47 protein-coding genes and 1 pseudogene (1 of these 48 only partly in view) are annotated in these 57,671 nt (G+C 69.9%); 31 read left to right on the top strand and 17 right to left on the bottom strand.

Features of this window, described 5'->3' with window-relative positions:
• Positions 1-551 precede the first annotated feature (551 nt).
• Complete coding sequence (locus B0E53_RS38890; RefSeq protein ID WP_246835146.1) at positions 552-1,055, top strand: hypothetical protein; 504 nt, start codon at positions 552-554, stop codon at positions 1,053-1,055.
• 167 nt (positions 1,056-1,222) lie between these two features.
• Positions 1,223-1,426: a hypothetical protein gene (locus B0E53_RS00985; protein WP_146167534.1), complete on the top strand. Its 204-nt coding sequence runs from the start codon at positions 1,223-1,225 to the stop codon at positions 1,424-1,426.
• 479 nt (positions 1,427-1,905) lie between these two features.
• Here the strand turns inward: B0E53_RS00985 and B0E53_RS00980 are convergent, their stop codons facing one another.
• Positions 1,906-2,388 carry an SRPBCC family protein gene (locus tag B0E53_RS00980; protein ID WP_168215164.1) on the bottom strand — a complete coding sequence of 161 codons (483 nt, stop codon included), beginning with the start codon at positions 2,386-2,388 and terminating at the stop codon, positions 1,906-1,908.
• A gap of 76 nt (positions 2,389-2,464) precedes the next feature.
• Entirely contained in the window at positions 2,465-2,737 is a 273-nt protein-coding gene (locus tag B0E53_RS37235; protein WP_168215163.1) for a hypothetical protein, read from the bottom strand.
• A 129-nt stretch (positions 2,738-2,866) separates the two neighbouring features.
• Between B0E53_RS37235 and B0E53_RS00975 the strand changes: the two genes are divergently transcribed.
• Positions 2,867-4,072, top strand: coding sequence for a glycoside hydrolase domain-containing protein (locus B0E53_RS00975; protein WP_246835145.1), 1,206 nt, complete (start codon positions 2,867-2,869; stop codon positions 4,070-4,072).
• Positions 4,073-4,080: 8 nt separating this feature from the next.
• Positions 4,081-4,698: a hypothetical protein gene (locus tag B0E53_RS00970; RefSeq protein WP_107074181.1), complete on the top strand. Its 618-nt coding sequence runs from the start codon at positions 4,081-4,083 to the stop codon at positions 4,696-4,698.
• Between the two features lie 285 nt (positions 4,699-4,983).
• Here B0E53_RS00970 and B0E53_RS00965 read toward each other — a convergent pair whose 3' ends face one another.
• Entirely contained in the window at positions 4,984-5,478 is a 495-nt protein-coding gene (locus B0E53_RS00965; RefSeq protein WP_246835149.1) for a YfbM family protein, read from the bottom strand.
• A gap of 194 nt (positions 5,479-5,672) precedes the next feature.
• Positions 5,673-6,542, bottom strand: a complete 870-nt coding sequence (locus tag B0E53_RS00960; RefSeq protein ID WP_246835144.1) for a DUF6745 domain-containing protein — start codon at positions 6,540-6,542, stop codon at positions 5,673-5,675.
• A 510-nt stretch (positions 6,543-7,052) separates the two neighbouring features.
• On the opposite strand from B0E53_RS00960, the gene B0E53_RS00955 reads away from it, so the two are divergent.
• From B0E53_RS00955 to B0E53_RS39980, 5 genes and pseudogenes are all read left to right on the top strand, one after another.
• The gene (locus tag B0E53_RS00955) at positions 7,053-7,457 is read left to right on the top strand and encodes a YciI family protein (RefSeq protein WP_246835143.1); all 405 of its coding nucleotides are present in this window, start codon (positions 7,053-7,055) and stop codon (positions 7,455-7,457) included.
• Positions 7,457-8,671, top strand: a complete 1,215-nt coding sequence (locus B0E53_RS00950) for a DUF6596 domain-containing protein (protein WP_107074178.1) — start codon at positions 7,457-7,459, stop codon at positions 8,669-8,671. Before B0E53_RS00955 ends, B0E53_RS00950 begins: the two co-directional genes overlap by 1 nt.
• 101 nt (positions 8,672-8,772) lie before the next feature.
• Positions 8,773-8,907, top strand: a pseudogene (locus B0E53_RS00945) (GNAT family protein); the annotation flags it as partial.
• Positions 8,908-9,151: 244 nt separating this feature from the next.
• A complete protein-coding gene (locus B0E53_RS00940; RefSeq protein WP_168215162.1) occupies positions 9,152-12,109 on the top strand; it encodes a M4 family metallopeptidase in 2,958 nt (985 codons plus the stop codon).
• Between the two features lie 165 nt (positions 12,110-12,274).
• Positions 12,275-12,409, top strand: a complete 135-nt coding sequence (locus tag B0E53_RS39980) for a hypothetical protein (protein ID WP_281492819.1) — start codon at positions 12,275-12,277, stop codon at positions 12,407-12,409.
• Positions 12,410-12,517: 108 nt separating this feature from the next.
• On the opposite strand, the gene B0E53_RS00935 is transcribed toward B0E53_RS39980, so the two are convergent.
• A complete protein-coding gene (locus B0E53_RS00935; protein ID WP_246835142.1) occupies positions 12,518-13,555 on the bottom strand; it encodes a LuxR C-terminal-related transcriptional regulator in 1,038 nt (345 codons plus the stop codon).
• 361 nt (positions 13,556-13,916) lie between these two features.
• Here B0E53_RS00935 and B0E53_RS00925 point away from each other — a divergent pair, with 361 nt between their 5' ends.
• Positions 13,917-18,209: a LamG-like jellyroll fold domain-containing protein gene (locus B0E53_RS00925; RefSeq protein ID WP_246835148.1), complete on the top strand. Its 4,293-nt coding sequence runs from the start codon at positions 13,917-13,919 to the stop codon at positions 18,207-18,209.
• 240 nt (positions 18,210-18,449) lie between these two features.
• On the opposite strand, the gene B0E53_RS37230 is transcribed toward B0E53_RS00925, so the two are convergent.
• Both B0E53_RS37230 and B0E53_RS00915 read right to left on the bottom strand, forming a co-directional pair.
• Positions 18,450-18,611, bottom strand: coding sequence for a hypothetical protein (locus B0E53_RS37230; RefSeq protein WP_168215161.1), 162 nt, complete (start codon positions 18,609-18,611; stop codon positions 18,450-18,452).
• Positions 18,612-18,750: 139 nt separating this feature from the next.
• The gene (locus B0E53_RS00915; RefSeq protein ID WP_107074172.1) at positions 18,751-19,056 is read right to left on the bottom strand and encodes a hypothetical protein; all 306 of its coding nucleotides are present in this window, start codon (positions 19,054-19,056) and stop codon (positions 18,751-18,753) included.
• 517 nt (positions 19,057-19,573) lie between these two features.
• Between B0E53_RS00915 and B0E53_RS00910 the strand changes: the two genes are divergently transcribed.
• Positions 19,574-22,912: a beta-N-acetylglucosaminidase domain-containing protein gene (locus B0E53_RS00910; RefSeq protein WP_107074171.1), complete on the top strand. Its 3,339-nt coding sequence runs from the start codon at positions 19,574-19,576 to the stop codon at positions 22,910-22,912.
• Positions 22,913-22,930: 18 nt separating this feature from the next.
• Here the strand turns inward: B0E53_RS00910 and B0E53_RS00905 are convergent, their stop codons facing one another.
• The gene (locus tag B0E53_RS00905) at positions 22,931-23,704 is read right to left on the bottom strand and encodes a GntR family transcriptional regulator (protein WP_146167532.1); all 774 of its coding nucleotides are present in this window, start codon (positions 23,702-23,704) and stop codon (positions 22,931-22,933) included.
• Between the two features lie 159 nt (positions 23,705-23,863).
• On the opposite strand from B0E53_RS00905, the gene B0E53_RS00900 reads away from it, so the two are divergent.
• The 7 genes from B0E53_RS00900 to B0E53_RS00870 all read left to right on the top strand — a co-directional run bounded on the left by B0E53_RS00900 (position 23,864) and on the right by B0E53_RS00870 (position 30,273).
• The gene (locus tag B0E53_RS00900; RefSeq protein WP_107074169.1) at positions 23,864-25,132 is read left to right on the top strand and encodes an extracellular solute-binding protein; all 1,269 of its coding nucleotides are present in this window, start codon (positions 23,864-23,866) and stop codon (positions 25,130-25,132) included.
• Positions 25,133-25,236: 104 nt separating this feature from the next.
• Positions 25,237-26,061: a sugar ABC transporter permease gene (locus B0E53_RS00895; RefSeq protein ID WP_246835141.1), complete on the top strand. Its 825-nt coding sequence runs from the start codon at positions 25,237-25,239 to the stop codon at positions 26,059-26,061.
• A complete protein-coding gene (locus B0E53_RS00890) occupies positions 26,062-26,958 on the top strand; it encodes a carbohydrate ABC transporter permease (protein WP_107074168.1) in 897 nt (298 codons plus the stop codon).
• Positions 26,955-27,890, top strand: a complete 936-nt coding sequence (locus B0E53_RS00885; RefSeq protein WP_107074167.1) for a BadF/BadG/BcrA/BcrD ATPase family protein — start codon at positions 26,955-26,957, stop codon at positions 27,888-27,890. The genes B0E53_RS00890 and B0E53_RS00885 overlap by 4 nt, the downstream gene beginning before the upstream one ends.
• 47 nt (positions 27,891-27,937) lie before the next feature.
• Positions 27,938-29,131 (top strand): hypothetical protein, encoded by a 1,194-nt coding sequence (locus tag B0E53_RS00880; protein WP_146167531.1) that lies wholly within the window; start codon positions 27,938-27,940, stop codon positions 29,129-29,131.
• Positions 29,124-29,873 carry a sugar isomerase domain-containing protein gene (locus B0E53_RS00875; protein ID WP_107074165.1) on the top strand — a complete coding sequence of 250 codons (750 nt, stop codon included), beginning with the start codon at positions 29,124-29,126 and terminating at the stop codon, positions 29,871-29,873. The genes B0E53_RS00880 and B0E53_RS00875 overlap by 8 nt, the downstream gene beginning before the upstream one ends.
• A gap of 112 nt (positions 29,874-29,985) precedes the next feature.
• Entirely contained in the window at positions 29,986-30,273 is a 288-nt protein-coding gene (locus tag B0E53_RS00870) for a DUF2277 domain-containing protein (RefSeq protein WP_107074164.1), read from the top strand.
• 137 nt (positions 30,274-30,410) lie between these two features.
• Here the strand turns inward: B0E53_RS00870 and B0E53_RS00865 are convergent, their stop codons facing one another.
• The 5 genes from B0E53_RS00865 to B0E53_RS00845 all read right to left on the bottom strand — a co-directional run bounded on the left by B0E53_RS00865 (position 30,411) and on the right by B0E53_RS00845 (position 38,375).
• Positions 30,411-32,705 carry a M14 family metallopeptidase gene (locus tag B0E53_RS00865; protein ID WP_107074163.1) on the bottom strand — a complete coding sequence of 765 codons (2,295 nt, stop codon included), beginning with the start codon at positions 32,703-32,705 and terminating at the stop codon, positions 30,411-30,413.
• Positions 32,706-33,220: 515 nt separating this feature from the next.
• Positions 33,221-34,645, bottom strand: a complete 1,425-nt coding sequence (locus tag B0E53_RS00860) for a M1 family metallopeptidase (protein WP_107074162.1) — start codon at positions 34,643-34,645, stop codon at positions 33,221-33,223.
• 138 nt (positions 34,646-34,783) lie between these two features.
• On the bottom strand, positions 34,784-35,743 hold the full coding sequence (locus B0E53_RS00855; RefSeq protein WP_107074161.1) for an ROK family protein: 960 nt from the start codon (positions 35,741-35,743) through the stop codon (positions 34,784-34,786).
• Positions 35,744-35,747: 4 nt separating this feature from the next.
• On the bottom strand, positions 35,748-37,217 hold the full coding sequence (locus B0E53_RS00850; protein WP_107074160.1) for a M81 family metallopeptidase: 1,470 nt from the start codon (positions 37,215-37,217) through the stop codon (positions 35,748-35,750).
• Between the two features lie 12 nt (positions 37,218-37,229).
• Entirely contained in the window at positions 37,230-38,375 is a 1,146-nt protein-coding gene (locus tag B0E53_RS00845) for an ROK family transcriptional regulator (protein WP_107074159.1), read from the bottom strand.
• A 288-nt stretch (positions 38,376-38,663) separates the two neighbouring features.
• On the opposite strand from B0E53_RS00845, the gene B0E53_RS00840 reads away from it, so the two are divergent.
• From B0E53_RS00840 to B0E53_RS00810, 7 genes are all read left to right on the top strand, one after another.
• Positions 38,664-40,469, top strand: a complete 1,806-nt coding sequence (locus B0E53_RS00840; RefSeq protein WP_107074158.1) for a peptide ABC transporter substrate-binding protein — start codon at positions 38,664-38,666, stop codon at positions 40,467-40,469.
• A gap of 78 nt (positions 40,470-40,547) precedes the next feature.
• Positions 40,548-41,507, top strand: a complete 960-nt coding sequence (locus tag B0E53_RS00835; protein WP_107074157.1) for an ABC transporter permease — start codon at positions 40,548-40,550, stop codon at positions 41,505-41,507.
• Complete coding sequence (locus tag B0E53_RS00830) at positions 41,504-42,424, top strand: ABC transporter permease (RefSeq protein WP_107074156.1); 921 nt, start codon at positions 41,504-41,506, stop codon at positions 42,422-42,424. Before B0E53_RS00835 ends, B0E53_RS00830 begins: the two co-directional genes overlap by 4 nt.
• 13 nt (positions 42,425-42,437) lie before the next feature.
• Positions 42,438-44,564 carry an ABC transporter ATP-binding protein gene (locus B0E53_RS00825; RefSeq protein ID WP_107074155.1) on the top strand — a complete coding sequence of 709 codons (2,127 nt, stop codon included), beginning with the start codon at positions 42,438-42,440 and terminating at the stop codon, positions 44,562-44,564.
• A complete protein-coding gene (locus tag B0E53_RS00820) occupies positions 44,561-45,325 on the top strand; it encodes a copper homeostasis protein CutC (RefSeq protein ID WP_107074154.1) in 765 nt (254 codons plus the stop codon). The genes B0E53_RS00825 and B0E53_RS00820 overlap by 4 nt, the downstream gene beginning before the upstream one ends.
• A gap of 80 nt (positions 45,326-45,405) precedes the next feature.
• Positions 45,406-45,699 (top strand): DUF1330 domain-containing protein, encoded by a 294-nt coding sequence (locus B0E53_RS00815; RefSeq protein WP_107074153.1) that lies wholly within the window; start codon positions 45,406-45,408, stop codon positions 45,697-45,699.
• A gap of 150 nt (positions 45,700-45,849) precedes the next feature.
• The gene (locus tag B0E53_RS00810) at positions 45,850-46,785 is read left to right on the top strand and encodes an ion transporter (protein WP_348639637.1); all 936 of its coding nucleotides are present in this window, start codon (positions 45,850-45,852) and stop codon (positions 46,783-46,785) included.
• A gap of 231 nt (positions 46,786-47,016) precedes the next feature.
• On the opposite strand, the gene B0E53_RS00805 is transcribed toward B0E53_RS00810, so the two are convergent.
• Positions 47,017-47,889, bottom strand: a complete 873-nt coding sequence (locus tag B0E53_RS00805) for an LLM class F420-dependent oxidoreductase (RefSeq protein WP_107074151.1) — start codon at positions 47,887-47,889, stop codon at positions 47,017-47,019.
• A gap of 290 nt (positions 47,890-48,179) precedes the next feature.
• Here B0E53_RS00805 and B0E53_RS00800 point away from each other — a divergent pair, with 290 nt between their 5' ends.
• From B0E53_RS00800 to B0E53_RS00790, 3 genes are read left to right on the top strand one after another with little or no spacing between them, the layout of a single operon-like run.
• Positions 48,180-49,064, top strand: coding sequence for a sugar ABC transporter permease (locus B0E53_RS00800; protein ID WP_107074150.1), 885 nt, complete (start codon positions 48,180-48,182; stop codon positions 49,062-49,064).
• On the top strand, positions 49,061-49,891 hold the full coding sequence (locus tag B0E53_RS00795; RefSeq protein WP_107074149.1) for a carbohydrate ABC transporter permease: 831 nt from the start codon (positions 49,061-49,063) through the stop codon (positions 49,889-49,891). Before B0E53_RS00800 ends, B0E53_RS00795 begins: the two co-directional genes overlap by 4 nt.
• A 47-nt stretch (positions 49,892-49,938) precedes the next feature.
• Positions 49,939-51,321, top strand: a complete 1,383-nt coding sequence (locus B0E53_RS00790) for an ABC transporter substrate-binding protein (RefSeq protein WP_210405841.1) — start codon at positions 49,939-49,941, stop codon at positions 51,319-51,321.
• A gap of 61 nt (positions 51,322-51,382) precedes the next feature.
• Here the strand turns inward: B0E53_RS00790 and B0E53_RS00785 are convergent, their stop codons facing one another.
• The 3 genes from B0E53_RS00785 to folE are packed head-to-tail and all read right to left on the bottom strand — an operon-like array spanning position 51,383 to position 54,506.
• Entirely contained in the window at positions 51,383-52,573 is a 1,191-nt protein-coding gene (locus B0E53_RS00785) for a glycerophosphodiester phosphodiesterase family protein (protein WP_107074147.1), read from the bottom strand.
• A gap of 48 nt (positions 52,574-52,621) precedes the next feature.
• Positions 52,622-53,881 (bottom strand): FAD-dependent oxidoreductase, encoded by a 1,260-nt coding sequence (locus tag B0E53_RS00780; protein ID WP_107074146.1) that lies wholly within the window; start codon positions 53,879-53,881, stop codon positions 52,622-52,624.
• A gap of 28 nt (positions 53,882-53,909) precedes the next feature.
• Entirely contained in the window at positions 53,910-54,506 is a 597-nt protein-coding gene (folE, locus tag B0E53_RS00775; protein ID WP_246835140.1) for a GTP cyclohydrolase I FolE, read from the bottom strand.
• A gap of 103 nt (positions 54,507-54,609) precedes the next feature.
• Here folE and B0E53_RS00770 point away from each other — a divergent pair, with 103 nt between their 5' ends.
• From B0E53_RS00770 to B0E53_RS00760, 3 genes are all read left to right on the top strand, one after another.
• Positions 54,610-55,269, top strand: coding sequence for a helix-turn-helix domain-containing protein (locus B0E53_RS00770; RefSeq protein ID WP_107074144.1), 660 nt, complete (start codon positions 54,610-54,612; stop codon positions 55,267-55,269).
• A gap of 184 nt (positions 55,270-55,453) precedes the next feature.
• Positions 55,454-56,926 carry a M1 family metallopeptidase gene (locus tag B0E53_RS00765; protein WP_107074143.1) on the top strand — a complete coding sequence of 491 codons (1,473 nt, stop codon included), beginning with the start codon at positions 55,454-55,456 and terminating at the stop codon, positions 56,924-56,926.
• A gap of 135 nt (positions 56,927-57,061) precedes the next feature.
• Positions 57,062-57,671, top strand: the 5' portion of a protein-coding gene (locus B0E53_RS00760) for a TIGR02677 family protein (protein WP_210405840.1). Its footprint extends 971 nt past the window's final position; the window shows 610 of its 1,581 coding nt (coding positions 1-610); it begins with the start codon at positions 57,062-57,064; its stop codon lies off the right edge, out of view.

Below are 57,671 nucleotides of genomic sequence, written 5' to 3'. Positions count from 1 at the left end.
GCAGCGCCGCAGTCGCCGCCTGGGGCACCACCCTGACACAGCTGTACGGCATCGGCGACGTTCTCGCCGCGAATCTCCTCTCCCGAACCGGCGCCGTGAACCGGTTCCGGTCAAGCTCGGCGTCTACTTCGTTCTGCGGCGTCGCGCCGATAGAAGTCTCCTGCGGCGACGTCCAGCGGCACCGGCTCTCGCGAGCCGGCGATCCCCCGCTGAACTACGCCCTGCGCGTCATGGCCATTACCCAAACCCAGCAGCCGGGGCCCCGGCAAGGACTACTACCAGCGCAACGCGCGACCGGCAAGACCCACAGAGAAGCCATGCGCTGCCGCAAACGACGTCTATCGCACCATGATCACCGACGCGGAGACCTCTCTGTTGCCGACGGCTTGACCCAGAGAGGTGCCGTTCGTCTGACCGCCCCGACTCGTCCGGTAGGGCGCTCCGCCCTGTCCCGTCCGGAGGGCGGGACGGTCTGCGACTGCCCGACGAGGAGATCCGCCTCCGCTGGCAGCCGGGCTATATGTTCTCTCGGTCGCCCTACAAATGGCGGCATGGCAGCCGATCGGGAGGCTTCTGTGGGTGTTCTGTACGACTACTTCCGCGCTTCGGACGACGAGGCTGTCGCCAACCTGATGGAGGCCACCGATGGCGGGCCGGTGGTGCGAGCGGCAGATTCTCCGGTCGAGGACGCCGTGGACGGCAAGGGGATCGATCCGCCCGTCGTCCTCGGCAGTGTCGTCTCGTTCGCCCTCGACGTGCCACGGGACGTCGACCTGATCGGGGAACGACTGATCTGGCCGGACGGCGCTGCTGAGGACCCTGAGCACGAAGGACCCTGGGTCGTCGTACTCAACGATCGCGCCCGGGATGCGCTCGCCGAAATACCGGACGACCGCCTGCCGGGCCTGGCCGATCGGTGGTCACACATTGAGGAGCTGTCCCACTACAGCGACACGCATCCGGAGGTCATGCTGTCGCGCTTGCGGGAGTTCGTTGGGCTGGCCCGCAGAGCACGCGCGAGCGGGGAGAGCATCTACTGCTGGATCTGCCTCTAGCAGCGGTCGACGGCAACGGTTGCAGATCATGAGAGGCGGCCTGGGCAGTACGGCCATTCGTACAGCCCCGGCCGCCCACCGAGGCCGACGTCGCCCGACAACCACGGACGGGCTGACCACTGACGGAAACCAAAGGCGGGCTGGATCTCGACGGCTACGTGTGGGCGGTGAGATGGCAGGCGCTCTACCCCGGAGCGCAGCGGATTGCCGACTCGCGGCGTGCCCAGGAGTGGGCCGACCGGGTCGGGATCGACTTCCATGAGGTCCGCATTGAGATGAACGGACACAACCTCACCTTGATCTTCAATGACCTTGAGATGACGGGGCTTCCCATCGGCTACGCGCCCTATCGGGTGACCGAGGGGAGATAGCTGGATCGGGGCGGGCTGTCGGCGGGTGACTCCCTTCTCGCCGCAATACGCCGAGCTAATCGAGCAGGCACAAGCCCGGTTGCGGGATGTGGGTTCATGACAGGGCCGCGTGCCCGTTGGGACGGGAGCCGAGGGTCAACGGCGGTCACTGCTTGGACTTTGCCGCCGGCATGGCGGCGCAGGTCAAACCAGGTCACGGCGATGAGACTTCCCGCCGTGTACCCATTTCCTCAACCGTGTGCCGGCTCCGACCGACGCCGACACGTCAGTGGTGCGCATCTGGTCCGCACGCGGACGGTAGGGGAGCGGTGAAAGATGTTGAGAGACGTTTCGGCTGATAGAAGCCCATCCGCGCTGCTCGCCGTGCCGCCCGTCTCGATCTCAAGATGCCTCGGTCGGTTCGGGTCCTGCCCGCCCCACCACGCGAAACGCTCTCCTCAGGCACGGTGCCGGCGACCGAGGGTCCGCAAACGCTCTGGTCAATCGGGCTGGCGGTGGTCGCCGACGAATCTCCGTGCGAATTTGCCGGCGACCGCGTGCTCGGTGTCAGTGACTTCTCCTGTCTCCAGGAGTTGCTTGAGCCTGCGCAGGTTCGCGGCTACCTCGGCGGCGGGCGGCTTTCCGGCCAGTGTCAGTGCGATGCGGCCGAGTCTTCCGAAGGGTGTCTTCAGCACCTCGTGAACCTCGGTCCGGCCCGGGTCAGATCCAGGGGTGAACCGGACCGTCCAGTGAGTTCTCATCCCGGGCGCGGCAGTAGTCTCGTACCGGAGCAACTGGTTCGTGCGCTCCTCGGTGAGCCTTACCGTGGAGCTCAGTCTGACGCCGAGTGGTCCGCGAATTGTCCATCGGAACGTAGTTGGCCCGATTTGTCTACTGGCCATGACGTCGCCCAGGAAGCGGGGCAGGTTCTGGAAGTCGCGGTAGAAGTTGAAGACGTCCGCGACCCGGCGCTCTATGGTCACTCTCGCCTCGGCCGGGTTGTCGCGGCGGCGGGGTGGTGAGGGGCGCATCACTGCCTCCCGACGGATTTTTCCCATTTCAGCCCTGCTGCGATCCAGGCCGTTTGCCCGAGCGCCCGTCCACTAAACCTGGCGAGACAGTGGGCGCGGTGGGCGTATGCCTGCGGCGCGGACAAATGCCTGAAGCCTCGATCGCGTTCGTCAGGGTCTGACGGCTGGCCCGCTCGATCGGCACGCCGCGCAATCTCTCACGCAGCGGTGCGACGTGCGCTGCGCCGGGAGTCGAGAGCCAGCAGCGGTCAAGGCGCACAACACGCTGCCGCAGGACGAGATCAACACGAATCTCGTCCACCTCTACAACGGCGCCCTCTGGTGCAAGGGCTACTGGACATCGAGGAACCTGGGCGCTTGAACGCAGGACTCGGAGACCGCGCTGCGGCAGCTCTACACCGACGCCGGACTGTCGTGGTCGGACACGGCGATGCGCAGCAAGATGTGGCCGCACATCTGCAAGGCGCTAATGCGAATGGACCAGTTCAAGCGCGTGCCCGGCGGTGACGTCGAGATCCAGCAGATCCAGCAGCGGCTGAACGCCCGATACGTCGCCGAGGTCGGCATCCCGGCGATGGGGCTGGTGCCCTGCGACGGCTACTACTCCCGGGACGTCCAGCAGGGCTTCATGATGGCCCTCCAGTACGAGCTCGGCATCGCGCTCGGCTCGATCACCGGATACTTCGGCCCCGCGACTCAGTCCGCCCTGCGCGGGAGGGGATCCGGCACGCTCACCGGCGACCTGCGCTACCTGTTCCGCTCGGCCTGCTACTTCAACTCGCCGACCATGGAACCCGACGGGTCGGGCGGGCAGCAGCCGTACGCGTACAAGGCGTCGGACATCGGCACCGACTTCCCGACCGGCACCCACCAGAGTTGGGTGCAGGCGTTCCAGCGTTTCTCGCAGATCCCGGTGACCGGCACGAACGACTACACCACCTGGGCGCAGCTGCTCGTCTCGTCCGGCGACACCGACCGGCCGGCCACCGGTTCAGACTGCATCACCGAGATCACCGCAGCGCGGGGGCAGCAGCTGTACGCGGCCGGCTACCGGATCGTCGGCCGCTACCTCGACGAGCACCTGCCGCCGACCGATCCGTCCCACCTCGGCAAGGCTCTCAAGCCGACCGAGCCGCAGACGATCCTCAACGCCGGCCTGCGGCTGTTCCCGCTGTTCCAGTACAACGGGACCCAGCTGGGCAACTTCACCTACGAGAAGGGCTTCGACCAGGGAACCAAGGCGCACCTGAAGGCGATCGGGTATCGGCTGCCTGGCGGGACGTGCATCTACTTCGCGGTCGACTACGACGCGCTGAACGTCGACATCGACAGCAACATCAAGCCGTACTTCCGCGGTGTGAAGGACGCGCTCGCCGAGGCCGGTAACTACTACTCGTTCGGCGCCTACGGGTCCCGCAACGTGTGTATCCGAATCTCGCGCGAGGTTGGCGCGCGCTGGTCGATGGTCTCCGCAATGTCCTGGGGATACTCCGGCAACCTCGGGTTCCCGCTGCCCGACAACTGGTCGTTCAACCAGATCCGCGAGTACAACTTCCAGCCCGGTTGGGGCCTGGACCACGACGTCTGGCGGGACAACGCCGACCCCGGCGTCTCCTTCCTCGAACCCGGTCAGTGAGGATCACGATGGTCACCCGACGCAGTCTTCTCGGCGCCGCGGCGCTGGCGCTCGTCCCCGTTCCCCCGTCCCGTTCCACCCCCGTCGCCGTCTGGACCTTCAACGCCGGTGCGATCACCACGTACCGGATCGAGGGCTCGAGGGCGTCGGTTGCCCTTCGCGAGGGCGACGCGGGCGCGGTCCTGCTGCACGTCGCTCGCCGCTGGCACTACGAGATCGCTGCGCTCGACACCGGCGAGGGGGGCGGCGTCGAAGGCTACCGGTCCGGGCGTACCGCGAAGGCCGCGTACGAATCCCACTACCTTTCCGGTACGGCGGTGGCACTGCACCCGCGCGCCTACCCAATTGGCGGCAGCGAGTCGTTGTGGCCGCACCAGGAGGCGATCGTCCGCGACATCCTGCTCGACTGCGAGGGCACGATCGCGTGGGGCGGCGACCTCAAGCCCGCGTCGGCCGGGCACTTCCACGTCGCGGCCGCTCCGGGCGACAAGACGCTGGCCCGGGTCGCCGCACGACTATCCCCGACGGCGCAGGCCAAGTCCCGAACCCAGCGGGCCGGCGCGGTCTCCGATCCGGCCATCCCGTCCCGCCGCCGGCGTGCACTGCTCCTGCCTCGCGCGCGGTGACGCAACGGCAGCCAGAGCAAGGCTCAGCGTCAGCTGGCCGCGAGGCCGGCACACAGCCCCAGCTCGACCCGCGACCCCGGTTCTTGTCCGGTGTCCGGATCCGCCGCGGCCGTCGTGCGGATGCCCGGTGCACCGGCCGTTGCGGGACAGCACCGAGGGGTCACTGCCGCGTGGGGTTCCGGTGACGATTGTGCTGACCGAGGATGGGCTGCCGCAGGTGCGGTCAGCACGCATGCTGTGAGACGCGGGCCGCTGTCGGCGATCGAGGGCAGCCGGGCGTCGACGTCAGGTGATGACCAGCAGTACGGCTTGGTCGTTCGCGGCTGCGGCGTGGTAGAAGCGGCGAAGTTCGGTGTAGTGCGACATGAGGTAGTCGAGCTCGTCGGTGCCGTTGGTCCAGATGTCCGGGTAGATCTCGGCCGCGCTCATGGCGTCCGGGTCGAAGCGGGCGCGCAGCACCTCCACGTCCAGCGCGTCGAGCGCGGTGGCCACAGCGCGGACCGTGTCCTGGTCGAGCAGCCGAGGGGGGCCGTATCCGCCATCCTGGCCGATCTCGGCACCGCCGAGGATCGCCGCGCCGGCGCCCTCACCGATCTGCCAGTCAGTGCCGGTGAGTAGGTAGTGGATGCCGTGCCACGCCTTGTCCAGGTCCAGCTCCGGCTCGGGCATCTCGGCCTCATCGTCGTTGAGGTCGCCGTAGAGCAGCGCGTCGACCGCTGTCGGGTCGGCGCGTAACGCCGCCAGTTCCTCGGCCGACACCCTGCGCCCGATCAACACCATGCCCACGCAGCGGTCCTCTTTCCATCAGCGGTGTAGTGTCCCGCGCTCACAGCTTTCGTGACGCGGACCGTACCGCAACCGACTCTCTGCCGGGGTATGGCTGTCCTGCTGGAATTCGTCTCGATCTCTGCAGGGTGTGGAGCGGGCCGGCCGGGACTGGCGGGGTGCCTGTCCCGGCCGGCTATCGACTCAGGTCACCTGCTCAGGAGTGGCTGCCAGCCGTCGCGGTAGCGCAGGCCGCGAGGTTGCAGTCGGATCTGGTCGTGCACTGTTCCAGGGATCGGCTCGGTTCGTACTGCTTGGGGCCGGTCCACCACGACGCAGACGTCCTCGCCCGGCCACCACCAGCCGCAGGAGCGGGCCAGGCCGGCCCAGGCGTTGAGGTGTTCGGCCTCGTCTGGCCCGTACCGGGCAAGGCCGAGTCGGTGCAGCACGTCGTAGTAGGCGATCCATGACGCGTCCTGCTGCCCGTACCAGCACACGGGTACCGGAGCGTCGCCCGCGAGTGCCGCACGCACGGGTAGGTAGTACCCGTGCGCGAGGCTCCGGTGCAATGCCGTGCGTACGCCTTGGTGCAGCACGACAGCGAGCGGAACGCCGCTGTCGAGCGCCTGCAGCGGCGCCAGTTCGGGCCATGGTTCCTTGGTCTTGCTCGTGCGCACCGGTGACAGTTCAGGATCGGTGTGGGTGACGCCCGCGCTCAGCGCGCCGCGTAGCTGGGAGGTCATCATGGCGAGATCACTGGCCAGCGGTGGTGTCCCGCGCGGCCGGGGATCCCGGATGCGCTCGTAGAGTTGATCGAGGGTGGGCCAGCCGGTGATCAGGGGGCGCGCCTTGTCTGGCGAGTCGACCCATTCGAACCGGGGTCGCGGCCGCGATGCCCTGGCGTAAATGGCGGTCAGGCAGCGCTCGGCGGTCCACTTGTCCGCCGGCTGCGTGGACAGGGCATGGTCGAGCCACTCCTGGCGGATCCGGATGGCCTGCTGCCACAGGTCGTGCGGGTCGCCGCTGCGAACGGCCTGTGGAGGATTCGCGGCGTCGTTGCGCCGCGCGGGGGCGCTCACCGCGCCAGGGCGTCGCCACCCTTCCGGTACGAGATCATGGAACGACTATGGCCCACAGCGCGGCACCGGCGCAAGGCGGTTCTCCACGTGCAGCGCCCCATGTCGGAGAACCACCGAGCTTCACGGGGCAGGGTCTGGTCAAGGTGGGTTCTGCGGGTGGCATCAGGGCGGTGACAGCCAACTGGTCACGGCGACGAAGCGGCGTTCGTCGGTACGCCACTGGCCGGCATGCCGATCGGGCACGGCCCGTCGGGCACTGTCCTCCCCAGATCCGTGTGAGCGTCGCCCCCTTCTCAAAGCAGCGACAATACCTTTCTGATCAGCACGGCGTCCGCGTCAGCCATCGCTCAGGGCCGGTCTGACGGGCGAAACGCGGGTCGGAGGCATCGGCTGCGTCTCGGTGAGAGATTTCTCCGGGGCCGTGTCGATCCGCGGGCCGCTCGTTCGACGTGTGGGTGCGAGGGCCGAGAGGCGGCCCCGCCGGATGAGGAGAACACGATGCCGCAGTACATGCTGATCATGCGGGGCACCGATGAGACGAACGCGGCCATGATGGCCAACGTCGACGAGATGATGGCCGCGACCCGCCTGTTCATCGAGGAGACGGCCAAGGCCGGCGTTTACGTCGCGGCCGAAGGGCTGGACGATCCGCGCCAGGGCGTCGTGGTGCACTTCAGCGACGAGGCCCCGGTGGTCACGGACGGGCCGTACGGAGAGACCAAGGAATTGTTCGGGGGCTTCTTCCTGCTCGATGTCGCCTCGAAGCAGGAGGCGGTCGAGTGGGCCAAGCGGGTCCCGGCGGTTCCCGGATCCAAGATTGAGATCCGGCGGGTGCCCGGGGAGGACGAGGTCCCGCAGGACAACGGGAAGGTCGTCAACGAAGGGGCCTTGCGCGAGAGCAACGGCCAGATCTGATGGATACGGCCGACGTCGAGGCCGTCTGGCGGATCGAGTCGGCGCGGATCGTCGCCGCGCTGACCCGGTTCACCGGCGATTTCGGGCTGGCCGAGGACGCGGCCCAGGAGGCGGTGGCCGAGGCGCTGGTGTCGTGGCCGCTCGCCCCTCCGGCCAATCCGGCCGGCTGGCTGATGGCCACGGCCCGGCGGCGGGCGATCGACGCGATCCGCCGCCGGACCGCCCTGCAGGACCGATACGCCCTGCTGGCAGTCGACCCGGCGGTCGACGAAGAAGTCGACCCCGACAAGATCGACGACGACGTCCTGGCGCTGATGTTCGTCAGCTGCCACCCGGTGCTATCCCGCGAGGCCCGGGTGGCGCTGACCCTGCGCGTGGTAGGCGGCCTGTCCAGCGAGCAGATCGCCCGCGCGTTCCTTGTTCCTGTGCCGACCGTGCAGGCCCGCATCACCCGGGCCAAGAAGACGATCGCGGCGGCCGGGGTGCCGTTCGAACTGCCGGCGGCCGGCGAGCGCCGGGACCGGCTGGGCGGCGTGCTCAGCGTCCTCTACGTGATCTTCACCGAGGGGTCCACGGCCACGTCGGGCGACCGGCTGCTGCGCCCCGACATCGCGTACGAGGCGATCCGGCTGGCCCGCACGCTGGCCGCGCTGCAGCCGGACGAGCCCGAGGTGCACGGCCTGCTCGCGTTGTGCGAGCTGACGGCCGCGCGCTTCCCGGCCCGGACTGGTCCGGACGGCTCACCGGTCCTGCTCGAGGACCAGGACCGGCGGCGGTGGGACTTCTCGGCTATCCGCCGTGGGCTGGCCGCGCTGGCCAAGGCATCGACTCGCGGCCTCGGCCCCTACGGCCTGCAGGCCGCGATCGCCGCCGCCCACGCGTCGGCGCCCTCCGTCGAGGCGACCGACTGGGACCGGATCGTGGTGCTCTACGAGGCGCTCGGCCGGGTCGCGCCCTCGCCGGTGGTCGAGCTCAACCGGGCCGTCGCCGTGGCCATGGCCTCGGGTCCGGCGCAGGCCCTGGCCATCGTGGACGAACTGATCGCCTCGGACCGGCTCCCCGGTTCGCATCTGGTTCCGACCGTACGCGGTGAGCTGCTGGCCCGGCTCGGCCGGCGACCGGAAGCGCGCGCCGAGCTGGAGCTGGCGGCCCGGCTGTGCGCCAACCAGCGCGAACGCTCAGTGCTGCTGCGCAAGGCGGCCGCGCTGGGCTGACCGCCTGGGACGATGGACGGGTGAAGATCACCCGACTCGTTACCCCGGAGGACGCACCGGCCCTGGCCGAGGTGCTCCGCTGCGGAGACCCTGCTGCACAAGTCAGATCGCAGCGGGTGCTGGAGCGCAACGGGTTCGTGCAGTTCGGCATGGCGCCGGAGTACCTCAACATCGCCGGCCGGTGGCAGGACCACGCCATGTACCAGGTGGTGAAGCGCTCGTCGGCAACCGGCTGAACCTCGATCCTGGACCGACGAAGCCCGTGCCGGCCGCCTTGCGGATGACACTGCGCCCACCATCGGCCCCCGACCAGGTATGCCGTTCGGATCGGCTCTCCCTCGGCGGGCTTCTGACTTGTGCAGATGCGCAAAGTCGTCCTTGTGTCGGTGGCGACACCGCGGTGAGGGTGAGCGAAACCCGTGCCGCAAGGAGCCGGCCGCGGGTTGGACCGGACCGGTCCTCACCTTGCAGGAGCAACAGATGCGCAGACTCAAGGCACCACCCGCCCTCGCCATCCTGGCGGCGGCCGCCCTCCTCGGAACCACCGCCCAGGCCGCGAACGCGGCGACCCCGTCGCCGACGGGCGCGACGACGGCCGCGGAGGCGTCCCTCCCGGCCACCGTGGCGCCCGCTACGGACACCCCCGCGCTCGTGGACGACCTGGCTGACCCGGTCGACGCCACGATCGCACCGGACAAGGCCGCCAAGGCCCACCTCACGGGCCACAAGGACCGCTACAAGATCGCTGACCCGGCCGGCACGCTCACCACTGAGGGCGTCGACACGCAGGGCGCGCGGGAGACGGTCCGGTTGAACCAGAAGTACAAGGGCCTGCCGGTGTTCGGCGCCCAGTACGTGGTGCGCATGGAGAAGAAGGCCGGCAAGCGCGCGGTGACCGGCACGTCGGGCAGCTACTTCACGGACCTCGACGTCGACACGTCGGGCACCCCGATGCCCACGGACGTCGCGATCTCCCGAGCGGTCGAGGACGTGCGCAAGAGCCTGCACCCCGGTGCGGCCGTCGTGGCCGGCGCCCCGCGGCCCGGCACGACGCCCGACGCCGCCCACGCCGACCTCAGCGGCACCGACCAGGGGCTCGTGGTCATGCCGACCGGCACCGGCGTGCTCGCGCGGCGCGTGCTCGTCAGGGGCAAGGACGCCGGCACGGGCCAGCCCGTGCTCCGCGACGTGTATGTGGGCGCCACGAACGGGGTGACGCTGCTCAGCGTCAGCCGGATCAAGCCGTTCGCCACCGCGCAGCAGGCCGCCGCCCTGGCCGCCGGCGGGAGCGCCGTCGCGCCGCAGGCCGTGTCGGAGCCGCCCCCGTCGGGCAACGGCACGACGCCGGTCGTCGGCGAGGGCAAGAGCCTGCACGGCGCCACGGTGCCGGTCCCGCTCGTCCGGATCGACGGCGCCAACCGCTACCTCATGATCGACCAGACCCACACCCTCCCGGACGGCCGGACGGTGCCGATCACCACCTGGGACGCTCGGGGCCGGGACTACTACGAGCTGCTCGACGGGCAGATGCCCGAGGGCGTGGCGCCGTTCGCGTCGCCGTCGAGCACGCTCGGCGCGGACCTGACCGCCGCCGGCGCCGTGGACGCGGCCTGGGACGCCGCGAAGGTGTTCGAGTGGTTGCAGACGAAGCTCGGGCGCAACAGCCTGGACGACGACGGCATGCCGATCAACTCGATCGTCGGCATCACCTACGGCGGCTACCCGTGGGTCAACGCGTACTGGGACGGCACCCGCATGGTGTACGGCAGCGGCGACGACGAGTACCTGCCGCTGGCCGCCGACCCTGACGTCGTGGGCCACGAGATGACGCACGGTGTGGTGGAGAACACCGCCAACCTCGTCTACGCGGGCCAGCCGGGCGCGCTCAACGAGGCCATCGCCGACTACTTCGGCAACGCCATCGACGTCGACGAGTCGGGCACGTCGATGTCCGACCCGGAGGCGAGCCTGATCGGCGGCGACCTCTGCCGCACCCTGGCTCCCACCAGATGCGCCCTGCGCAACCTCGACGACGGCGCCACCACGGCGGACTTCCAGCACCTCATGGACACGCCCCAGATGGACGACGGCGGCGTGCACCTCAACTCGACGATCGTGTCCGGGGCGCTGTGGGACCTGCGTCAGGCGTTCGGCGGCGCGGTCGCCGACAAGATCGTCTACCGCGCGCTCACCGACTACCTCACGCCCATGTCCGATTTCGTCGACGCCCGCGACGCGGTGCTCGCCTCCGCCAAGTCCTTCGGCCTGAGCAACAAGGACCTCAAGGTGGTGCGGGCGGCGTTCGACTCGCGCGGGATCACCGTGAAGTGGAAGGCGAACCTGTACGGCAAGAACACCGACCTCCTGGTCGACCGGCTCAACACCGGGATGTACGTCGACATGAAGGCGAGCATGGCCGGCGGCTGGTTCACCGTGCCGCGGTCGGACGCCAACCACACCCAGCCGACGTCGATCTGGGTGGGCCGCACCGACGGCAAGGTCGTGCCGTACCAGATCTCCCCGAACGACGGGAACCTCCACAGCTTCCCGCACACCGATGGCAGGCGGGTCGTGTGGCTGTCGGTCGGGGATGACCCCGACTCGCCGACGTGGGAGGTCAACCGCATCCTGTCGGCGCCCGTCGGCGGCGGCAACGTCGAGGAGCTCTACAGCTCTCCGTACCGGATCGACGGCCTGGGCTTCGACGGCGACGTCGTCGCGTGGAGCCAGTACGAGCCGGCGCTGGGGTACCTCGACGTCGTGCGCTACCTGCAGGGCAGCTCGCGGACCGTGCACACCCTCGCGCACCCCGACTGGGTCGGGAACGCGACGGCGCCGAGCGTGAAGAACGGGAAGATCTCCTACGTCCGGTACGAGGACTACGCGCAGCCCAACCCCGACGGCACCTGGTGGTCACTGGGCGTCGAGGTGTACGACGTGGCGACGGGCAAAACGACCTTCGCCGGCGGTGACCCTGGCGCCGAGACGATGAGCTACCCGCAGCTGTCCGGCACCGGCGTCGCCTGGGTGATCAACCGCGACTACGGCCACAACGTCAACGGCGAGTGGAGCAAGGGAACGTTCAACGACTCCGTGCGGCTCTTCGACTTCGCCACTGGCACCAGCCACCTGCTCTTCGAGGAGAACTCCCCGCAGGCGATCCGCGCCGACGTCGTCACCCTGTCCGACACGACCCTCACGGTCACGGAGGAGGCCCCCGTGGACCTCTGGTTCGCCAACGGCGGCTACCCGGACAACTCGCTCAACCCGAAGCTCAAGCAGTACACGTTCAACGGGACGTACGTCGGTCCGGCGTCGTGCAGTCCGGGCGCGCAGATGTTCGCGACGGCGGGCGCGGGGCGCGAGGTGATCTTCATGGACTCGTCGGCGGGCGGTTTCGGCCTGGCGTACGCGACGGGAGCCAAGTCCTGCAAGTGAGCCCCTGCTAGCGAAGCACGATGCACGACAGCGCGCCGGGACCTCCCACAAGGAGGCCCCGGCGCGCCTCGCTGATCGGGTCGTCCACATAGGGCCCTGAGCAAGGCCACGGCGAAGGGCACCCGCAAGGTGGGCGCCCACGGCCCCTCCCGCCAGGTCGCCAGGATGATGGGCGGCGGGCCGACGCTGGCCTGGGAGACGGTCGTCACCGGCGTGCAGCAGGACGGTTCCCCCAACGACCGTCACGTCGTGACCGACGCCGCGAGCGACGCCACCCTGGATGCGGCTCAACGGTCGTAACCGGCGTCCGCCCCGGTAGAGGGCGTAACGGCCACCGCTTGGTCACCAAAGGTCGTGACCCTTGGAGACCATGCGGTGGCCGTGAGCCTTGACGTGGGGCTGCGCAATTCAACGAGCCTCGGTCGAGGCTCGGGCCGACATGGCCGAGAATGAAGGAGGGGCGGTCCTCACCGACTCCTTAAGCCACCCCCGCTCCGCCGTCAGCAGCGCGATCTGGAACCGAGTCCGGGCGCCGAGCAGGGAACCCGCATCGCTGACATGTTTCTGCACGGTACGGCGGCTCACCTTGAGCACGCGGGCGATCGCCTCGTCCTTCATTCCGGTTGCCATCATGTGCAGGATTTCCCGTGTTCGCCGGTCCGGCCCCACGGTTGTCAGACTGCCCTTCGCGGCCGGCCCATCGTGTCGGCTCGCCAGCGACACCGGTTCGGCACGCTCCCACACGCTCTCGAACAGCGCCACCAGCGCCACCACCAGCGCGGGCGAGTGCACCACCAATGAACCCGCCGCCGGGCGGTCCCCCCGCACCGGCAGCAGAGCCGCCGCCCGGTCGAACACCACCAACTTCACCGGCAGCCGTGACGCCAGCCGCAGTTCCCCGCCCTGACCCGTCCCACGCAGCGCCGTCTTGAGCGACACCGCGTCGGTAAAGCCCTCCGTCTCGTACACCGACCGCATCCGCACCCCGGGCGCCACTCCCGACTCCCCGACGGACGCCTGCTTGGCCGTCACATACGGCGGCTTGGCCAGATGCAGTACCTCGACCGAACTCCCCTTCAGCAGCTGACCGTAGCGCGCCGGCACCTCATCCTCGCGCTCCAGCACCTCCACCAGGTGCGCAGCGCGCGGCCCGGACACCGCCTCGTACACCTCGTGAAGCCGCTCCACGAGGCCCTCGACGCGGGCCAGTTCGGCCCGCCGCCGGGCCAGCAGGGCGCTGAGCGATGAGCGCGGGGGGCCGGCCGCCCATCGCGCTGCCGTGCCGTCGATCTGCAGCACCAGTGCGGAGTCCGCAAGGTGCCGCAGTGCTCGTTCCGCCTCCGCCGGGGACACCCCGACCGCCGCCGCCACCTCGGTGACGTCCGCCGACGGCACGGCCACCAGGTGCTCCAACACCCGCCCGGCCAGTGGATCCAGGCCGGTCACCGCCCACGGGCTGCCTGCAGTTCCGTCCATACCTTCTGACACTCCTGTGGTTTGAGCTTGGTCCGCTGTGGCGGACACCATCGGTGTGGTGGTGAGGCCGCCAGGGCGGCCTTGTGGTCGGCGGGACTGCGGTGGCCCAGGCTGCTGTGCAGCCGGTGCAAGTTGTACCAGCCGTAATGGCAACCGAGGACCCCCGTACCAGCCGATGGCCGTCGAGCCGGGGAATCGAGATCGGCGCCTCGTTGAGGATCCTGACCGCTGCTGAGACCTGTAGAACGTGTTGACATCGACGAGGACGATGCCCCAAAGTTACTGGACTAGTCCAGTATTCCGGGCAGTACTCCACGCGAAGGTGGATCAAATGGGCATAAGATCGAGATCGGCGCTATCGCTGCTGACGGTGGTGACGCTGACGACCGGCCTGCTGGTGCAGGCATCCGCCGACGTCCAGGCGGCCGGCATCCAGGCAGTCGGCCAACAGACGTCCAGCGCAACGACGGCTAGCCACCAGCGCGGCTCCCGCGATGACCTGACCTTGCCCGATGGCTACGCCGATCGAGTGAATCACGCGCTGAACCAGGGTTCCGACCAGTGGGGCGAGAAGTTGCTCGGCCTGCCGGACGGCCCGACACTGGACAATGTCAAGCCGCTGCTGCTGCCGGCCAACCACGCCGGTACGACGGACGCGGCCTCGCCCTGGTACTACCTGCCCTTCACCTACCCGGCGCCGGACCCGACCCGGTGGGCCGAGGAGCGGAACTTCTCGCTGCACGTCGCGGACGGCAGCGAGCTGATGTCGCAGTGGTCAGACTCGCGGGCGACCCAGCGCGTCCGCTTCTTCGTCGGCGCGGACGGCGCCGAGCGCTACGGCCAGGCCGAGGCCAGGTCGGACGAGCCACGCCTGACCGGCGGATACCTGCCGATCCTCGCCAACTCCTACCGTGACGCCGCCGGGGTCCGCTACGAGCGCGAGTCGTTCGTCACCGCGCTCACCCCGGGCGGACCGGCCGTCAGCATGCTGCGGTTCGTCGTCAACGGGCCGGCGAACGCGCACCCGCGGCTCCGGCTCAACCTGAGCCGCGACAAGGTGGCGGACGTCGTCGCCAAGCCCGGGCTGCTCACCGTCGGTGGGAAGACCGTGGTCTCGTACAGCGGCGCGGCGACCTGGTCTGCGCCCGACCTGACCTTCACGCCTGACCTGAGCCGCGGAAAGGCCGAGTTCTACCTGGTCGTGCCGAACGAGCCGGCCGAGCTCGCCGCCGTACGCCCGTCCGCCAAGCTGTACGACTCCGCGAAGTCCCGCACCAGCAACTACTGGACGGCGCAGCTCAACGCCGGCGCCAAGGTCAAGATCCCGGAGAAGTACGCCGCGGACGCCATGCGCAGCACGCTGCTGAACAACCTGGTGATGGGCTTCAACCTGACCGTCGGCAACGGCTACGAGTCGCTGGACAAGTCCTTCGCCTGGGTGCCGGAGATCGCGGCGACGGTCACCTCGCTCGGCGACTTCGGCTACCAGGACAAGGCGCGCGCGAACCTCACCGAGATGCTGCGCCGCGGCCAGGGCAGCTTCTTCGTGTCCTGGGAGCGTGGGATCAAGCTGCAGACGGTGGCGACGTACTACCTGCAGACCAACGACGCGTCGTTGCTGCAGGAGAACCTGCCGACGTTCCGCGACTGGCTCGCCGACTTCAAGCGGCAACGCGTCGCGGACCCGAACGGTCTGCTGGCCAAGACCCGCTACGCCTCCGACATCCCGGAGCCGGTTTACGGCCTGCACCACCAGTCCGAGGTCTGGCGCGGGCTACGCGACATCGGTGTCGCGTTGCGGCTGACGGGCCGTGGCGACGAGGCGACGCCGTTCCTCGACGAGGCGGCCGGCCTGCGCTCGTCGCTGCTGAGGGCGGTGGAGAAGTCGAAGACGGTGTTGCCGGACGGCTCGGTGTTCGTGCCGATCGCCCTGCTGGACCCCGCCTCGTCGAAGCCGTACGACAAGGTGACCACCGACTTCCTCGGCAGCTACTGGAACCTGATCATGCCGTACGCACTCGCGACCGGGCTGTTCGAGCCGGGCAGTGCGACGGCGACCGGGCTGCGGGACTACCTCTACAAGCACGGGTCGCTGTTCCTCGGCCTCACCAGGTTCAACCTGTCGAGCGCCGATCCCGGTGTCTGCCAGAACCTCCGGCCCAACCAGTGGCCGGCGGTGCCCGGGTACAAGTCCAGCGGCATCGACCAGCAGTACGGCTACTCGCTGATGCGATTCCTGGCCGACAATGCCGAGTCCGATCGCCTCGACCTGAGCTTCTACGGAATGCTCGCGCACGACCTCACGCCGAACACCTTCGTCGGCGGCGAGGGTGCCACGATTTCGCCGTGCCCGCAGTTCGGTGAGTACTACCGGTCGCAGTACTGGCCGCCGTTGTCGCCGAACAACGCCACCTATCTGGAGGCGATGCGCGGTCTGCTGGTCAGCGAGGACCTGAACGCCGACGGCGTGCCGACCCGGCTGCACCTGGCACCGGCCACGCCCCGGCCCTGGCTCGCGGACGGGGAGCGGATCGAGGTCTCCGACCTGCCGACCTCCTTCGGCAACGTCGGCTTCACCTCCACGTCGGAGCTGGCGGACGGTCGACTGACCGTGCGGGTCGACCCACCGCAGGCGGTCGCCGGACGGGCACCGCTGACGGACGTGGTGCTGCACCTGCGCGCGCCGCGCGGGCACCAGCTGACCGCGGTCACCGTCGACGGCCGCGCGGTGACGCACGACGCCGCGCGTGAGCTGGTCGACCTCGGCCGGCCGACGGCGGCGGTCACGGTCCGGGCGACGTACAAGACGACGAAGGTGGCCGACGCGCCGAGCGCGGAGGCCATCAAGGTGGCGACCCCGCGTCCGTTGCTGGAGCCCGGTGAGACGTCTGCGCTGGACCTGGAGGTCGAGGCGCTCGGGCAGGGCAGGGTCAGCGGCACCGTCGAGGTCGGCGTTCCGGCCGGGTGGACGGTCCGCGACTCGAAGCTGCCGTTCAGCGTGAGCAGCAACCAGAAGCTGACCTGGTCCGACCTCGCGACCTCGGTTCAGGTACCCGCTGACGCGGCGCCGGGGAACTACCGGATCGACGTGGTCGCCCGACCATCCGGCGGAACGGCGCGATCCACCTCGCTGTCGGTCCGGGTCGCCCGGCCGGACGCGGCGGACTACGCCGCGCTGGTGAAGCGGGACGCGCCGGTGGGCTACTGGCGGTTCGACGACGCCGCGGACCAGCCGGTGGCCGATGCCTCCGGCAACGGAAACAACGGCGCCTACCGTGGCCGCGTCGTCCGGTCCCAGCAGGGGGCGATCGCCGACTCCGCCGACGCCGCGGCCCGCCTGGACGACGGCTACGTCGAGATCCCGGACAGCGCCTCGCTCAGCCTCACCGGCGCCTACACGCTGGAGGCCTGGGTCAAGGACGCCGCGGGTGGGCCGCAGGGCATCGTCGAGAAGTACGACGGCGGCGACTGCCTGCCGTCGCGCAACGGCTACGCCTTGCGCCTGATCAACGGCAACAAGCTGCAGGCGCTCACGATCGCCGACCAGGCGCAGCCCGGCGAGGCCAGCCCTCGCAGTGTCGAGCAGGTGCAATGGCATCACGTGGCGGCGGCGTATGACGGAACGACGCTGCGGACCTATCTCGACGGGCAGTTGCAGACGTCCACCCCGGTGGCCAAGGCGCCGACCAACGGCGTGGGCAGCCTCAAGCTGGGAGCGCGTGGAGACGACGCGGCGGACCGCTTCGTCGGCGGCCTGGACGAGGTCGCGATCTACAACAAGGCCCTGACCCCGGCCCAGATCGACTCCCACTACATCAAGGGTGTGCTCGGCAACCCCGGACAGTCGCCCAGCGCGCAGCAGCCCGGTCCGGTACGTAGCAGTGCGTCGGCGGCTCCGGCGAGCCCCGCCCCGGCGCAGCCGGCGGCGACTCAGCAACTGGCGGTCACCAGCGAGACGGCCTATGCGGCGCAGGTGCTGGCCAACAAGCCGGTCGGCTATTGGCGGCTGGGGGAGCGATCCGGCACGAGCGCCGAGGACTCCTCCGGCTCCGGCAACCGCGGTACCTACACCGACGCCGTGACACTGGGCCGCCCAGGCGCGCTGACGGGCGATCCGGACACCGGCGCCGAGCTGACCGGTGGCTACATCGCCGTACCGGATTCGGCCTCGTTGAGCGTCAGCGGCTCGTTCACCCTGGAGGCATGGGTGAAGCTCAATGACGTCTGCGGGCAGTACAGCGTGGCCGAGAAGTACGACGCACCCGCCTACAACGGCTACCTGTTGCGCGTCCTGCCCGGCGGCAGGATCAGCGCCCTCACGTTGGGCGGAGCCGGGCAGTTGGCGTCGGTCGAAGGGCAGACGGTGGTCTCGCCGGACGAGTGGCATCACCTGGCCGCGGTCTACGACGGGTCCACCATCTCGGTCTACGTCGACGGACGGCTCGACGGCTCGGCCGCCACGAAGGTGAGCCCGACCGACGGGGCGGGAAGCCTCAAGCTCGGGGCCCGCGGTGACGACGCCGGTACCAGGCTCGCCGGGCTGCTCGACGAGGTTGCCGTGTACGACCATGCCCTCACCGCCGACGAGATCGCACAACACCACTCGATCGGCACGACCGGCTGACACCCGACTTGCCTGGCAGCCACCAAGAACCTCGCCGCAATGCCTTCACATCGCGGCCGGCGACTGCCTGGTCCATGCGTTCCTGGTCGAGCGCGCGCTCGACGACATGGGGAACGTGGTCGAGTTCGGCAGGTCGCTCTATGGCGGGCGGCCGCTACGGGATCCGGATGCACGTGATCGGGACCCGCCACCCAGCGAGGGTGGCGGGTCCCGATCATGTCGGCGCGTGGGCCGACCGGATCAGATGAAGATCGCGCGGGCCGGGTCCGGGAAGTCGGTCGCGATGAGCTGGGCGGCGCCGTACGGCATGGTGTCGAAGCCCTTGTAGTTGTGCCAGGCCTTGATCTGGCCGTTGCTTTGAATCAGAGCGATCTCGGACCGGCCGTTACCGTCGAGATCCATGAACCGTACCCTCGCGGGGTCGGTGAACCCGGTCGCGATGATGACGGAATTGCCGTACGGCGAGGGGGCGAAGGCGAGGTCGTTGTGACAGGCCTTGATCTGGCCGTCCGCCTGGATCTGGATCAGCTCGGACTTTCCGTCAGCTGCCGGGCCCGCCCGGCATTGCGTCACCGAGGACCTGCCACGGCCCGTCGATGGTGGGCGAGCTGGCTGCCGGGAGGTGCCTGAAGTCGTTGGTGGCGTAGGCGAACCACGTCTGGCCGATCCGGACCACGTCCGGGTCCGCGAATCCTTGCGCGATGAGCTCCTTGGGGCCTTCGGCCGCGGCGGTGAGCGTGCTCGGGCCTGCCACGACCGGCACGGCCGGAACGACGAGAGTGAGGGTGACCAGCACTGCGAGCAATGCCGCGTGGCCCTGGCTGTGGGGGATGGGCGGGATACGCATTGAGGCTCCCTTGGGGCCCGGCCGTTGTTGCCGGCACGACCGAATACTGGGCTAGGCCAGTATCGTGAAGGTCGACTGGGTTGTTGTCATCGGCTCGCTACGCGGAGTGACCACGCTTCTGCTCGCCGTCGGCGGCCCGACCGGGATGCATGATCGGGCATCGTCCGGAGCCGCTGCGACTGCTGGCCGCGGACCGGGATCTTGCGGTAGCGCCGGAGTGTGCCCGCGCCGACGGCAGGCCTTCGAACTGCTCGAAGCCGTGCGAGGGCACCTGCCGTTTGTCGGTGGGGGTTGACGTGGTCAGGCGGGACGGGGATGCTCGTTACTGGTATAGACCACCCGGTCGCAATCGATCTTCCGGGAGGCCCTTGCGTGCGAGCGTCGGCCCCGACCCCGACGACCGGCCTCGCCCCGACCTGACCAGACCGCCGGGCTTCGTGTCGGTCAGTCCCTGCGGCGGTCCGCTCACCGCGCGCCATGCCGGGACGCCTGCCGACAACCAAGGCCGGCCCACATCATGAGTGGAGATTCGATGTTTCGGTCGCGCTTGTTTCGTGGCTGTCGCCGCACCGGAGTACTGGCCGGATCGGTCGCCCTTGCCATTGGCCTGGTGAATCCTCCGGCAGCTCGGGGCGAGGCCCAGGCTCCTGACCAGATAGGCGCGGCGCGTATTCTTCCAGCTCCGCAGCGCGTGGAGCCGCGTCCGGGACTTGTCGTCCTGCCGGACAACGTCGATGTCGTCGCCGGCGCGGCCGTCGATCCGGCGGCCCGGAAAACCCTTGTGGACGTGCTCCGGGCGTGGGGGGTTACCGCCAGGGTCGTCGGCAGCGCGGACAGGTCGACTTCGCGTCCGGTGATCTTCCTCGGCGGCCCGAACGAGACGTCGGCGACCACCGCCGCGCTGAGCGATCTCAGGGCGGAAGGGCCGGCGGAACTGCCCGCTGAGGGATACGTGCTGGCGGCCGGGCACGACCGGGCCGGTCGAGCGCGGATCGTCCTCGCGGGCGTGGACGGCGCTGGCACCTTCTACGCGGTTCAGTCATTGCGTCAGCTGCTCGTGTCGAAGGGCTCCCGGGTGGCCGTTGACGGTGTGGTGGTGCGTGACTGGCCGGGCTACCGGGTCCGTGGTGGCATGGAGTCGTTCTACGGACCGGTGTGGTCGCAGGAGGACCGGCGTTCGCAGATCGAGTTCCTGGCCCGGTACAAGATGAACCAGTTCTTCTACGGACCGGCGGACGACCTGCGTACCGGGTCGAAGTGGGATTCGGTGTACGACGAGGCGGAACTGAGCCGGCTGAAGGAGATTGTGGACCTGGCGGCGTCCCATCATGTCGCTTTTGTGTACCGGATCTCGCCGGAGGCGCCCTTGGCGCCCGGCCAGGGGATCTGCCACGTTCGCGACGCCGATCGGGTCAAGCTGCTGGCCCGCCTGGCGCAGTTGTGGGAGATCGGGGTCCGCAGTTACGTGCTCGCCTGGGACGACGTGTCCGGCAACTTCGCGTGCCCGGAGGACCGGGACGCCTACCAGGGCGGTCCGTCGCCGCTTGCGGCCGCCCAGGCCGGGGTCACCAACCTGGTCCAGCACGAGTTCATCGAACGGCACCCTGGCGCCGCCCGTCTGGTGACCGTGCCGACGGAGTACTGGGGCATGACGTCCACCCCGTACAAGAGCCGGTTCGACGAGTTGGTGAGCACCGAGGTCGACCTCTACTGGACGGGGCCGGAAGTGGTGTCGCCGAGCATCACCGAGGACGACCTCCGGGCTGCGCGGGACGTCTGGCCGCGGCACCGGATCATGATCTGGGACAACTACCCGGTCAACGACTACAGCCCGAACCGATTGCTGCTGGGACCACTGGTGAACCGTGACGCCGGCATGGCGGACGACGTCGTCGGCATCTCGTTCAACGAGCTCGTCCAGCACCAGGAGGCCTCGCAGATCCCACTCGGTACGCAGGCCGATTACGCCTGGAACCCCGGGGCCTACGACGCGGAACGCTCATGGACGCGGACCCTTCAGATCCTCGGCGGTGACGCGTACGAGGAGTTGCGGCTCTTCGCCGAGAACAACAAGGCCAGCGCCCTGGACAACACCGCTAGGCCGCAGTTCGCCGCGCTCATCAACCGGTTGATCGCCGACTATTCGGCGGGCCGAGCAGTGGGTGCACAACTCGACCAGCTCGACCGCGAGCTACGCCGCCTGGAGGAACTCCCCACCATGCTCCGGGCGCAGCTCGACAACCCTCGCCTGCTTGAGCAGATCGGGCCCTGGCTGGACCGGGTCGGCACGACCGGCCGGGCGGGTCGGGCGGCCGTCGGCATCCTCCGGGCGCAGGACCGGGGGAACGGCGAAGCCGCCTGGCTGGCACGACGGGATCAGTCGGGTGCCCGCGGCATCCTCGACAGGACGTGGCACCAGATCAGTCCCGGTCCGGTCGACGATCTGCTCAGCTTCTCGGCGGCCCAGAGCGACGGCTACATCGGTGACCGCTGGTACGGCGACCTCGGGGCCCCCACTGGCCTACCGGCTGCCGCCCAGGGGTCGGCGCTGGGCAACCTGACCGACCGGCGCGACGACACGGTCTACGTCGCGGCCGGCAAGCCGCAGGACGGCGATGCGATCACGGTTCCGATCACCAAGCCGCACCGGCTGTCCGCGGTGACCGTGGTGCAGGACGCGACCGCTCCCGCCGACGGCGTGATCCAGGCGCTGGTCGATGGCGCCTGGGTGGATCTCGGACCGCTCGCCGGCGGGTTCACCAAGGTGCCGGCGGCCAACGTGGCGGCCGGCGCGGTACGGGTCCGGTGGGCGTCGGGCAGCGCGGCCCCGCGTGTCTACGAGATCGTCCCGCACTACTCCGACGTGTTCAGCGGTACCGTCTCGGTCGATCCGCCCGGGTCGCTCATCGCGCCCGGCAAGACAAAGCGATTCCAGGTCGCCTTCGAGGTGTTCGCGGATCACCAGCTCAGTGGCCAGGTGACCGCCAACGGGCCGGACGGCTGGGCCACCAACCCGGCGACGCAGGTGTTCCGCGCCCAGCCGGGTGGCCGGACCATCGTCGCGAGCGTGCCGGTGGAGGTGACCGTTCCGGCCGGCGCGGAGCCAGGGCGCTACCAGGTCACGGTGTCCTTCAGCAAGGACGGCGTGTCACCGGTGACCGTGTCGCTTCCGATCCTGGTGGGGGAGCAGAACTACCCGAATCTCGTGACCGGGGCCGACCCGGCCGGCTACTGGCGCCTCGGCGACGTGCCCGGCTCCAACATCGCCGTGGACAGCTCTCCCAGTGGGGAGAACGGGACCTACCTGGCCGGCGCCCATCCGGGCGCCGAAGGTGCGATCACCGGTGACCGGGCGGCGGATCTCTCCGCCGGCTACGTCGAGGCGCCGCGCAACCCGCGGACCAACCTCCAGGGCGCTTTCACCCTCGAGGCGTGGGTGAAGCTCGACACGCTCGCTCCGGCGCCGGGACAGGCGATCATCGAGAGTTACACCGGGCCGGCGATCAACGGGTACGCCTTGCGGGTGGCTGACGGCGTCCTGCAGGCGTGGTCGCTCGGCGCCGCCGGGAAGGGGTATGGCCTCGTGACCGGGCGTACCCGGCTGACGGCCAACGAGTGGCACCACGTCGCCGCCGTCTTCGACGGTTCACGACTGACCGTGTACCTCGACGGCGTGGCGGACAACAGCGCCGCGACGTCGGTGTCGCCGGGCAGCGGTACGGCGAGCGTCAAGCTCGGTGGCCGCGGGGACGACACGTACCAGCGGCTGCAGGGCGACCTCGACGAGGCGGCGATCTACGGCCGTGCCCTGACCGCGGCCGAACTCGAGGCGCACTACCTCACGGGACTCGGCTGACCGGCCGCCGGATGCGCGTCAGCCTCCCTGGGACGGGGGGCTGACGTGCATCTGGATGGCGTAGCGGTCGCCGCGGTAGAGCGAGCGGCCGTACTCCACGACCTTCCCCATGTTGTCGACCGAGATGCGCTCGATCAGGAACGCCGGGGCGTCCTCGGCGACTTCGAGCCGTTTCGCCTCGGTGTCGGTCAGCCGAGCGATGGTGACGGTCTGCCGCGCCGATTCGAGCCGCACCCCGAACGCGCGGCCCAGAACCTCGTACAGCGAGTCGTCGCGTTCCATCACCTTCAGCAGGTTGGGGAACCGCGCTGCGGCCAGGTTCGTCCGCTCCAGCGCCATCGGAATGCCGTCCGCCGTACGGATCCGTTCGATGTAGTGGGTCGGGTCGCCCGGGGCGATGTCGAGGCTGGCGGCGACCAGGCGGGTGGCCGGTCGGGTGCGGGCGCGGTACGACTTGGCACCCGGTGTCATGCCGCGCATCCGCATGTCCTCGCTGAACGAGCGGAAGATCTCCGAGTGGGTCAGCGTGGGATGCTGCACGAAGGTCCCACGCCCGGGCACCCGCCGCACCATTCCTTTCGACTCCAGCGCGTCGATGGAGCCCCGGACGGTCATCCGGGCGACTCCGAACCGTTCGGCGAGGACCCGCTCCGAGGGGAGCAGCGCACCGTCCCGCGAGTTCAGGACCATGGCGGTGAGGACGTCTCTGATGTGCTCGCCCTTGCCGCCGTTGTGCTCCACCGGCAGAGACTCAAGCGCCCCGTCGCTCGGCTCGTGTCGCGTCCTTGGCACGGACCCGCTCCCCTTCCTAGGCAACTGAAGCCATCGTACGGGCAACTGCCCCGACGGATGGTGAGGTCAGCGGAACCATTGACCCCCGGTCTATACCAGTATTAACCTCGGCTCGTCCGCCACGTCCAGCGGGTGGCGGCCACGACGATCGGAGATGCGATGCCCAGAAGACGCGGTGTGTTGGGGGCGGCAGCGCTGCTCGCCTTCGCCCTTACTGCGTGCGCGCCAGGCAGCGGGGGCGGCGGCGACGCCGTCAACCTGAAGGTCTGGGGCTGGCGGCAGGAGGATGTCGCGGCGTACCGCAAGATCTTCCAGATCTACGAGAAGGCCCACCCGGGCGTGAAGGTGGAGTACCTCCCCTACAAGAGCACCGAGTACGACACGATCCTCAAGACCGGCCTCACCGACTCCAGCGGCCCTGACGTCGCGCAGCTGCGTTCCTACGGACTGCTCCAGCCGCTGGTCGGCGCCGGCAGCCTGGTACCCCTCGATGACCAGGTCGACAAGCTGAGCGGCTTCCCGAAGCCGATCCTCGACGGGGCGAAGGGCGAGAAGGACGGGCGCGTCTACGGCGTTCCGTTCGCGCTCCAGACGCTGCACGTCATCTACAACAAGAAGATCTTCGCCGACAACGGCATCGCCGCCCCCACCACGTGGGCGGACATGATCGCGGGCTTCGACAAACTCAGCAAGGCCGGCGTCACCCCGCTGGCGAACACCGTCACCGACAAGTGGATGCTGCCGATCGAGCAGGAGATCTTCGGCGCCACGACGTACGGCGGTCCCGACTACCTCACCACGATGCTCAACGGCTCGGCGAAGTTCACCGGTGCGCCCTGGGTGAACTCCCTGGAGACCTGGAAGAGCACCAAGAAGTACTGGCCGGCGCAGGCGTCCGGGGTGAGCTACACGGACGCGCAGGCACTCTTCACCTCCGGCCGGGCCGCCGCGTTCCCCGGTGGCGTGTGGGAACTCGCCGGGTTCAAGAAGGCCAACCCGCAGCTGGAGCTGGGCATCTTCAACGTACCGCCCGCGCCCGGCGCGGCGGTCGACAAGACGCTGGTTCCCGGCTACGTCGACGGGTCGTTCGGCGTCTCGGCGAAGTCGCCCCACCGGGACGCGGCGCTGGACCTCGTGCGGTGGATGGCGACCGAGGAGTTCGGCCGGGCCCTGTCCACCGAGCTCCGACAGATCTCCCCGGTACCGGGCGTCGAGCCCCAGGACGAACTCCTGGCCCAGGCGCTGAAGGAATACCAGGCGAACCCGAGTCCCTACGTCACCTACGCGTACTTCTCCGGCGGCACACCCACCGCCTGGGACCTCGCCTCCGAGGCGTTCTCCGACTACGTCCTCGGTCGGAGCACCGCCGCTGACACCGCCGCACACATCCAACGAGGGGTCGATCAGTGGTTCCGGCCCAAGAACTGACGGTCCGTCCTGCCCGGCGGTCACGCCGTCGGGCAGGACGGGTCTCGGCAGGATGGATCACGACCTTCTGCCTGCCGGCCTTCGCGCTCTACGGCCTCTTCCTCGTGGTACCGCTCGTCACCGCCTTCTACTACGGGCTGTTCCACTGGGACGGCACCCGGCAGGGGGAGTTCATCGGAATCGGCAACTACCAGGAGATTTTCACCCGCTATCCCTTACGCGACGAGATCCCCGCCGCGCTGGGGCACAACGTCCTCTTCTTCGTCGGCACCATGGCGATCCAGAACACCATCGGCCTGGGCCTGGCGGTGCTCCTGCACCGCAGTCCCCGGGGCAAGCGGCTGTTCCAGACGCTCTTCTCGCTTCCCTACCTGATCAGCCCGCTGATCGTCGGGTACATCTGGTCGCTCCTGCTGAGCCCCACCTTCGGCCCGATCAACTTCGCGCTCAGAGCGGTCGGCCTGGACGCATGGGCGCGTCCATGGCTCGGTGAGCCGGACCTCGCCCTGCCCGTACTGATCCTGGTCAACGCCTGGCAGTGGATCGGCGGACCGATGCTCATCTTCGGCGCCGCCCTTGGCGGTATCCCCCAGGAGCTGGAGGAGGCAGCCGCGATGGACGGGGCGTCAGCGACCCGGGCGTTCTGGAGCATCCGGTTCCCGCTCCTGATACCGGCGGTCGGCGTGATCACCGTGCTGACGTTCATCGGATGCTTCAACATCTTCGACCTCGTCTACGCGCTGGGCGGTTCCGACGGCGGACCCGGCGGCGCCATGGACGTACTGGGCCTGCTCTACTACCGGACCGCCTTCCAGGGCGGCAGCAACGCGATCGGAGAGTCTTCGGCGTTGGCCATGCTGATCTTCGTGCTCATCTTCGGGGTCTCACTGGCCCTGGAGCGGGCGCTGCGCCGCCGGGAGGTCCACTAGATGAACACCCTGCGCGCCGCCCCCCGGGAGGCAAGGAAAACCAGGGGTGACCTCCCAGCCCCGCGCGGCACCCGCCAGCGGTCGCTGCTCCGCACCGCCGGCAGCCAGCTCGTCCTGTGGGCTTACGCCGGAATCGCCTTCGGTCCGCTGCTGCTGGTGCTGATCGGATCGCTGCGGCCCAACGCGGAGATCCTCCAGGCACCGGTCGGCCTGCCCAGCTCCTTCGACCTGAGCAACTACACCCGCGCGTGGCAGACCGCGTCGATCTCGACGTACTTCATCAACTCCCTGACCGTCACCTGCGCTTCGGTGGCACTCTGCGTCAGCGTGTCGGCGATGGCCGCCTACGCCCTGTCCAGGTGGAAGTTCCGGGGCCGCGCCCTGCTCGCGGCGTTCTTCCTGTCCGGGTTGATGATTCCCGCGAAGCTCGGTCTGCTGCCGGTGTTCTACATGTTCCAGTCGATGGGTCTGATCGACAGCCGGATCGGGTTGGTGCTGCTCTACGCGGCAAGCGGAATCCCGTTCTCGGTCTTCGTGATCATGGGCTTCATGCGGGGACTACCCGGTGAACTGGAGGAGGCCGCGCGGATCGACGGGGCACACGAGGGCCGACTGTTCGTATCGGTCGTCCTGCCCCTGATGCGGCCGGCGCTCGCGGTGGCCACGGTCTTCCAGTTCGCGCCGACCTGGAACGACTTCTTCTATCCGTTGGTGCTGCTGCGCAGCGGCGACAAGTACACCGTCCCGGTCGGGCTGACCCGGTTCTTCGGCGAGTTCGCCGCCGACCGCGGCACCCTGTTCGCCGGACTCGTGATCGCCCTCGTCCCGCTGGCCGTGGTGTTCGCCCTCGCGACCAAGCAGATCGTCGCGGGCCTGACCGCAGGGATGTCGCGTTGACAACGACGATCACCATCGACGGCGGCAAGTCGGAGCTTCGGCTGCTGCTACGTACCCCGGCGGGCCGCCAGCTCGGCGTCGGCCCGGGCTTCACCTACCGGCCCCACGAGGACGGCGTCGACCGAATCCTGGCCGCCATTCGAGGCGCCGCGGCGACGATCTCCCTTCCCGCGCAGGTGGCGGGCGTGGTAGCCGGCCTGACCGGCGTACCGGGGGAGAACGCCGAGCGCCGGCGTCTCGCCGTCGCGCTCGAGCGGCAGTTCGGCGGGCCGGCCGTGGTCGTGGAGGACAGCATCCTCGCGCACGCCGGCGCTCTCGGCGGTCCCGGCGTGCTGCTGTGTGCCGGTACCGGGACGACCGTGCTCGCGGTGAACGCCGACGGCGACCACGCCCGGCTCGACGGATGGGGTCCCCACCTCGGTGACCGCGGCAGCGCGTACGCCATCGGGCTGGCGGGGATGCGCGCCGCGACCGCCTCGTACGACCAGGTCGGGCCGGCAACCGTGCTGGTCGACCGTCTCGTCGCGGCGCTCGGCGGCGTCGACCTGGCCGCACTCCAGCGCTACTACCGGGACCCCGCCATGATCTCGCATACGGCGGCCTTCGCCCGCGAGGTGCTCGACGCGGCCGCCCAGGCCGACCCGGTGGCCGGCCGCATCTGCGCCACGGCCGCGACCGACCTCGCCGACGTGGCGCAGGCGGCAACCGACCGGCTCGATCTCAGCGGGTCGGCACGTCGGGTGTCCTTCAGCGGACGGCTGCTGACCCTCGGAAACGCTCTGTACCAGGCACTGTCGGCCGAACTTCAGGCCAGAGGGCTGCCCCTGGTCACACCCAGAGCGGAGCCGATCGACGGCGGTCCCGCGCTCCTGAGCGGCGCCGCCCCGTACGCCCGCCTGCTGGCAGCCCAGGAACCCGGTGGCGACGCATGAGGGTCGGCCACGGACTGGCGCGGCTCGAGGTCGTGCCCGGAGAACCCATGGGTGGCTACGCCGACCGCTCCGACGGCGTCCAGAACGTGCTCGACCCGCTGGAGGTCCATGTCGTGACCTTCGCCGACGCGGGCCACCGGTTCGCACTGGTGGTCGCGGACCTGATCTGCGTCAACGTCGACGTCGTCGACCGGATCCGGACCGCCATGCGAGACATCGGCGTGCAGTCCTGCTGGGTCGCCGCCACCCACACCCACGCGAGCCCGGAGGCGGGCTGCAGCCCTGGCGGCGAGGCCACGCCACGGCACGTCGCCGACCGGCTCGAAGCCGCGTCGCTCGTGGCCGCACGGTCCGCCATGGCGTCCGAGCGTGCCGCCAGACTCAGCTCCGCCCGTACGATGGTCCCCAAGCTGGCGGGCCACCGCAACATCGCCGACCCGAGTCCCCTGGACATTCCCGTCGACACCATCGTGGTCACCGCAGGTATCGACGTGGTGGGGCTGGTCGTGGTCTCACCGGTCCACCCCACCATCCTTCCCGCCGACAACAACCATGTGAGCGCGGACCTCAACGGCGGCATCCGCCGGGCGTTGTCCACACCGAACAGGTGGGTGGTCGTCGCCACCGGTGCGGCCGGCAACATCAGTACCCGGCACACCCGTCAGGGGCGGGGGCTTGACGAGGTGAACCGGCTCGGCGCCTGGCTGGCCGACCGGGCCGAACCGGTGTCGCCGCGCGTCGGCAGGGGTACCGCGACGCCGGTACGCCCGCCGGTCACGCGAACCGTGACGCTGGCGCCCAAACAGCCAGCGGAGCTCGACGTCGCCGTGCGTCAGACGCCGCAGCCAGGGGCCGGAAACGAACGCATCCACTGGGTCATGCAACAGGGGCTGCGGATCGCGGAGGAACAGGCCGCCCGGCAACGCACGGAACCGTATGTGATCGGCGTGGAGGCGGTGGACCTCGACGGGGTCATGGTCGTGGCCGTTCCCGGCGAACTGTTCCTGGAGCTGGGCGAAACGATCCGGTCGGCAGCGCCAGACGAGGTAGGGGACATCGTCGTCCTCGGCTATGCCAACGGCTACCTCGGCTACCTACCCACCCGTGACACGCAACCCTGCTACGAAACCTATGTCAGTCCGGTCACCTCCGGCAGCGGCGAGATCGTCGCCGAGGCCGCCGTGAAGGCCGCCGTAGCGGCCGCCCGCGACCGTCAACATTCCAGGAGGATCAGTGCCTGAGCCCGCCTACGCCAACATCGCCCGGACCGCACTCGAACAGGTCCTAACAGCACAGCTCGACGCCATAGAGACAGCGGCCGGGATCGTCGCCGACGCCATCGCCGCAGGTGGTGTCCTACAGGCGTTCGGGACCGGCCACTCGCGGATCGTCACCCTCGAACTCGCGGCGCGTGCCGGCGGGCTTGCCGCCGTCAGCATGCTGGCGGTCAAGGACCTCGTGATGTTCGATGGCGCCGACCCGAAGCCGATCCTCGATCCGACGTACGAGCGCGAGTCCGGCCTCGCCGAGCAGATCTACCACCTCGCCGCACCCTCCGAGCACGATGCCTTCCTGATCGTCTCCAACTCCGGCATCAACGCCGCCGTCATCGAGATGGCCGCGCTGGCCCGCGAGCGCGCGCATCCGATCGTGGCGGTCACCTCACTCGCACACACCCGCTCGGCCGGCGCCCGTTCGACACAGGGATCGCATCTCGCTGACCTGGCGGATGTGGTGATCGACAACCACGCTCCGGCGGGGGATGCGGCACTGGAGATCACCCCAGGAGTTCGGATAGGGGCGGTTTCGTCGTTCACCGGAGTCCTCATCGCGCAGCTACTCACCGAACTGGTCTGCCGCCAACTGCTGGGCCGCGGCATCGATCCGCCCGTCCACATCTCCGCGAATCTCGCTCAGGGCGACGCGCACAACCGGGTCCTCTATGAGCGGTACCGCGATCGGGTCCGCCCGATCGAACCCTGATCCGCCACGCACGAAGGCTCCCAGGCGTCGGGGGGAGAAGGCATACATCGACAATGCGGGCATCATCGGTAACCCATCTGCCGGTGTCCGCCCGGCCTGGCATGGTAGGGGGATGTGCAGGAACATACGCGTGCTCCACAACTTCGAACCGCCTGTGACCGACGATGAGATCGAGGCCGCCGCCATCCAGTACGTGCGCAAGGTCAGCGGCACGACACGGCCGTCCGCGGCCAACGAGGAGGCGTTCGGCGAGGCGATCCGCGCTGTCACGGCGGCCACCCGAACCCTGCTGGACAGCCTCGTGACGAAGGCGCCTCCCCGTGACCGCGAGGTGGAGGCCGCGAAGGCCAAGGCGCGCGCCGCCGAACGGTACGGCCTTCGAGGGGCAGCCTCGGGCTGACCGCGCCCGATCTGGCCTCGCCCCGTCGTGGTTACGGGACGTGAGACACGGGGCTTGAACAGGCGACCATTGCCTCGTCAGCGAGGGCGAACCCCGCTGACGAGGCAATGATCGCAGAAGGGCGCCGTGGCGCCTGACTACTGCTCGACGACGGTAATCGTCGCCGTGCGGTAGTTGTTGCGCTTGTCGTTGCTCGACGGGTCGTAGTTCTGCTCGATGTTGCCGGCGCTGTCGACCGAGAACCAGCGGAACGTGGTGGTCTCGGTTACGTGGAACACCTGCCCCGGCTCACGGAACTCGGTCGCCGCGTAGCGCGGCGACTCGAGGGTGGGCCGGCTGCCGTCCGTCGTGTAGTAGATGGTGGCCGGCTCGCTCGTCTCGAAGCGCACGTCGACCGGCCCGGAGTACTTCCCGCCGCCGGGAACAAGCCGGGACGTCGGCTTCTGGTTGTCCTTGCCCCACTCCGCCGCGATCCGGAACATCTCCATGATGCCGTTGGCGTACTCCATCGTCTCGGAGTGGCCGCTGACGAGGTCCGGGTTTCCCACCCACGCCGGCTGGAACGAACCGCCCTGCCAGTTGCCGGTGGCCGGGTTGTAGATCGAGCCGCCGACCTCCCAACCGAAGGCGTAGATCCCGTAGGTGTGGTAGAGGTCCTCGCGCACGTTGCCCGCGGAGGAGTAGAGGACGTCCGACGAGCCGCCGACGTTCTCCGGCGTGACGACGGTCTGCCGGTGCGCCTTGACCTGCGACAGGATCCTGGCCGCCGACTGCCAGTAGAACGCCTCGTCACCCAGCGGCGGACGCGGCGTGGTGATCCGTCCGTCCGCGATGTAGGCGCCCGGCTGCCAGAACAGCTGGCCGCCGTTGGAGTGCACCGACATCATGAACTTGATGTTCGAGTACTTCTCGACCAGCCAGATGATGTTCTTCGACTCAGGCTCGGACAGCTTCTCCGGTCCCTGGTAGGTGTCGCTGACGCAGCTGTTCGACCCGCCCGAGTAGCCGTCGTGAGCCGACCCGACCCGGTAGTTCCGGTTCAGGTCGACGCCCCAGGAGTTACGCCGGGCCGGATCGGCGTTGTCGTCCGCGCAGTGGTTCGTCATGTTCCGACGCTGTGAGGCGAAGTTGTAGAAGCTGTAGTTCGCCCCGTCGGGGTTGTTGGACAAGATGAGGAAGATGTCGGTGTTGTCGACGATCTTCTTCGTCTCCCAGTCGGACTTGTAGTTGTGCACCAGACGCTCGGCCGACTCCAGGCTGGTCGTCGCCGGCACCCATTCACGGGCGTGGTCCTGCGCCTGGATCAGCACACCCGGGTTCCTGCCGTCGCGGTGCTTGCCGATCCGCAGGACGGGGATCGTGGCCGGGCCGCGCGGCACCTCGCCCTCCGGCGCGCCGACGCGCTTCTGGTCCAGGAAGTCGGTCAGCGCGACCGGGCCGGAGGACGCCGCGACGATGCCGGTGCCCGCGTTGGTGCGATACGGGTGCGCCCGGTCGATCAGGCCCTGGGACTGGCTCTCCAGTGCCGCCGCGACCTGTGCGGCCGTACTCGCCAGCCCACCGGAGGCGTCCTTCGCGAGGAGGACGCGGACCGCCTTGCCCGCAACCTCGACCCCGAGCGGGAGGTTCGCCCCCGGCCGGTTCACGAACTCGACGGTGATGTCGTTGCCGCCCTCGTGGCCCCATGCGGCCGAGCTGACGACGACGGCGCCCTGCCCGGTGCCGCCGATCGTGGCCTGCGCCTTCCGCTGGTAGCCGTTCGTCTTGTTCGGCAGGTAGACGATCTCGGCGATGTCCGGATACTGGCGGGCGATCTCCTCGGCGCGGCTGAACAGCTGCTGCGGGTGCCGGTAACCGTCGACGAAGTCCCACTTGTAGGCGGGGTTCGCCGTCAGCGGCGGCGCACCGTCCTCGAGCCAGTTGGAGACGAAGCCGGTGGCGACGCCCCCCGTCGAGCTCGTGACCCGGATCTGGCTCGGGCGCGCGTCGAGCTTGAACAGGTTCCGGTGGAACATGTACTGCCCGGAATCGACGAACCGGCTCATTGTCCGGGCAGAGCCGAACGAGGTGCCCGGGCCCGAGTCGTTCTCGAGCTGCATCGTGACGATCGGGCTCGTCTGCGCCCCTTCGGTGGTCCGGGCCTCGACGTAGAGGAAGCCCTGGCCCTTCGTCGTGAACCAGTCGGCACGGGCGATCCGTACCGTCTCCTCGTGCGCGAGCGGCTGGACAGCCTTCGCGCGGACGGCCTGGAGGCCGCCGTCGGCCGCCTCGCTCCAGGCGAAGCCCTCGCCGTCGCCGAGGATCTCGACGCCCAGCGCCTCAAGTTCGGCGACCTGTTCTGCGGTCGCCACCGCCTCGCCTTCGATGCCGGTCGGCACGCGCCGGAGACCGTGTTCGAGGTCGAAGCCCGCGGCGACCACCTTGTCCAGCATGTCGGCGCCGGTCAGCTTGATGCGTACGAGGCGTGCGGCCTCCGGAACCTCAAGGCTGGATCGTGCTGAGCCTGCCGTGGCTGCCGATCCGGCGGGATCAGCACCCGCCGGCCCGGTTGCCATGAGGACGCTTCCCACCAGGGTGGGCAGCGCGAAAAGCGCAATGCGTCGTCGTATGGGTCGCATTCTCCCCTCCTTCTCCTTGCGACGTGCGGTTGACGCGGTGGCCGGCCCGGCTGCGGGTCGGGCCGTCCCTCCGCGACGGTCACGCCGAGCTCACGCAGGGTCGACCCGTGCACGACGGTGGTCGCCGTGACGGGTTCGGGGAGGACCGTGAGAGAGCCGGATGCGTTGAGCGTAGGCAGGTCCTTCGCTACGAAGGATTGGCCGAGCTGGATTTGAGGATGACTTGAGGCGTTGCGCGGCCGTGAGCCTGACGTCGTCCTACGCCGGCGGAGAGGACGAGCAGTACGCGGAGTAGAGCGCAGCCGGCAGCCAAGCCCATGGAGCCGCCGTCACCAGGCCGTGGGCTTGCCCTTCTGGAACAGCCACACGTCGAAGAAGGCAGCGAGGTTCTGCCCGGATTCCCGCTCGGCGAGAGCGGTGAAGTCGGCCGTTGAGGCGTGGCTGTACCGGTGGCTGGCCGCCCACTCGCGCAGGATGCGGAAGAAGGTGCCGTCGCCGACCTTGCCCCGCAACGCGTGCAGGGTCATCGCCCCCCGGTTGTACGGGATGTTGCTGAACATGTCCTCGGGTCCCGGGTCGGCGAGGACGATCTGCCAGAACGACGACGACGCGGCCCGACCGTAGTTGCTGCCGCTGTTGAAGGTCTGGCTGACCGACGCGCCGCCGTTGTACTCGGTGTACATCCACTGGGCGTAGGTGGCGAAGCCTTCGTTGAGCCAGATGTCCGACCAACGCTGCGGGGAGACGGAGTCCCCGTACCACTGGTGTGCCAGCTCGTGCGCCATGGTGCCAACGCTCGCCGCGCCGGAGAAGATCGGCTTGGTCTGGGTCTCGAGGGCGTAGCCGACGTCGGGTGCCCGGTCGATGATCGCACCGGTCGAGGCGAACGGGTACGGGCCGAACGTCGAGGAGAAGAAGTCGATCATCTTTGGAATCTGCGCGACCGCGGCGGCGGACCCGGCGACCTGCCGGGGGTCGGTCGCGACGTACACGGGGATCCCGCTCGGCGTGGTCGACCTGGTGACCACGAACTTGCCGATGGTGATCGTCGCCAGGTAGCTGGCCATCGGCTCGGTCGAGTCCCAGGTGAAGGTGGTCCAGCCGTCGCGGGTCTCCTCGGACAGGAGCTGGCCGTTGCCGACGGCGGTGAGTCCCTCCGGCACCTTCGCGATGAACCGGAAGGTGGCCTTGTCGGTCGGGTGGTCGTTGGTGGGCAGCCAGGCCGGCGTCCCCTGCGGTTCCCCGACGACGAAGGCGCCGTCGTCGGTAGGCACCCAGCCTTCGATCGACCCGTCCGGGTCGGTGATCGGACCCGGTACGCCGGCGTACCTCACCACCACGGTGAAGGCCTGCCCGGTCTTGAGCTTCGGGCGGGGCGTGACGATCAGTTCCTGGCCGTCTCGGGTGACGTCGTGCGCGTGCCCGTTGACCGTCAGCGACGAGATTTCCGGACCGCGGAAGTCCAGGTTGAACCGGTCGAGATCTTGCGTGGCGATCGCGGTGACGGTGGCGGTGGCGGCCATGAACCGGGTTGCCGGGTCGTAGGAGAAGTTGATGTCGTAGTGCTGGGCGTCGTATCCGCCGTTGCCCTCGTCCGGGAAGTACGGGTCGCCGACGCTCGCCGCGCCGGCCGAGTAGCGAGGGGCTCCGGGGTTGCCAGGTGCTGCGCCGGCCGTGTCCGGTGCCACCACCGATCCGACAGTCACCAGGGCGACTGAGGCGAGCGCGGCACCGCGCAGGCGTGGGACTGCCATGTGGATCCCCTCCCTTGGACTGACGGAGCAGCGCTCCGCCAGCTGTGTACGCCCAATCCACTCGCACCGAACGGGCGTCGTCAAGGTCTCCAGGCCACCCCGGTCATCGTCCTGGTCGTGGTCACCACGCAGTTCGGCTCATCCTTCTCCTGGCTCCGGTGCGCCCCAACCGTCGGGAACGGACAGGCCGGCGAGCCGTCGGGCCAGGATGGCGGCGCCGATCTGTGCGGCCTGTGGGCCGAACGCGGAGCGCAGAACCGGGGGCGGGGTCCGCCATGCGAGGGCCGCGCGCAGGGCGTCGCGTACCGGGTCGAAGAACAGCGCGCCCGCGTCCGCCAGCCCACCGCCGAGAACGATGCGGGCCGGGTCGAGGGTCAGGGTGAGGGTCGCCAGGGCGATCCCCAGCGCCTGGGTCGCGTCGTTCCAGACGGCGGCGGCGACCGGATCGGTAGCCACCGCGTCGGCGATGGCTCGGCTGTCCGAGCCCGGGGTTCCGCCGAGTCGGGCATAGCGGCGAGCCAGCCCGCCGGCGGAGGCGTAGACCTCCAGGCATCCCCGCTGCCCGCAACTGCACGGCTCTCCGCCGGGGTGGACCGGCATGTGGCCGACCTCGCCGGCCGAGTCGGTCGCGCCCGGCACCGGCTCGCCGTGCACCACCACCGCCGCGGCGATGCCGGTGCCCAGCGGCAGCAGCAGGAAGTTGTCCAGTCCAAGGGCCGCCCCGGCCACCGCCTCGGCGACGCCGGCCGCCCGCGCGTCGTGCCCGACCGCCACCGGGAGCCCGAGGTCGTCCCCGACGAGGGCGCGGAGCGGCACGTTGCGGAACCGGAGGTTGGCGGCGTACCGCACCACCCCGTTCGTCTCGTCGACGAGGCCCGGCGTGACCACGCCGATCGCGGCGGGTGTGGCGCCGAGATCGAGCGCGTCGTCGCGCAGCTGGAGGCACAGGGACCGGACCGCCTTGACCGGGTCGTCGTCCGCGCGCGACGGGGCGGTCACCGTGTGCCGGCACCGGCCGTCCGCGCCGACCACGGCCCCCTTGATGGTCGTTCCGCCGACGTCGACGGCGAGGACGCACTGGTCTTCGGGCTGGGTCACGCGATCACCCGGTCACCACGGTGAGGTCCGCGGTGAAGTCGCGGTCCAGGGGAAACACCGGTCGCACCACGTTCCGGTACGGCAGCCGCGCGAGGTCCTGGTCGACGCCGCCCGGCGTCAGGGCGAGTAGCCAGTCTCCGGCCGCGTCGAACAGTTCGGGTTCGAGATAGCCGATCTTCACCACGACGAGATCCACCTCGTCGACCTTGACGCCCAGCCGGGCGTAGGAGTCCAGCAGGCGGTACTGCATCCGGCGTGAGGTGACGAAGACGCTGAGCCCGCCGACCCGTACGCTGACGCACCGCCCGCCGTCGGGATCGTCGGCGACCGCCTCCAGGATCCCGTCGAGCGGGAGCGGCCCCGGGTCCCGGGAGTCGATCCGCCCGCCGACGGTCACCCGGACCGGTGAGCCGAGCGGCTGGTCGGCGATCTGCGCCACGGCCAGCGGATCGACCAGCGAGGCGAACACGGCACGACGGGAGCCGTCGCGGATCTCGGGGCGGGCCAGCATCCGTTCCGGGGCGAAGGTGACGTCGTCGGCACCGCCGGCGCCCGGGTTGTCGCCGGAGTCGCTGATGAAGAACGGTCGCCGATCCGGCTCGGCGACCGCGGCCAGAGCGGTGTCGAGGCACTCGTCCATCGAGCCGGTGGGGGCGACGAAGGCGAACTCGTCGCGGGCCGCCCAGAAGTGCCCGCCGAGCTCGCGGGCCGCCTCGGTGGTGGCCGTGGCGTCGGTGCCGGTGACGACGACCGCGCCCCGGCAGCGCGGCTGGTCGGCCCAGGCGAACCCGATCCAGATCGCCGCGTCGACGACGCCCTTCCGGGCCTCGACCTCGGGGATCCGCGCGTAGAGTCCCCGGGCCGGCTCCTCGCGGGTGCTGGTCATCTCGCCCGGCAGCAGGATCGGCACGTGCACCAGCGCCTTGTGCGGGCGCTGCTGCCGGCGCAGCGCCTCGACCAGGTTCCGGGCGGCGCGCTCACGGGTCTCCCACACATCGACGTGCGGGGCGGTGCGGTAGCAGGTGAGCAGGTCGCAGGCGTCGAAGAGCACCTGCGAGACGTTGCCGTGCAGGTCCATCGCGGCGGAGACGAACGGCTCCGGCCCGATCACCGACCGGATGGCGGTGACGAGTTCGCCCTCCGCGTCGTCGCTCCCGACGACGGTCATCGCGCCGTGGATGTCCAGCAGCATGCCGTCCAGGGGGCCGGCGACGCCCAGCTTCTCGACCAGCTCGGTGGCCCACACCTCGTACGTCGCCCGGTCCACCGCCCCGCCGGGCAGGGCCCGGGCGTGCACGAGCGGGATCCACTCGACGTCGGCGGCCCAGGGCTGGGTGGGGGAGAGCCAGTCGTATCGCGCCAGCAGCGCATCGCCCCGGGTGACCTCGAAGTCGTCGGCGGTGCTCAGGTGCGGCGAGAAGGTGCTGGACTCGATGTGGATGCCGCCGATGGCGACGCGGAGGGGACGGGGCACGGGTGTTGCTCCTCAGGAGGGTCGTACGTCGGTCGTCGTGCGCAGCAGGTGCCCGAGGCCGACCAGGGCCGCATCCGGGCCCGCGACGCTGGCTTCGATGGTCAGGGACTGGGTCATGGACGGTAGGCAGCGCTCGTAGAGCATCCCCCGGGTCGCGGCCACGTAGACGTCGAGGCTGGACAGCGCGCCGCCGATGACGACGGCGTCGGGGTTGAGGAAGTTGACCAGGCCGGAGAGGGCGACGCCGAGCAGCCGGCCGGCGTGGCGCACCATGGTCACCACGGTCGGGTCGGCGTCGCTGACCGCTGCCACGATCTCCCGGATCGTGGTCGCCGACGAGCCCTGCTCGGCCAACTGGCGGGCCAGGGCGGCGCCGCTGGCAACGGTCTCCAGGCAGCCGCGGCTGCCACAGGAACACTCCCGCTCGCCGCTGTCCGCCACGCGGACGTGGGTGACATCGCCGCTGAGGCCGCGCCCGCCCCGGTAGATCTGACCGCCGCTGACCAGGCAGGCGCCGATGCCGGTGCCGGCCTTGACGTAGATCATGTCGCTGAACTCGTCTCTCCGGGTGACGTACTCGCCGATCGCCGCCGCCTTGGCGTCGTTGTCGACGACCACCGGCACCGGGAAGCGCTCGGCGAGCCGGGCCCTCGCGTCGACGCCGCTCCAGCCGGGCATCCGGGCCGGGCCGATCAGCCGCCCACCCGGGAACTCGACCGGACCGGGAAGGGCCACGCCCACCCCGAGCAACTCCTGGCCGGGCGCGGTCGCCGCCTGGAGCCGGTCGACCGTCGCCCCGACGACCTCGAACACCTCTGCGGGCCCGGCGGCGATGTCGATGGCCACCTCCTCGGTGGTGCGCAGCCCTCCGTCGGGCGCGCACAACCCCACCCGGGCGTGCCGGCCGCCCAGCTCGGCGACGGCGAGGATCCCCTTGGTCTCCCGCAGGCGCAGGATCCGGGGGCGTCGTCCCCCGGTGGACCGGCCCACCCCCTCCTCGAGGATGACGCCCTCCTCCAGCAGCCGGCGTACCACGCTCGTGACGGTCGAGGGGGCGACCTGCAACGCCTCGATGAGATCGGCGCGCGAGGTGACCGTGCCGCTGGCCAGCAGGCTCAGGGTCTGGTCTCGCAGCGTGGCGGAGATCGATGGTTCCAAGGGTGCCTCTCCTTGTTCGGGCGGTCCTCCGGCGCCGCCTCAGTGTCGCAGTGCCCGGCAGGGTGCGTTCCGGAGCCCACGCGAAGAGTTTCGGTCGATGCTTCGCCGACTTAGATCGTAGCCTGGCCGAAGTCTCCGAATAAAGAGGGTAACTTTCGTTGACTCCAAACTTCGGCCCGGATACATTCTCCGCGTCGAACGTCGAGGAGCAGCACCAGGCGGCCGAACGCGTGGCACCGCCGGTAGCGCCCGGAGACGCGGGGCAGTGCACATCAATCGAGGAGATTCATGAGGAGCAGATTTCCCCGGCGAGCCCTCCGCGGCGCGGTCGCGGTAGCCAGCGCGGTCGCCCTCGGGGCGGGTCTGGTCGCCTGCGGTGGTGGCAGCGGTTCGTCGAAGGACGGCGGGAGTCAGGGCAAGGACACCGCGACCGTCGCCTTCCGTACCCCCAACTGGATCCTGCCGATCTCGGCACCCGGCTTCACCCAGGGCGAGAACGCCATCTTCGGCCAGGCGCTGTACCGGTCCCTCTACCAGTACAAGCTGGACGGCACGGCGCAGTACAACATCGACCCCCAGCGCTCGATGGCCGAGGCGCCGGTGGTGAGCGACGGCGGCCGGACGCTGACCATCACGCTGAAGGACAACACCTGGTCCGACGGCAAGCCCGTCACCACCAGGGACATCCAGTTCTGGTACGACCTCGTCCGGGCGAACAAGGACAAGTGGGCGTCCTACCGGGTCGGCGGCCTCCCGGACAACATCGCGCAGTGGTCGGTCAAGGACGACAAGACCTTCTCGATCACCACCACGAAGGTCTTCAACACCGCGTGGTTCGTCGACAACCAGCTCAACAAGATCACCCCGATGCCGCAGCACGCCTGGGACAAGGACTCGGCCACCGCGGCCGTGAGCGACCTGGCCAGCACGCCGGCGGGCGCGAAGAAGGTCTTCGACTTCCTCACCACGGCCGCCAAGGACCCGAAGACCTACGACTCGAACGAGCTGTGGAAGGTCAACAGCGGCCCCTGGAAGCTCGCGAAGTACGTGCCGAACGGCGAGGTCACCCTCGCCGCCCAGCCGAACTACTCCGGCGTGGACAAGCCGAAGCTCGCCAAGATCGTGCTTCGGCCGTTCACCGGCGACGACGCCGAGTTCAACGTCCTGCGCGCCGGTGACATCGACTACGGTTACGTGCCCGCGGCCAACCTCTCCCAGGAGGGCTACCTCAAGTCCAAGGGCTACACGGTCTCGCCGTGGTACGGCTGGTCCGTCACCTACCTGCAGCTGAACTTCAACAACCCGAAGACCGGGGTGCTGTTCAAGCAGCCGTACCTGCGGCAGTCGCTGCAGATGCTCATCGACCAGCCGACGATCAGCAAGGTGATCTGGTCCGGCACGGCCGCGCCGACGTGCGGCCCGGTGCCGGCCAAGCCGGGCACCAACGGCGCCGACGCCGCCGCCTGCGCGTACTCCTTCGACCCGGCCAAGGCGAAGGAACTGCTGGAGAGCCACGGCTGGAAGGTGACCCCGGACGGGCAGACCACCTGCCAGACGCCGGGCACCGGGCCGAACCAGTGCGGTGACGGCATCGCCGCCGGCACGCCGCTGAACCTCACCGTGACCAGCCAGACCGGTTTCGCCGCCACGACCAAGATGTTCGCCGAGATCAAGTCGCAGATGGCCAAGCTGGGCATCCAGCTGACCATCAAGGAGGTGCCCGACTCGGTCGCGGTCACCCCGGCCTGCAAGCCGACGGATGCCACCTGCTCGTGGGACATGTCCTTCTTCGGCTCGCAGGGCAGCTGGTACTACCCGGCGTTCGCCAGCGGCGAGCGGCTCTTCGCCACCGGCGCCCCGGTGAACCTGGGCAGCTACAGCAACCCGGAGGCCGACAAGCTCATCGAGGCCACCCAGTTCTCCGGCGACGAGAGCGCGCTCAAGGCGTACAACGACTTCCTCGCCAAGGACCTGCCGGTGCTCTGGATGCCGAACCCGGTGTTCCAGGTCTCGGCGTACCGGTCCGGTCTGCAGGGGGTCGAGCCGCAGGACCCGATGAACTTCATGTACTTCCAGGACTGGTCCTGGAAGTGACCGATCACTGATCGTCCCGGCCCCGGCGGCGCCCACCGCGCCGCCGGGGCCCCCGACCGGGGAGGAGGCAGGGCCCAGGTGGTCCGATACCTCATCACGCGCTTGGGCCAGGCCCTCGTCGTCGTCGTGCTCGTCACGGTGATCGCGTTCCTCATCCTGCACCTGCTGCCCGGGGGCGCGGCACGCGCCACCCTCGGCAAGGAGGCGACGCTGGAGCAGTTGGCGGCGTTCAACCACGACATGGGCTACGACCGGCCCTGGATCCAGCAGTACGGCATGTACGTGCAACGTCTGCTGCAGGGCGACCTGGGCTACTCGTACCAGCTCAACCAGTCGGTCGTCGAGGCGATCAGCCAGCGGCTGCCGAAGACGATGGTGCTGTCGCTGCTGTCGACGGTGCTCGCCATCGTGCTGGCGATCCCGCTCGGGGTGATCCAGGCGGTACGCCGCAACCGCTGGCCCGACTACGCCATCACCTCGCTGTCGCTGCTGGCGTACGCCACGCCCATCTTCTTCATGGGCCTCATGATGATCATTCTCTTCTCGCAGGTCTGGCCGATCCTGCCGCCCGAGGCGCCGCAGGGGTTCACGGTGGCGGAGGTGCTCGCCGATCCGGCCGGGCTGGTCCTGCCCACGATCACACTCGCCATCGTCACCATCGCGGTCTACTCGCGTTACGTCCGCTCCGCCATGGTCGACAACCTCAACGAGAACTACGTCCGCACCGCCCGCAGCAAGGGCCTCTCCGAGCGGCGGGTGGTGCTGCGGCACACCCTGCGCAACGGGTTGTTCCCGGTCATCGCGCTGCTCGGGATGTATCTGCCCGCGCTGTTCAGCGGGGCGTTGGTCGTCGAGTCGCTGTTCAACTTCCCCGGCATGGGGCAGCTGTTCTGGCAGGCGGCGCTCAAGCGTGACTTCCCGATCCTGCTCGGGGTCACCGTCATCATCTCGATCGCGACGGTGGTCGGCGCGCTCGTCGCCGACCTGCTCTACGCCGCCGTCGATCCCCGGGTCCGACTCCAGCGGAGCGCGTCATGACCACACTCTCCGAGGCGGTCCGCCCAGGTGCCGCCCCCGACCAGCCGGCCGACGCCGAGGCGCCGGTGCGCGGCCTCTGGCGGCAGGGCCTGGTCGTCTTCTGCGAGAACCGGCTCGCCCTGGTGGGCCTGGGCCTGTTCGTCCTGCTGGCCGGGATCTGCTTCCTCGGTCCGCTGTTCTACCACACCGACCAGGTGCACACGGACCTCACCGCGGTACACCTGGCCCCCGGCGAGCAGGGGCATCCGCTCGGCACCGACGGGGTCGGCTACGACCAGTTGGGGCGGCTCATGCTCGGCGGGCAGACCTCGATCATCGTCGGGCTCGCCGCCGGGATCCTCGCCACCGTCCTGGGCACGATCTGGGGCGCCGTCGCCGGGTTCGCCGGCGGTTGGGTGGACTCGGCGATGATGCGGGTCGTCGACGCGATGATGTCGATCCCGTCGCTGTTCCTCTTCATGCTGCTCGCCGCCATCGTCACGCCGAGCGTGTCCATGCTCATCGTCATCATCGGCGCCTTCGCCTGGCTGGGACCGGCCCGGCTGGTCCGGGGTGACGCACTGACCCTGCGCTCCCGCGAGTACGTCCAGGCCATGCGGGGGATGGGTGGCACCGGCGGCCGGGCGGTACGCCGGCACATCGTGCCGAACGCCATCGGGACCGTGATCGTCAACGCGACCTTCCAGGTCGCCGACGCGATCCTCTACGTCGCGTACCTGTCCTTCCTCGGCCTCGGCGTCCCTCCGCCGGCGGCGAACTGGGGCGGGATGCTCTCCGACGGCCTGGCGGACACCTACAGCGGCCACTGGTGGCTGCTGTACCCGCCCGGCATCGCCATCATCCTCATCGTCCTCGCCTTCAACTTCATCGGGGACGGGCTGAGGGACGCCTTCGAGGTCCGCCTCCGGCGACGCTGAGCAGGAGCAGAAAATGAGCGAATCGACCGTCCGACACGCGCCGGCAGCCGGCGAGCCGGCAGTGGGCCAGCCCCTGCTGGAACTGCGCGACCTCGACACCGACATCGCGCTGCGCCGCGGCACGGTGCACGCCCTGGACGGGGTCAGTCTCCAGGTCATGCCGGGGGAGACCCTCGGCGTCGTGGGGGAGTCGGGCAGCGGCAAGACGATGACCGCGCTCTCGATCATGGGCTTGCTGCCGCCCGGCGGCCGGGTGTCCGGGGGACAGATCCTCTTCGAGGGCCGAAACCTGCGATCGCTGCCGGCGGACGAGGTACGCCGGATCCGTGGCGTCCGGATGGGCATGGTCTTCCAGGACCCGCTCACCTCGCTCAACCCGACCATGCGGATCGGCGCACAGGTCGGCGAACCGCTCCGGGTGCACGAGCGGGTCGGCCGGGCGGAGGCCCGGGAGCGGACCATCGAGATCCTGCGCCGGGTCGGGATGCCGCGCCCGGAGCGGATCGTCGACAACTACCCGCACGAGCTGTCCGGCGGGATGCGGCAACGGGTCGCCATCGCGATGGCACTGATCTGCTCCCCCCGCCTGCTCATCGCCGACGAGCCGACCACCGCGCTCGACGTCACCACCCAACGGCAGATCCTCGAACTCATCGACGACCTGCGGGAAGAGTTCGGGATGGCCGTCATCCTGGTCACCCACGACCTCGGGGTGATCGCCGGCCGCGCCGACCGGGTCGCCGTCATGTACGCCGGGCGGGTGGTCGAGACCGCCGCGACCGGAGAGCTGTTCCGCTCGCCACGGCATCGCTACACCGAGGCGCTGATGGAGGCGCTCCCCGAGTCGGCGATCCGGGAGTCCGGTGAACACGCCCGCCTCTACAGCATCCCGGGCCTACCGCCGGACCTGTCCCGGCCCCTGACCGGCTGCCGCTTCGCGCCACGCTGCCGGCAGGTCACCGACGACTGCCGGACCACCGAGGTGACCCTGTCGGCCGGCGCGCACCAGCACGCCTGTCTGCACCCGGTTCCGGCGGGGACCGTCGCACCGGTCAGCCTGCCCGCCCCGGTGCGCGTCGAGCCGGTGCCGGATCCTGACGGCGCGGTGGCCGGACCCGGTGTGCCGGCGGCCGAGCCCGTCCTGTCGGTGCGGGACCTGGTCAAGAACTACGCCGCGCACGGCCGCGGGCTGCTGCGCCGGACCGCGGGGCAGGTCAGCGCCGTGGCGGGTGTGTCGTTCGACGTCGGCCCGGGCGAGACGTTCGGGCTGGTCGGCGAGTCCGGCTGCGGCAAGTCCACCGTGGGCCGGCTGGCCGTCGGGCTGGAGCAGCCGACCGCAGGGCAGATCATGCTGGACGGTACGGACATCGCCGGCCTGGCCGGACGGGAGCGCCGCCGGATGCACCGGCAGGTCCAACTGATGTTCCAGGACAGCTACGCCGCGATGAACCCGCGGATGCGCGTCGACGCCATCCTCGCCGAACCCCTCGAGATCCAGAAGGTGGGCGGCGCGGCGGAGCGCCGGGCGCGGATCGCGACGCTGCTCGACCAGGTGGGACTGTCGCGGCGGGTCCTGGAGCGCTACCCCCACGAGTTCTCCGGCGGTCAGCTGCAGCGCATCGGACTGGCCCGTTCGCTGGCCCTGCAACCGCGGCTGATCGTCGGCGACGAGCCGGTGAGCGCGCTGGACGTGTCCATCCAGGCGCAGGTTCTCAACCTCATGCGGGACCTGCAGCGTGAGCTCGGTCTGGCGTACGTCTTCATCAGCCACGACCTGTCCGTCGTCGACTACATGGCGGACCGGATCGGCGTCATGTACCTCGGCAAGCTCGTCGAGGTCGGGCCCGCGCGGGACGTGGTCCGAGCCGCCCGGCACCCGTACACGCAGGCGCTCATCGACGCCGTCCCCACCGTCACGCCGAACGCCGCGACCGCGCGCGACGGGGTGACCATCCGGGGCGAACTGCCCAGCGCGCTCGACCCGCCCACCGGGTGCCGGTTCCGGACCCGTTGCCCCCTGGCCCAGGACATCTGCCAGACCGAGCCGCCGCTGGCCGGCGACGCGCACCAGGTAGCCTGCCACTTCCCGCTGCGTCCGGAGTCGACCGCGGCGTCCGCCCGGGCCGGGGCGGCCGCATGACCACGGTCGAGATCTGCGTGAGTGACGTGCCGACCGCGCTGGTGGCCGAGGCCGCCGGAGCCGACCGGCTGGAGCTCTGCGCCGACCTCGGCCAGGGCGGCACCACCCCGAGCCTGGGCACGGTCGGGGTCGCGCTGCGGACGTTGCGCAGGGTCGGCGTACGGGTCATGGTCCGTCCCCGCGGCGGTGACTTCCGGGTGAGCGAGATCGAGGAGCAGGTCATGCTCGCCGACATCGAGGCCATCCGCGGCCTGCCCAATCCGCACGGTCTCGAGGTCGGGGTCGTGGTCGGTGCCGTCACCGCCGCCGGCGGCCTCGATCTGGGCGTGCTGCGGCGCCTGATCGAGGCGGCGGGACCGCTGCCGGTGACGGTGCACAAGGCCTTCGACGAGGTCGGCGACCAGCTGCGGGCGATCGAGGAACTCATCGACCTCGGGGCCGACGCGGTGCTCACCTCAGGCGGGGCGCCGACCGCGCTGGCCGGCGCCCCGCGCATCGCCGCACTGCGGCAGCGGGCCGGTGACCGGTTGCGGGTCATCGCCGGCGGCGGCATCCGGTCGCACAACGTCCGGCAGGTGCTCGCGGAGACCGGAGCGCGGGAGGTGCACCTGCGAGCACCGGTGCGGCGCGACGGACGCGAGGCCACGGACGGCACCGAGGTACGTCGGGTGGTCGAGGCCACGCGTGCCCGTGCCGAACAGCTGCGCGACGTGGTGGGTGGCGCGGGGCTTCATCCGGTGGACCAGAGCGCCGAGGCGTGACCGGGCCGGTCGGGTGGCCGCTACCCTAACCACGGTATTCCAGCAGGGGATGCCGTCCAACCGAGCGGGGGGCAGCGACGGTGCCGAAGGCCTACTGGATCACCACCTACCGGGCCATCAGCGACGACAAGAAGGTCGCCGCTTACGCGGAGCTGGCAGGCCCGGCGCTGCGCGCCGCCGGCGGCACGTTCCTGGCGCGCGGCCTGCCGGCTCACGCGTTCGAGTCCGGCGTGCTGGAGCGCACGACACTCATCGAGTTCGACAGCGTGGACGCCGCGGTCGCCGCCCACGAGACCCCCGCCTACCAGGAGGCACTGCGGGCGCTCGGCGACGGCGCCGACCGCGACCTGCGCATCATCGAAGCAACGCCCTGACGCCGGGCAACAGGCAAGCGCGGGCGAGGCCAGCACGGGGACGGCGACGGACGTGAACCGGCCGCACCTTAGGCTTGTCGGCATGCTTGTCCGGCACCGCACAGCCGCTCAGTCCGACGCTCCCGATGGGAGCGCGGGCGGTTCGAGGCGGTGAGGCCCCCCATCGTGCCCGGACAACGAGGCGCACCGCTTGTCCGGCGGTCCGGTCTGGCGGACCGCTGCCGGCTGATCGCCGACTCGCGCCCCTTCGACGTCGTGATCGTCATGGTCATCATGTTCAACGGGGTCGTGCTCGGCTTCGAGACCTACCGCGACCTCGGTGCGGCGCACCCGGTCCTGCGGTGGCTCGAGTGGTTCTTCCGGCTCGTCTTCGTCGTTGAGATCGGGATCCGCGTGCTGGCCTACGGTCGTCGGCCGCAGGACTTCTTCCGGCACGGCTGGAACGTCTTCGACTTCCTGGTGACGGCCACCATCTTCATTCCCGGTCTGCACGGCGATTCGGGGGTGCTGCGGTTCCTGCGGGTCGCCCGGGTGCTGCGGCTGGTGCGGTTCTCACCCGGTCTGCGCACCATCGTGGCGGCGCTGTGGCGGAGCCTTCCCGGTGTCGCGGGCTTCCTCGCCCTGGCCGCGGTCACCCTCTACATGTACGGCATGGCCGGCTGGTTGATCTTCGGGGAGCGGTACCCGGAGCAGTACGGCGACATCGGCCGCTCGCTGCTGACCCTGTTCGTGCTGCTGTCGCTGGAGACGCTGCCGGACCTGCTCCAGCAGGGCATGGCGGTGTCGCCGTGGACCCTGGTCTACTACGTCAGCTTCGTTCTGATCACGGTGAACCTGCTGCTCAACATCCTGATCGCGGTCATCGTCAACTCCATGGAGGAGGCCCGCCGGCTGGAGATGACCGAGCGGCTGTCACCGGACTACGACGAGGACGGTGACGGGATCCCCGACGAACTCGACCGCATCGCGCTCACCCAACGGTTGGACGACCTGCGCGCCGTCATCGTCGAGCTCGAGCGGGAGCTGCGGATCGACCGCGAGGACGGGCAGGGCCGACCGCGACAGATTCGTGAGCCTGCGGGCTGACGCCGGGCGCGACGGGGGATTCGGCCTGGCCGGTGGCGGGGGTCGTTGACATGCGGGACGGCATCGAGTTCCACGATGTTCTTCCACGGGTCGTCCTTGTCGGACTGGGGCATGCGACCGACGACGGGGGATCGCGGCGACGGCTCAGGCCCCGCCCGAGTCGTCGCCGTGCTTCGGGTACGGCGGGGCGATCAGCTGCTCCACGTCCGGCTGGTGGCCGAGTCCAGAGGATCAGGCGAGTTCGGCGAGCCGCACGGCGACCTGTTGCTCGGCCAGCTCCTGCGCGAATTCCACCGGGTGGCGGTCGGGCATCGTCTGCACCTCGGTCGCGCCGAGCGCCGCGTACTCGGCCACCTCGGCAACGAACGCGTCGACGTCGGGCAGGGCCGGTCGCATGACCAGCACGGTCTTGTCGATGCTGCCGTAGTCCCGGCCTTCGGCGGCGCAGTGCTCCCGCAGTACGTCGAGCTTGTGCGCGACCTCCGCGGGACTGTTGCCGAACAGGTTGCAGGCATCGGCGTAGCGGGCCACGAGCCGCAGGGTCTTCTTCTCGCCGCCGCCGCCGATCATGATCGGGGGGTGCGGTCGGCTGATCGGCGCCGGCACGTTCAGCGTCTCCGCCAGCTGGTAGTGCCTGCCGTCGAACCGGCCGTTGTTGTCGCTCCACATCTGCAGGCAGATCTGCAACGCTTCCTCGAGCCGTTCGAAACGCTCCGTGACCGGGACGTCCGGTACGCCGAGGCCGCGCTGCTCACGGTCGTACCACGACGCGCCGATGCCGAGCCGCGCCCGCCCGCCGGAGAGCACGTCGAGCGTGGTGACGATCTTGGCAAGCAGGCCCGGGTAGCGGTACATCACCCCGGTGACCAGGACACCGAGCGTCATCCGTTCGGTCTTGGCCGCCACGTAACCGAGGGTCGTGTAGGCCTCGAGCATCGGCTCCTCGGCGGAGGTGGTGAACTCCATCTGGAAGTAGTGGTCCATGACGGTGAACGCGGACACGCCCGCCTGCTCCGCGATCCGGGCGGTCTCCGCCAGGGTCCCCGCCATCTCGGACGGGTCGGCGGGCGTGGAGAAGTTCCAGTAGTGCAGACCGAGCCTCATCGCCCATCCCTTCACGTCCCTGGGCCAACTGGCATTATGCCGGGCGGTCGGCCTGTGCACCGTCAAACGGCCTGGTGACGAACGCCAGTCTGCCGTCCAGGGCCGGATCTTGCCAGGGTCGAGGATCGACCACCAGTGGAAAGAAATTCCAGCTCCGGGTCCCGCACGGAAGGATTTCTTTCGGTCGATGCCGTTGGTACTGTGCTGCCGTGCCGCCCCCGCCTACCGTCAGCGCCCCACCGGATGACCGCGCGCCGACCACAGAGTCCACACCCTCCACAGTCCGACGAATGGCACCTGCGCGCCTCGCCGAAACCGGTCTCGGGTGGCTGCTGCTGTTGCCGTCGGTCGTCGTCTTCGCGCTGTTCGTGTTCTGGCCGCTGGGGCGCACCCTGTACCTGTCCGTGCACGGCAACGACCTCTTCGGCGCCCCGTCGATGTACGTCGGTGCGGAGCACTACCGGGAGATGCTGTCCGCCGAGTTCGGCAAGGTGCTCGCCACGACGGGCCTGTTCACGTTGTTCTCCGTGGTGCCGGCCGTCCTGGGCGCGCTGGTCGTGGTGCTGCTGCTGGAGGCGCGCATCCGCGGCGTACGGGTGCTGCGCACCGCGTTCGCGCTGCCGTTCGCCTTCTCGGTGGCGACCGCGTCGGTCGTCTTCGCCGTCATCTACAACCCGGCGATCGGTGTGGCGAACGGCCTGCTCGGATCCCTCGGGATCGACCGGGTCAACTGGCTCACCGACCCGTCCATCGCGCTGCCCGCCGTGGCCGCCGCGACGGTGTGGATGAACTTCGGTTACAACGTCCTCGTGCTCTCCGCCGGCGTCGCGGCGATCTCACCCGAGGTGGTCGAGGCGGCGCGGCTGGACGGCGCGACCGGCTGGCGGCTGGCGTCCCGGATCACCGTGCCGCTGCTGTCTCCACAGCTGTTCTTCCTCGTCGTGGTGTCCACGATCCACGCGTTGCAGAGCTTCGGGCAGATCCACATCCTGACCAAGGGTGGCCCCGACCAGGCCACGACGACGCTGGTCTACTCGATCTACGAAAAGGCGTTCGCCTTCGGGTCCTCCGACTTCGGATCAGCCAGCGCTCAGGCCGTCGTGCTGCTGGTCGTCATGCTCGGCTGCACGGCCGTCCAGTTCGGCGTCCTCGAGCGGCGGGTCCACTATCGATGAAGAAGCTCAGTTTCGGGCAGGTCGCCGTCTACGTCGTGCTCGGCCTGGCCGCGATCCCGGTCCTGTTCCCCATCTACTACGGCTTCGTCGGCGCCGTGATGGGTCCCGGTGACCTGGCGACCTACCCGCCCGCGCTGGTGCCGCACGACCTGCATTGGAAGAACATCACCGACGTCTTCGACTCAGTGCCGCTCGGCCGCTTCTACGTCAACTCGGCCATCCAGGCCGGGGTCATCACGGTGGCCCAGATCGTCACGAGCATCCTGGCCGCGTACGCCTTCGCGTTCCTTCGCCTGCCGGCGAAGGCGGCGACCTTCGCTCTCTTCCTCGCCACCCTCATGGTGCCGTGGGAGGCGATCATCATCCCCAACTACCTGGCCATCTCCGGCTGGGGCCTGGCGCGGGGCAGCCTCACCTACCTCGGGCTCGTGCTGCCCTTCCTCGCCTCGGCGTTCGGCACGTTCCTGCTGCGCCAGGCATTCCTGCAGTTCCCCACCGAGTTGCGGGACGCCGCGGTGATCGACGGGTGCGGCCACTGGCGCCTGCTGTGGCGGGTCATCGTGCCCCTGTCCAAGCCCTCGATCGCGGCGGTCGGGGTCTACGTCTTCCTCTCGGCGTGGAACCAGTACTTCTGGCCGCTGATCCTGATCCGCGACTCCGACTTCCAGACCCTGCAGATCGGCATCTCGCAGCTCAACGACGCCGAGGTGGCGCAGCCGGGCCTGGTCCTCGCCGGCGTCGCGCTGTCCCTGCTCCCCACCCTGGCCGTCGTGCTCTTCGGCCAGCGCTACATCGTCCGCGGCCTGACCGCCGGCGCGCTGCGTTAATTCTCAAAGAGGAGAAACCCGTGAGACAACCCAGGCTCCGCCGGAGCATGACGGCATTCGTCGCCCTGGTCGCCGCCGCCGCGCTGACGGCGTGCGGTGGTTCCGGGTCCGGCACCGATTCCGGCAAGGACGCCCTCGAAGCGCCCGGCGCGGAGGTGCTCGAGAAGGCCACCGACAAGACCACCATCGAGTTCTGGCACGGGATGAAGGGCGCCAACGCCGCGGCGATCGACAAGCTGGTCGCCGACTTCAACGCCCAGAGCGGTGGCAAGGTCGAGGTCAAGGCCATCTTCCAGGGCAACTACGACGAGACGATCGCGAAGTACAAGGCCTCGGTGCAGCAGAAGAGCACCCCCGCGCTGGTGCAGATCTACGACATCGGCTCCCGCTTCATGGTCGATTCCAAGCAGACCGTGCCGATGTACAAGTTCATCGACAAGGACAAGTTCAACGCGGGCGACATCGAACCGAACATCGCCAACTACTACTCGATCGACGGCAAGCTCCAGTCGATGCCGTTCAACACGTCCACCCCGCTGCTCTACCTGAACAAGGAAGCCTTCGTGAAGGCTGGCCTCGACCCGACGAAGCCGCCGCAGAACCTCGACGAGATCGGGGAGGTGGCGAAGAAGCTGACCGTCAAGGACGCCGCCGGCAAGACCGTCCAGTACGGCTTCGGCGCCGCCATCTACGGCTGGCTGCTGGAGCAGCTCATCGCGACCGACGGCAAGGAGTACTGCGACAACGGGAACGGCCGCAAGGGTCTCGCCACGAAGGTGCAGTTCGACCAGGAGACCGGCGTGCGCGTCGCGCAGTGGTGGGCGGACCTGGTCAAGGGCGGCTACGCCACGAACACCGGCCGCAAGACCGACGACGCCCAGGCCGCCTTCAAGGCCGGCACGGTGGCGATGCACCTGGAGTCCACGGGCGCCATGCGTGGCTACATCGACGCGGCCAAGGGCAAGTTCACCGTCCTCACCGCGCCGTACCCGAAGGCGAACAGCTCGGCGACGGGCGGGCCGATCATCGGCGGCGCCTCGCTGTGGATCAACGGCGTCGGGCACAGCGACAAGGAGAAGCGGGCCGCCTGGGAGTTCGTGAAGTTCGCCGCGAGCCCGAGCCAACAGGCCAAGTGGCACACCGGCACCGGGTACGTGCCGGTCAACGCCAAGGCGCTCGACGAGCAGATCGACAAGGACTGGGTGGCGCAGTACCCGCAGTTCAAGACCGCCGTGGACCAGCTGCACGCCCTGCCGCCGTCGGTGGCGTCGGCCGGCTGCCTGCTCGGCGTGATGCCGCAGGCCCGCAAGGCGTCCGAGGACGGCCTGGAGGCGGCGATCGTCGGTAGCAAGCCGGCCGACCAGGCCATGAAGGACGCCGCGGCGAGCGTGAAGCCCGCGATCGACAGTTACAACAAGTCGGTCAGCTGACCAGCGGGTCTGAGAGGGGCCGGCTCCGGCGGAGCCGGCCCCTCTTCGTGTCTCCGCCGACTCAGATGACGTAGGCGTAGAGGTCGACGATGGCGCCGTCCGCGCGGTGCAACCCGGCGGAGTCGCCGTTGGTGCCGTTCCAGAACGCGGTGGCACGCCCGTCGTGGTAGGCGGTCGCGTCGTCGGTGCCCGGGCCGGTGTGCACCCGCAGTAGCCCGCCCGGTGGGATGACGTGGCCGTCGCCCACCACGATCCGGTTGGACGCCTGGTTGCGCAGGTACCAGCCGCAGACGTCCACCGGCTGGTCGGAGACGTTGCGCAGCACGACGTGCTCGCCGGGGGAGTGGTACCTGATGTCCTCGATGACCACGCCTGCCGCACCGCGTACCGGGCCGCGGCCGTGCAGCATGTCCGTCAGGGCGTACGGGTAGTTGGTGATCATGCCGTCGACGCCGAGGTCCAGGGCCCACCGCCAGAGCTCCGGCGAGTCGACCGTCCACGGCACCAGGGCCATGCCCGCCTCGATGACGCGGGCCGCGTCCTCGGGCCGCAGCCGGCGGATGTCCGGGTTGACCGAGAAGATCCACCCGCCGAGGTCCGTCAGCTTCCCGCCCGCCGGCACGCCGTAGGTGATCAGCGAGACCGGGACATCGGGCAGCCGCGTGTGGAAGTCCCGGAGGGCCTGCTCATTGAAGGAACCGACGATCAGCGGCCGCGGGCGGGCGCCCGGCTCGATCCAGTCGCGACGCCGGCGCAGCCGGGCGACGACCGCCTGCGCCAGCCCGGGATTCACCGCGGGCGACTTCAGCTCGAGGTTCAGGCCGACCCGACCCCCGAGCAGGTCGAGCAGTTCGTCGAAGGTGAGGATGTGCTGGCCGCTGAATTCGGCCTCGTACCACCCCCCTGCATCAAGTTTCTTCAGCTCGGCGAGGGTGAAGTCGCGCACGTTCCAGGGTGCGCGGTCCGCGAATGCCAGCCGGGCGTCGGTGGTGCGGGCGAGCGTCACATCGTGGATGATCACCAGCTCCCCGTCGGCGCTGAGCTGGACGTCGGTCTCGATGTAGTCGGCGCCCTCGGCGATCGCGAGCTCGAAGGCGGCCGCGGTGTTCTCCGGCGCCATCCCGGACGATCCGCGGTGCGCATACGTCGCGGCGCGCCTGCCGCCACGGCTGACCCGCGGTGCCGCGCCGCCCCGGGGAACCGGAGCCGCCGCCGGCCTGGCACGGGGCCTCGATGACGGACTCGTGCTCATCCAGGAACTCCAGGGGAACGGACCGACGCCGCAACCTACCGCCCGACCCTAACCGGTCTGAGTGCCGGGTGCGGCCGCCGGTGGCTGCAGCTCGTCGAGCGGCACGTCCGGGTCGGCCAGCCGGTCGACGTCGACCGGCCCGGCCGCCGCGACGAGCCGCCGGATCGACGGGACCACGTCCCACACGTTGACGTTCATGCCGGCGAGCACCCGCCCGCCGGCGGTCCAGAAGGCGATGAACTCGCGCTTGGCGAGGTCGCCCCGGACGACGACCCGGTCGAACGCCCCGGGCGGCGCGTGTCCGACGTACTCCATGCCCAGGTCGTACTGGTCGGTGTAGAAGTAGGGCAGGTCGTCGAAGCTGACCGCCTGACCCAGCATGGCGCGTGCCGCCGCCGGGCCACCGTGCAGGGCGTTGGCCCAGTGCTCGACGCGCAGGTGCCGGCGCAGCACGGGATGGTAGGCGTTGGCGACGTCACCGGCGGCGTGGATTTCCGGGTCGGCGGTGCGCAGGGACGCGTCGACGACGATCCCGTTCTCGACGGTGAGGCCCGCCGCCGTCGCCAGCTCGGTGCTCGGCCGTACGCCCACGGCCACCACCACGGCGTCGGCGGGCAGCTCGGTGCCGTCGGCCAGCCGGACCGAGGAGACGCGACCGGTGCCGCGGATCTCGTCGACCTCGGCGCCGAAGTGGAAGGTGACGCCGTGGTCCCGGTGCAGGTTGGCGAACACCCGGGCGATCTCGTCGCCGAGGACCCGGCGCAACGGCAGCGCGGCCGTCTCGACGACGTCGACGGTGGCGCCGCGCTTCCGGGCGGCCGCGGCGACCTCCAGGCCGATCCACCCCGCTCCGACGATCACGAGGTGCGCGCCGTCGACCAGTGCCGCGGCGATCCGGCGGCTGTCGGCGAGGGTACGCAGCCGCAGCACCCCGTCCAGGTCGACGCCGGGTGCCGCGAGGTCGCGGGGCGTGGCGCCGGTGGCCAGCAGCAGCTTGTCGTACCGGATGTGCTGGCCGTCGGCGAGCCGGACCTCGCCGGCGGAACGGTCGACGGCGACGGCGCGGGCGGTGGTCCGCAGGTCGACGTCGTGCGCGGCGTACCACCCGGCCTCGTGCACGTACACGCTGTCGGGTTCGGCGCCGCCGGTCAGCAGACCCTTGGACAGCGGCGGCCGCTCGTACGGTCGCTCCGGCTCGTCGCCGATCACGACGATGCCGCCGTCGAAGCCCTCCTCCCGCAGCGTCTGCGCGGCCCGCGCGCCGGCGAGCCCACCTCCTACGATCACGAACGTGCCGGTCTTCGGCATCGGTCCAGCTCCTTTCGGGGTGCGTCGATCAGCGGGGGCCGACCCCGGCCAGGGTGAAGAACTCGGCGCGCGAGCGGTGGTCGTCGCGCAGGGTGCCGAGCAGGGTGGAGGTGATGGTGCTGCTGCCGACGGCCTGGACGCCGCGCAGTGTCATGCACAGGTGTTCGGCTTCGATGACCACGCCGACGCCGCGCGGGCGCAGCTGGCCGGTCAGCCAGTCGGCGATCTGTTTGGTCAGGCGCTCCTGGACCTGCGGGCCGTGGGCGAACAGCTCGACCACCCGGGCCAGCTTGGACAGACCCAGGATGCGCTCCCCGGGCAGGTAGCCGACGTGCGCGACGCCGACGAACGGCAGCAGGTGGTGTTCGCAGACCGACCGGATCGGGATGGCCCGGGCCAGCACCAGCTCGTCGTAGCCCTCGTCGTTGTCGAAGGTGGTCAGCTGGAACTCGCGCGGGGTGAGCAGTTCGGCGTAGGCGCGGGCCATCCGGCCCGGCGTGTCGGCGAGCCCGTCGGCGGAGAGGTCCACGCCGAGCGCGGCCAGGAATTCCGCCGCCGCCCGTTCGGCGGCGGCCGGGTCGCGGCGGGGACGCTGGTGGTGCACTCGTAGCGCGCTGACACTCACTCGGACCCCCAGGTATTTTAACCAACGCTCATTGGTGATAGCGATCATGCTGCCCCACCGTGTCCGGAATTTCAATAGCCCTCGTTGGTGATAACCTTTCGCCATGAGCACCGGGGAGCGCTGGAGCGCGATGGCCGCGCTCGTCGACCGGTCCCGGCGGGCGCTCTACGACTACGTGTGCCGGGCCGATCATCCGGTCACCCGCGAGGAGGCGGCCGAGGCGCACGGCATGTCCCGCAACCTCACGGCGTTCCACCTCGACAAGCTCGTCGAGTCGGGGCTGTTGCGGGCCCGCTACGAGACGCCGGCCGATCAGCCCCGCGGCCGCGGCCGGACGCCGAAGGTCTACGAGGCGACCAGCGACGGCGTCGCGATCACCGTCCCCGAGCGGCGCTACGAACTCATCGCCGAGATCCTCGCCGACGCCGTCGCCGACGACCCGCACGACGCCCCCGAGGCGGCGCGGCGGCATGCCCGGCAACGCGGCCAGGAGATCGGAGCACGGGTACGCGAATCCGGCGAGGACCTCGTCGTCGCACTCGCCGGCCTCGGCTTCGAGCCCGAGGCGCTCGGCGATCATGTGTTGCTGGGCAACTGCCCGTTCCACGTCCTGGCCACCCGGCAGACCGCCCTGGTGTGCGGGCTCAACCACGCGTTCCTCGCCGGCATGGTCGACGGCGCGGGACGTACCGACCTGCTGCCCCGGCTCGCGCCGCGTCCCGGGGCCTGCTGCGTCCGGTTGGACGGTGCGCCGGACCGGTAGCCGGTCACGGCGCGACGAGGACCTGCGCGTCGATGAGGACCGGCCGCCCTGCTGCCGCGCTTCTTCGTGATCGCCCGCAGGCGTTGGTCGCGTTCCTCCACGGTGGCCTCCGCCGACCGCCGGGCCCCCACCGGGAAGTGGCGAGAGCCCCCACGGAAGTGGATCTCTGCCGTATGGTGCGCTGATGCGTCGCCGCGTACCCCTCACCCTGCTTGTCGCACCGCTGCTCGTCACGGCATGCACCAGCGATCCGGCCGCCCCGGCCGCCGGCTCGTCCGCCCCCACGGCCACCCCGAGCCCGACCGCCCCCGCCGTCGACTACACCGCCTGGCAGGCCGGGCGCTCGACCCCGGTGGCCGACAAGATCTACCCGGCCCGGGGCACCGACGCGCTGGACGTCCTGCACTACGACCTGGCGTTGGACTGGGCGCCGTCGACCAGGACCCTCACGGGCGCCGCCACCCTGCGGATCCGGCCCACCAAGGACGCCACCGCCCTGGTCCTCGACTTCATGCCCTACCAGGTCGACGAGGTGACGCTGGACGGCACGACGGTCACCGGCACCGTCGCCAAGGAGAAGCTGACCGTGACCGCACCGGTCGTCGCCGACCAGCCGGTGACGCTGGTGGTCAAGTACCACGGCAAGCCGAAGACCACGCCGATGCCGTCGCACCGCAAGGACGTGGAGGACCTGGGCCTCACCGTCACCAAGGAGGGCGGCCTCTGGACGATGCAGGAGCCGTTCGGGGCCTTCACCTGGTACCCGGCGAACGACCAGCCGTCCGACGAAGCCCTCTACGACATCCGGGTGACCGTCCCGACGGGCTGGTCCGCGATCGCCAGCGGCACCCCGGCCGGGCAGTCCGGGACCACGTTCACCTACCGCAGCGCCGACCCGGTCGCGACGTACCTGACCACCCTGGCGGTCGGCAAGTACCAGAAGCTGACCGCCAAGGGACCCCGGGGCATTCCGCTGACCTACTGGTACCGCAAGGGCGCCGACGACAAGCTCCTGCCGTACCTGAAGAAGTCCCCCCAGTACCTGGCCTGGCTGGAGAAGAAGTTCGGTCCCTACCCGTTCCCGTCCGGTGGGGTCGTGGTGGTGGATTCGGCCTCCGGTATGGAGACCCAGCAGATGATCACGATGGGCCGGAAGATCGAGAACACCAAGGCCCGCCGGGACCGCTGGGGAAGCGACCTGCTGCACGAGTACGCCCACCAGTGGTTCGGCGACTCCGTCACGCCGACCACCTGGACCGACCTGTGGCTCAACGAAGGCTGGGCCCAGTACGCCCAGGACCTGTACACCAAGGAAACGCTGCACCTCAGCGACGCCAGCCTGGACCGGTACCTGCGCGACGCCGACGCCGCCATGCGCAAGAAGCTCGGCCCGCCCGGCAAGCCCAACCCGAAGAACTTCGCCGAGGGCAACGTCTACCTGTGCCCGGAGGCCATGCTCCACGAGATCCACCGGCAGTTGGGTGACAAGGCGTTCTTCGCGCTGGCCCGCGCCTGGGTGCAGGAGCAGCGCAACACCCAGCAGGACCGGGCGTCGTTCATCGCCGTCGTCAACAAGCAGACCGGGCGCGACTTCACCAAGCTCATCAACACCTGGCTGGACTCGAAGACCACGCCGAAGCCGATCACCGTCACCTGAGCCGGGCCGCGACGTCGCGGCCACCAATCCGAGGTCGACCAGCTCACACTGCACCCGGTTGCCGACGTGCGGTGTGATGTCGGTGGCGGCCGGTAACGTGGGGTGTCCGCAGGCGCGAGCAGCACGGGAGGGTACGTGGTCGACGAATCCCGCTCGCGGCCTGCGTTCCGCCAGATACCGGCGGACATGTTCGCCTTCACCACCACCGACCGGGCCGACCTGCACACCGCCGTCATGCAGGTCTTCGGCGACGCCCACGAACGGCTGGTCGCCGCACTGACCTTCGACGAGATCCTCGCCGCCCTGCCCGGCATCGGCTGGTACGAGCCGGTCGCCGACAGTTCGCTGGACTACACGCTCGGGGCTCTGCACAAATACGGGCTGATCGAACGGACGCAGAACCACACCGCCCACTACGCCTCGGCCGCGGAGTACGAGCGGCGGAATCTGCACTACTCGCTGAGCCGCAAGGGGGAGGCCGCCTACGAGGGGGTGCTGCACGCCGTGCAGCACCTGTCCTCGACCGGTGCCCTGCAGACGGCGGTCCTGGACGCCATCCTCGACCGGCTCGGTGAGCTGCACGACCTGCTCGCAGCCGACGGCAGCCCCGATCGCCGCCTGTATGCCGCGCTGATGGAGCTTGAGGGCCACCTCGCCGGCCTGCGGGCCAGCACGAAGCAGTTCAACGGCCAGTTGCAGCGGCTGCTGCGCGCCGAAGGCGCCGATCCGGCCACCTTCGCCGAGG

Source organism: Micromonospora sp. MH33, assembly GCF_003013775.1.
Lineage (GTDB): Bacteria > Actinomycetota > Actinomycetes > Mycobacteriales > Micromonosporaceae > Micromonospora > Micromonospora fulviviridis.
This window is presented reverse-complemented; position numbering and strand designations above follow the sequence as displayed.

Coding starts and splice junctions, on each gene's coding strand:
- B0E53_RS38890 (WP_246835146.1), top strand. CDS start 552: ATGGCAGCCGATCGGGAGGCTTCTGTGGGTGTTCTGTACGACTACTTC.
- B0E53_RS00975 (WP_246835145.1), top strand. CDS start 2,867: ATGCGCAGCAAGATGTGGCCGCACATCTGCAAGGCGCTAATGCGAATG.
- B0E53_RS00970 (WP_107074181.1), top strand. CDS start 4,081: ATGGTCACCCGACGCAGTCTTCTCGGCGCCGCGGCGCTGGCGCTCGTC.
- B0E53_RS00965 (WP_246835149.1), bottom strand. CDS start 5,478: ATGGTGTTGATCGGGCGCAGGGTGTCGGCCGAGGAACTGGCGGCGTTA.
- B0E53_RS00955 (WP_246835143.1), top strand. CDS start 7,053: ATGCTGATCATGCGGGGCACCGATGAGACGAACGCGGCCATGATGGCC.
- B0E53_RS00950 (WP_107074178.1), top strand. CDS start 7,457: ATGGATACGGCCGACGTCGAGGCCGTCTGGCGGATCGAGTCGGCGCGG.
- B0E53_RS00940 (WP_168215162.1), top strand. CDS start 9,152: ATGCGCAGACTCAAGGCACCACCCGCCCTCGCCATCCTGGCGGCGGCC.
- B0E53_RS39980 (WP_281492819.1), top strand. CDS start 12,275: ATGATGGGCGGCGGGCCGACGCTGGCCTGGGAGACGGTCGTCACCGGC.
- B0E53_RS00925 (WP_246835148.1), top strand. CDS start 13,917: ATGGGCATAAGATCGAGATCGGCGCTATCGCTGCTGACGGTGGTGACG.
- B0E53_RS37230 (WP_168215161.1), bottom strand. CDS start 18,611: ATGGATCTCGACGGTAACGGCCGGTCCGAGATCGCTCTGATTCAAAGC.
- B0E53_RS00915 (WP_107074172.1), bottom strand. CDS start 19,056: ATGCGTATCCCGCCCATCCCCCACAGCCAGGGCCACGCGGCATTGCTC.
- B0E53_RS00910 (WP_107074171.1), top strand. CDS start 19,574: ATGAGTGGAGATTCGATGTTTCGGTCGCGCTTGTTTCGTGGCTGTCGC.
- B0E53_RS00900 (WP_107074169.1), top strand. CDS start 23,864: ATGCCCAGAAGACGCGGTGTGTTGGGGGCGGCAGCGCTGCTCGCCTTC.
- B0E53_RS00890 (WP_107074168.1), top strand. CDS start 26,062: ATGAACACCCTGCGCGCCGCCCCCCGGGAGGCAAGGAAAACCAGGGGT.
- B0E53_RS00880 (WP_146167531.1), top strand. CDS start 27,938: ATGGGTGGCTACGCCGACCGCTCCGACGGCGTCCAGAACGTGCTCGAC.
- B0E53_RS00870 (WP_107074164.1), top strand. CDS start 29,986: ATGTGCAGGAACATACGCGTGCTCCACAACTTCGAACCGCCTGTGACC.
- B0E53_RS00865 (WP_107074163.1), bottom strand. CDS start 32,705: ATGCTGGACAAGGTGGTCGCCGCGGGCTTCGACCTCGAACACGGTCTC.
- B0E53_RS00860 (WP_107074162.1), bottom strand. CDS start 34,645: ATGGCAGTCCCACGCCTGCGCGGTGCCGCGCTCGCCTCAGTCGCCCTG.
- B0E53_RS00840 (WP_107074158.1), top strand. CDS start 38,664: ATGAGGAGCAGATTTCCCCGGCGAGCCCTCCGCGGCGCGGTCGCGGTA.
- B0E53_RS00830 (WP_107074156.1), top strand. CDS start 41,504: ATGACCACACTCTCCGAGGCGGTCCGCCCAGGTGCCGCCCCCGACCAG.
- B0E53_RS00825 (WP_107074155.1), top strand. CDS start 42,438: ATGAGCGAATCGACCGTCCGACACGCGCCGGCAGCCGGCGAGCCGGCA.
- B0E53_RS00820 (WP_107074154.1), top strand. CDS start 44,561: ATGACCACGGTCGAGATCTGCGTGAGTGACGTGCCGACCGCGCTGGTG.
- B0E53_RS00805 (WP_107074151.1), bottom strand. CDS start 47,889: ATGAGGCTCGGTCTGCACTACTGGAACTTCTCCACGCCCGCCGACCCG.
- B0E53_RS00800 (WP_107074150.1), top strand. CDS start 48,180: ATGGCACCTGCGCGCCTCGCCGAAACCGGTCTCGGGTGGCTGCTGCTG.
- B0E53_RS00795 (WP_107074149.1), top strand. CDS start 49,061: ATGAAGAAGCTCAGTTTCGGGCAGGTCGCCGTCTACGTCGTGCTCGGC.
- B0E53_RS00790 (WP_210405841.1), top strand. CDS start 49,939: ATGACGGCATTCGTCGCCCTGGTCGCCGCCGCCGCGCTGACGGCGTGC.
- B0E53_RS00785 (WP_107074147.1), bottom strand. CDS start 52,573: ATGAGCACGAGTCCGTCATCGAGGCCCCGTGCCAGGCCGGCGGCGGCT.
- B0E53_RS00780 (WP_107074146.1), bottom strand. CDS start 53,881: ATGCCGAAGACCGGCACGTTCGTGATCGTAGGAGGTGGGCTCGCCGGC.
- B0E53_RS00770 (WP_107074144.1), top strand. CDS start 54,610: ATGAGCACCGGGGAGCGCTGGAGCGCGATGGCCGCGCTCGTCGACCGG.
- B0E53_RS00765 (WP_107074143.1), top strand. CDS start 55,454: ATGCGTCGCCGCGTACCCCTCACCCTGCTTGTCGCACCGCTGCTCGTC.